Origin of the sequence: Sulfitobacter sp. 1A10359 (assembly GCF_043558145.1) — a bacterium.
Classification (GTDB): Bacteria; Pseudomonadota; Alphaproteobacteria; order Rhodobacterales; family Rhodobacteraceae; genus Sulfitobacter; species Sulfitobacter faviae.
The window spans coordinates 555,246-610,829 of the sequence record NZ_JBIFGB010000002.1; the positions used below are offsets into that span (position 1 = coordinate 555,246).

Annotated in this window: 54 protein-coding genes (2 of these 54 running past the window's edge); 27 read left to right on the top strand and 27 right to left on the bottom strand. The window is 63.7% G+C overall.

Translation table 11 applies throughout. The features are described from left to right. The 4 genes from msrB to ACGYK2_RS07010 form a co-directional block, all read right to left on the bottom strand. Positions 1 to 141, bottom strand: partial view of a peptide-methionine (R)-S-oxide reductase MsrB gene (msrB, locus tag ACGYK2_RS06995; protein ID WP_271688073.1) — the start only. The gene continues 342 nt to the left of window position 1, outside the view; 141 of the gene's 483 nt are visible here — the first part of the coding sequence; the start codon lies at positions 139 to 141; its stop codon lies off the left edge, out of view. Positions 142 to 223: 82 nt separating this feature from the next. Next, positions 224 to 778: a fasciclin domain-containing protein gene (locus ACGYK2_RS07000; protein WP_067268384.1), complete on the bottom strand. Its 555-nt coding sequence runs from the start codon at positions 776 to 778 to the stop codon at positions 224 to 226. A gap of 172 nt (positions 779 to 950) precedes the next feature. Further along, entirely contained in the window at positions 951 to 1,643 is a 693-nt protein-coding gene (locus ACGYK2_RS07005; RefSeq protein ID WP_271688074.1) for an anti-sigma factor domain-containing protein, read from the bottom strand. Further along, positions 1,640 to 2,140, bottom strand: coding sequence for a sigma-70 family RNA polymerase sigma factor (locus ACGYK2_RS07010; RefSeq protein WP_209218390.1), 501 nt, complete (start codon positions 2,138 to 2,140; stop codon positions 1,640 to 1,642). Before ACGYK2_RS07010 ends, ACGYK2_RS07005 begins: the two co-directional genes overlap by 4 nt. Before the next feature lie 256 nt (positions 2,141 to 2,396). Between ACGYK2_RS07010 and ACGYK2_RS07015 the strand changes: the two genes are divergently transcribed. Genes ACGYK2_RS07015 through ACGYK2_RS07030 form a run of 4 tightly spaced genes read left to right on the top strand, consistent with a single transcriptional unit; the run spans position 2,397 to position 6,486 of the window. Beyond that, positions 2,397 to 3,599, top strand: a complete 1,203-nt coding sequence (locus ACGYK2_RS07015; RefSeq protein WP_271688075.1) for an FAD-binding oxidoreductase — start codon at positions 2,397 to 2,399, stop codon at positions 3,597 to 3,599. Then, entirely contained in the window at positions 3,596 to 4,375 is a 780-nt protein-coding gene (locus ACGYK2_RS07020) for an HpcH/HpaI aldolase/citrate lyase family protein (RefSeq protein WP_271688077.1), read from the top strand. The genes ACGYK2_RS07015 and ACGYK2_RS07020 overlap by 4 nt, the downstream gene beginning before the upstream one ends. A gap of 12 nt (positions 4,376 to 4,387) precedes the next feature. Continuing rightward, positions 4,388 to 5,230, top strand: a complete 843-nt coding sequence (locus tag ACGYK2_RS07025) for an NAD(P)-dependent oxidoreductase (RefSeq protein WP_271688078.1) — start codon at positions 4,388 to 4,390, stop codon at positions 5,228 to 5,230. Positions 5,231 to 5,253: 23 nt separating this feature from the next. After that, positions 5,254 to 6,486 (top strand): mandelate racemase/muconate lactonizing enzyme family protein, encoded by a 1,233-nt coding sequence (locus ACGYK2_RS07030; RefSeq protein WP_271688079.1) that lies wholly within the window; start codon positions 5,254 to 5,256, stop codon positions 6,484 to 6,486. 176 nt (positions 6,487 to 6,662) lie between these two features. Here ACGYK2_RS07030 and ACGYK2_RS07035 read toward each other — a convergent pair whose 3' ends face one another. Continuing rightward, complete coding sequence (locus ACGYK2_RS07035) at positions 6,663 to 8,837, bottom strand: thiamine pyrophosphate-dependent enzyme (protein ID WP_271688080.1); 2,175 nt, start codon at positions 8,835 to 8,837, stop codon at positions 6,663 to 6,665. Between the two features lie 125 nt (positions 8,838 to 8,962). After that, complete coding sequence (locus ACGYK2_RS07040) at positions 8,963 to 10,186, bottom strand: acyl-CoA dehydrogenase (protein WP_271688082.1); 1,224 nt, start codon at positions 10,184 to 10,186, stop codon at positions 8,963 to 8,965. A 97-nt stretch (positions 10,187 to 10,283) separates the two neighbouring features. Here ACGYK2_RS07040 and ACGYK2_RS07045 point away from each other — a divergent pair, with 97 nt between their 5' ends. Together ACGYK2_RS07045 and ACGYK2_RS07050 are read left to right on the top strand one after the other, a co-directional pair. Continuing rightward, positions 10,284 to 11,183, top strand: coding sequence for a LysR substrate-binding domain-containing protein (locus ACGYK2_RS07045; protein WP_271688083.1), 900 nt, complete (start codon positions 10,284 to 10,286; stop codon positions 11,181 to 11,183). Positions 11,184 to 11,272: 89 nt separating this feature from the next. Further along, positions 11,273 to 11,602 carry a hypothetical protein gene (locus tag ACGYK2_RS07050; RefSeq protein ID WP_394374267.1) on the top strand — a complete coding sequence of 110 codons (330 nt, stop codon included), beginning with the start codon at positions 11,273 to 11,275 and terminating at the stop codon, positions 11,600 to 11,602. A 70-nt stretch (positions 11,603 to 11,672) separates the two neighbouring features. Here the strand turns inward: ACGYK2_RS07050 and ACGYK2_RS07055 are convergent, their stop codons facing one another. Further along, the gene (locus ACGYK2_RS07055) at positions 11,673 to 12,086 is read right to left on the bottom strand and encodes a VOC family protein (RefSeq protein ID WP_271688085.1); all 414 of its coding nucleotides are present in this window, start codon (positions 12,084 to 12,086) and stop codon (positions 11,673 to 11,675) included. Positions 12,087 to 12,266: 180 nt separating this feature from the next. Next, a complete protein-coding gene (locus ACGYK2_RS07060; RefSeq protein ID WP_271688086.1) occupies positions 12,267 to 13,826 on the bottom strand; it encodes a bifunctional UDP-sugar hydrolase/5'-nucleotidase in 1,560 nt (519 codons plus the stop codon). A gap of 129 nt (positions 13,827 to 13,955) precedes the next feature. On the opposite strand from ACGYK2_RS07060, the gene ACGYK2_RS07065 reads away from it, so the two are divergent. Genes ACGYK2_RS07065 through arsC form a run of 3 tightly spaced genes read left to right on the top strand, consistent with a single transcriptional unit; the run spans position 13,956 to position 15,684 of the window. Next, complete coding sequence (locus ACGYK2_RS07065; RefSeq protein WP_271688087.1) at positions 13,956 to 14,306, top strand: DUF952 domain-containing protein; 351 nt, start codon at positions 13,956 to 13,958, stop codon at positions 14,304 to 14,306. Next, positions 14,303 to 15,346, top strand: a complete 1,044-nt coding sequence (locus ACGYK2_RS07070) for a quinone-dependent dihydroorotate dehydrogenase (RefSeq protein ID WP_271688089.1) — start codon at positions 14,303 to 14,305, stop codon at positions 15,344 to 15,346. The genes ACGYK2_RS07065 and ACGYK2_RS07070 overlap by 4 nt, the downstream gene beginning before the upstream one ends. After that, positions 15,343 to 15,684 (top strand): arsenate reductase (glutaredoxin), encoded by a 342-nt coding sequence (arsC, locus tag ACGYK2_RS07075; RefSeq protein ID WP_271688091.1) that lies wholly within the window; start codon positions 15,343 to 15,345, stop codon positions 15,682 to 15,684. The genes ACGYK2_RS07070 and arsC overlap by 4 nt, the downstream gene beginning before the upstream one ends. Here arsC and ACGYK2_RS07080 read toward each other — a convergent pair. Genes ACGYK2_RS07080 through ACGYK2_RS07090 form a run of 3 tightly spaced genes read right to left on the bottom strand, consistent with a single transcriptional unit; the run spans position 15,681 to position 17,987 of the window. Beyond that, a complete protein-coding gene (locus ACGYK2_RS07080) occupies positions 15,681 to 17,033 on the bottom strand; it encodes an MATE family efflux transporter (protein WP_394374280.1) in 1,353 nt (450 codons plus the stop codon). The two genes, arsC and ACGYK2_RS07080, sit on opposite strands and share 4 nt — an antisense overlap. Before the next feature lie 22 nt (positions 17,034 to 17,055). Further along, the gene (locus ACGYK2_RS07085; RefSeq protein WP_209218213.1) at positions 17,056 to 17,568 is read right to left on the bottom strand and encodes a PaaI family thioesterase; all 513 of its coding nucleotides are present in this window, start codon (positions 17,566 to 17,568) and stop codon (positions 17,056 to 17,058) included. Beyond that, complete coding sequence (locus tag ACGYK2_RS07090; RefSeq protein ID WP_067261213.1) at positions 17,565 to 17,987, bottom strand: PaaI family thioesterase; 423 nt, start codon at positions 17,985 to 17,987, stop codon at positions 17,565 to 17,567. Before ACGYK2_RS07090 ends, ACGYK2_RS07085 begins: the two co-directional genes overlap by 4 nt. A gap of 118 nt (positions 17,988 to 18,105) precedes the next feature. Between ACGYK2_RS07090 and ACGYK2_RS07095 the strand changes: the two genes are divergently transcribed. Next, positions 18,106 to 18,486, top strand: a complete 381-nt coding sequence (locus tag ACGYK2_RS07095) for a MerR family DNA-binding transcriptional regulator (protein WP_209218215.1) — start codon at positions 18,106 to 18,108, stop codon at positions 18,484 to 18,486. A gap of 21 nt (positions 18,487 to 18,507) precedes the next feature. On the opposite strand, the gene ACGYK2_RS07100 is transcribed toward ACGYK2_RS07095, so the two are convergent. Both ACGYK2_RS07100 and ACGYK2_RS07105 read right to left on the bottom strand, forming a co-directional pair. Next, positions 18,508 to 18,732 carry a hypothetical protein gene (locus ACGYK2_RS07100; RefSeq protein ID WP_271688094.1) on the bottom strand — a complete coding sequence of 75 codons (225 nt, stop codon included), beginning with the start codon at positions 18,730 to 18,732 and terminating at the stop codon, positions 18,508 to 18,510. Between the two features lie 99 nt (positions 18,733 to 18,831). Continuing rightward, entirely contained in the window at positions 18,832 to 19,593 is a 762-nt protein-coding gene (locus ACGYK2_RS07105; protein WP_271688095.1) for a LuxR family transcriptional regulator, read from the bottom strand. A 185-nt stretch (positions 19,594 to 19,778) separates the two neighbouring features. Here ACGYK2_RS07105 and ACGYK2_RS07110 point away from each other — a divergent pair, with 185 nt between their 5' ends. The 7 genes from ACGYK2_RS07110 (at position 19,779) to ACGYK2_RS07140 (ending at position 27,679) form a co-directional block, all read left to right on the top strand. After that, the gene (locus ACGYK2_RS07110; protein WP_067261195.1) at positions 19,779 to 20,180 is read left to right on the top strand and encodes a MerR family DNA-binding transcriptional regulator; all 402 of its coding nucleotides are present in this window, start codon (positions 19,779 to 19,781) and stop codon (positions 20,178 to 20,180) included. A gap of 57 nt (positions 20,181 to 20,237) precedes the next feature. Beyond that, entirely contained in the window at positions 20,238 to 22,019 is a 1,782-nt protein-coding gene (locus ACGYK2_RS07115) for an acyl-CoA dehydrogenase C-terminal domain-containing protein (protein ID WP_271688097.1), read from the top strand. A gap of 50 nt (positions 22,020 to 22,069) precedes the next feature. Next, a complete protein-coding gene (locus ACGYK2_RS07120; protein ID WP_271688099.1) occupies positions 22,070 to 22,282 on the top strand; it encodes a hypothetical protein in 213 nt (70 codons plus the stop codon). A 23-nt stretch (positions 22,283 to 22,305) separates the two neighbouring features. Continuing rightward, positions 22,306 to 23,454: an acyl-CoA dehydrogenase family protein gene (locus ACGYK2_RS07125; RefSeq protein WP_271688101.1), complete on the top strand. Its 1,149-nt coding sequence runs from the start codon at positions 22,306 to 22,308 to the stop codon at positions 23,452 to 23,454. Between the two features lie 134 nt (positions 23,455 to 23,588). Then, on the top strand, positions 23,589 to 24,227 hold the full coding sequence (locus tag ACGYK2_RS07130; RefSeq protein WP_271688103.1) for a glutathione S-transferase family protein: 639 nt from the start codon (positions 23,589 to 23,591) through the stop codon (positions 24,225 to 24,227). Positions 24,228 to 24,242: 15 nt separating this feature from the next. Then, positions 24,243 to 25,457, top strand: a complete 1,215-nt coding sequence (locus tag ACGYK2_RS07135; RefSeq protein ID WP_209218222.1) for an acetyl-CoA C-acetyltransferase — start codon at positions 24,243 to 24,245, stop codon at positions 25,455 to 25,457. A 20-nt stretch (positions 25,458 to 25,477) separates the two neighbouring features. Further along, a complete protein-coding gene (locus tag ACGYK2_RS07140; protein WP_271688105.1) occupies positions 25,478 to 27,679 on the top strand; it encodes a 3-hydroxyacyl-CoA dehydrogenase NAD-binding domain-containing protein in 2,202 nt (733 codons plus the stop codon). 224 nt (positions 27,680 to 27,903) lie between these two features. On the opposite strand, the gene ACGYK2_RS07145 is transcribed toward ACGYK2_RS07140, so the two are convergent. Together ACGYK2_RS07145 and ACGYK2_RS07150 are read right to left on the bottom strand one after the other, a co-directional pair. Then, entirely contained in the window at positions 27,904 to 28,545 is a 642-nt protein-coding gene (locus ACGYK2_RS07145; protein WP_271688106.1) for a sulfotransferase family 2 domain-containing protein, read from the bottom strand. Further along, complete coding sequence (locus ACGYK2_RS07150; protein WP_209218225.1) at positions 28,542 to 29,474, bottom strand: DMT family transporter; 933 nt, start codon at positions 29,472 to 29,474, stop codon at positions 28,542 to 28,544. Before ACGYK2_RS07150 ends, ACGYK2_RS07145 begins: the two co-directional genes overlap by 4 nt. 94 nt (positions 29,475 to 29,568) lie before the next feature. Here ACGYK2_RS07150 and ACGYK2_RS07155 point away from each other — a divergent pair, with 94 nt between their 5' ends. Next, a complete protein-coding gene (locus ACGYK2_RS07155; RefSeq protein WP_271688107.1) occupies positions 29,569 to 31,194 on the top strand; it encodes an AMP-binding protein in 1,626 nt (541 codons plus the stop codon). 84 nt (positions 31,195 to 31,278) lie between these two features. Continuing rightward, entirely contained in the window at positions 31,279 to 32,292 is a 1,014-nt protein-coding gene (locus ACGYK2_RS07160) for a hypothetical protein (protein ID WP_271688108.1), read from the top strand. A gap of 69 nt (positions 32,293 to 32,361) precedes the next feature. On the opposite strand, the gene ACGYK2_RS07165 is transcribed toward ACGYK2_RS07160, so the two are convergent. The 5 genes from ACGYK2_RS07165 to ACGYK2_RS07185 form a co-directional block, all read right to left on the bottom strand. Beyond that, complete coding sequence (locus ACGYK2_RS07165; RefSeq protein WP_271688109.1) at positions 32,362 to 33,795, bottom strand: SPOR domain-containing protein; 1,434 nt, start codon at positions 33,793 to 33,795, stop codon at positions 32,362 to 32,364. Between the two features lie 87 nt (positions 33,796 to 33,882). Continuing rightward, positions 33,883 to 34,524: a uracil phosphoribosyltransferase gene (gene upp, locus ACGYK2_RS07170; RefSeq protein ID WP_067263778.1), complete on the bottom strand. Its 642-nt coding sequence runs from the start codon at positions 34,522 to 34,524 to the stop codon at positions 33,883 to 33,885. A 70-nt stretch (positions 34,525 to 34,594) separates the two neighbouring features. Beyond that, the gene (locus ACGYK2_RS07175) at positions 34,595 to 35,785 is read right to left on the bottom strand and encodes a phosphopentomutase (protein ID WP_271688111.1); all 1,191 of its coding nucleotides are present in this window, start codon (positions 35,783 to 35,785) and stop codon (positions 34,595 to 34,597) included. Beyond that, entirely contained in the window at positions 35,785 to 37,089 is a 1,305-nt protein-coding gene (locus tag ACGYK2_RS07180; protein ID WP_271688112.1) for a thymidine phosphorylase, read from the bottom strand. The genes ACGYK2_RS07175 and ACGYK2_RS07180 overlap by 1 nt, the downstream gene beginning before the upstream one ends. Before the next feature lie 4 nt (positions 37,090 to 37,093). Continuing rightward, entirely contained in the window at positions 37,094 to 37,486 is a 393-nt protein-coding gene (locus tag ACGYK2_RS07185) for a cytidine deaminase (protein ID WP_067267269.1), read from the bottom strand. Positions 37,487 to 37,707: 221 nt separating this feature from the next. On the opposite strand from ACGYK2_RS07185, the gene ACGYK2_RS07190 reads away from it, so the two are divergent. After that, positions 37,708 to 39,981, top strand: coding sequence for an NADP-dependent malic enzyme (locus ACGYK2_RS07190; RefSeq protein WP_271688113.1), 2,274 nt, complete (start codon positions 37,708 to 37,710; stop codon positions 39,979 to 39,981). A gap of 42 nt (positions 39,982 to 40,023) precedes the next feature. Here the strand turns inward: ACGYK2_RS07190 and ACGYK2_RS07195 are convergent, their stop codons facing one another. Then, the gene (locus tag ACGYK2_RS07195; protein WP_271688115.1) at positions 40,024 to 40,785 is read right to left on the bottom strand and encodes a MipA/OmpV family protein; all 762 of its coding nucleotides are present in this window, start codon (positions 40,783 to 40,785) and stop codon (positions 40,024 to 40,026) included. 190 nt (positions 40,786 to 40,975) lie between these two features. Between ACGYK2_RS07195 and ACGYK2_RS07200 the strand changes: the two genes are divergently transcribed. The 3 genes from ACGYK2_RS07200 (at position 40,976) to ACGYK2_RS07210 (ending at position 45,450) form a co-directional block, all read left to right on the top strand. Beyond that, complete coding sequence (locus tag ACGYK2_RS07200; RefSeq protein ID WP_271688116.1) at positions 40,976 to 42,868, top strand: propionyl-CoA synthetase; 1,893 nt, start codon at positions 40,976 to 40,978, stop codon at positions 42,866 to 42,868. 225 nt (positions 42,869 to 43,093) lie between these two features. Beyond that, positions 43,094 to 44,188, top strand: coding sequence for a carboxynorspermidine decarboxylase (locus ACGYK2_RS07205; protein WP_394374268.1), 1,095 nt, complete (start codon positions 43,094 to 43,096; stop codon positions 44,186 to 44,188). A 20-nt stretch (positions 44,189 to 44,208) separates the two neighbouring features. Further along, positions 44,209 to 45,450 carry a saccharopine dehydrogenase family protein gene (locus tag ACGYK2_RS07210; RefSeq protein ID WP_271688118.1) on the top strand — a complete coding sequence of 414 codons (1,242 nt, stop codon included), beginning with the start codon at positions 44,209 to 44,211 and terminating at the stop codon, positions 45,448 to 45,450. Positions 45,451 to 45,514: 64 nt separating this feature from the next. On the opposite strand, the gene ACGYK2_RS07215 is transcribed toward ACGYK2_RS07210, so the two are convergent. Further along, positions 45,515 to 45,712, bottom strand: a complete 198-nt coding sequence (locus ACGYK2_RS07215; protein WP_067267282.1) for a CsbD family protein — start codon at positions 45,710 to 45,712, stop codon at positions 45,515 to 45,517. A gap of 123 nt (positions 45,713 to 45,835) precedes the next feature. Beyond that, positions 45,836 to 46,597 (bottom strand): NAD kinase, encoded by a 762-nt coding sequence (locus tag ACGYK2_RS07220; protein ID WP_067267283.1) that lies wholly within the window; start codon positions 46,595 to 46,597, stop codon positions 45,836 to 45,838. Positions 46,598 to 46,778: 181 nt separating this feature from the next. On the opposite strand from ACGYK2_RS07220, the gene glyA reads away from it, so the two are divergent. Both glyA and ACGYK2_RS07230 read left to right on the top strand, forming a co-directional pair. Then, positions 46,779 to 48,056 (top strand): serine hydroxymethyltransferase, encoded by a 1,278-nt coding sequence (gene glyA / locus ACGYK2_RS07225; protein ID WP_259945921.1) that lies wholly within the window; start codon positions 46,779 to 46,781, stop codon positions 48,054 to 48,056. A 276-nt stretch (positions 48,057 to 48,332) separates the two neighbouring features. Further along, positions 48,333 to 48,731: a cupin domain-containing protein gene (locus tag ACGYK2_RS07230; protein ID WP_271688119.1), complete on the top strand. Its 399-nt coding sequence runs from the start codon at positions 48,333 to 48,335 to the stop codon at positions 48,729 to 48,731. Between the two features lie 18 nt (positions 48,732 to 48,749). Here the strand turns inward: ACGYK2_RS07230 and ACGYK2_RS07235 are convergent, their stop codons facing one another. Next, complete coding sequence (locus tag ACGYK2_RS07235; RefSeq protein WP_394374269.1) at positions 48,750 to 49,124, bottom strand: hypothetical protein; 375 nt, start codon at positions 49,122 to 49,124, stop codon at positions 48,750 to 48,752. 53 nt (positions 49,125 to 49,177) lie between these two features. Between ACGYK2_RS07235 and ACGYK2_RS07240 the strand changes: the two genes are divergently transcribed. Then, positions 49,178 to 49,963 (top strand): alpha/beta fold hydrolase, encoded by a 786-nt coding sequence (locus ACGYK2_RS07240; protein ID WP_271688123.1) that lies wholly within the window; start codon positions 49,178 to 49,180, stop codon positions 49,961 to 49,963. Between the two features lie 154 nt (positions 49,964 to 50,117). Beyond that, positions 50,118 to 53,477: a carbamoyl-phosphate synthase large subunit gene (carB, locus tag ACGYK2_RS07245; protein ID WP_271688124.1), complete on the top strand. Its 3,360-nt coding sequence runs from the start codon at positions 50,118 to 50,120 to the stop codon at positions 53,475 to 53,477. Positions 53,478 to 53,532: 55 nt separating this feature from the next. On the opposite strand, the gene ACGYK2_RS07250 is transcribed toward carB, so the two are convergent. The 3 genes in view from ACGYK2_RS07250 to ACGYK2_RS07260 are tightly spaced (each overlapping or abutting the next) and all read right to left on the bottom strand, a layout consistent with a single transcriptional unit that may run on beyond the window. Further along, positions 53,533 to 54,096, bottom strand: coding sequence for a TadE/TadG family type IV pilus assembly protein (locus ACGYK2_RS07250; protein ID WP_271688126.1), 564 nt, complete (start codon positions 54,094 to 54,096; stop codon positions 53,533 to 53,535). Then, positions 54,093 to 54,623, bottom strand: a complete 531-nt coding sequence (locus ACGYK2_RS07255) for a TadE/TadG family type IV pilus assembly protein (RefSeq protein ID WP_271688127.1) — start codon at positions 54,621 to 54,623, stop codon at positions 54,093 to 54,095. The genes ACGYK2_RS07250 and ACGYK2_RS07255 overlap by 4 nt, the downstream gene beginning before the upstream one ends. Then, positions 54,620 to 55,584, bottom strand: the 3' portion of a protein-coding gene (locus tag ACGYK2_RS07260; protein WP_271688128.1) for a TadE/TadG family type IV pilus assembly protein. The gene runs 739 nt beyond the window's last position; only the last 965 of its 1,704 coding nucleotides appear in the window; its start codon lies beyond the right edge, outside the window — the gene reads right to left on this strand; its stop codon occupies positions 54,620 to 54,622. The genes ACGYK2_RS07255 and ACGYK2_RS07260 overlap by 4 nt, the downstream gene beginning before the upstream one ends.

Consider the following 55,584-nt stretch of genomic DNA (forward strand, 5'->3'; position numbering starts at 1 on the left):
GCTCAGCATCGCGCGCCACTCGGCTTCGCTGCGGGTAACCTCAAACTTGCCCTCGACATAAGCGGCCAAAGCGCCGCGCGCGCCGAACCCGATGGCGGTGGCGCCCAGAAAGGTCGATGTCAGAAAATGACGTCTGTTCATGGTGTTACTCCTCGCGTTCGGGTGGGATAGCGCCGGGCCAGCATGGGGGTACTGGCCCGGCAACAGGCCTAAGGGTTGCCTCTTATTTGGGAACCAACACGCTGTTTACAACGTGAATCACCCCGTTGGACTGGTTCACATCTGCGATAGTCACGCGCGAGGCATTGCCGCTTTCGTCGATGATATAGACGTTGCGGCCCTTCACCTGCGCCGAAAGCGCATCGCCGGACACGGCGTTGAAGTGGTAGAACCCATCGCTGGAGGCGCGTGCCTTGGCGGCGATGTCGGCGGCGGACCATTTACCGGCCACCACATGGGCGGTCAGCACTTTGGTCAGCATGTCCTTGTTCTCGGGCTTGAGCAGGGTCTCGACAGTGCCCGCAGGCAGCGCGTCAAAGGCGGAGTTGACCGGGGCGAAAACGGTGAACGGCCCTTCGGAGGCCAGCGTATCGACCAGACCGGCAGCCTTGACGGCGGCGACCAGCGTGGTGTGATCGGCGGAGTTCACGGCGTTTTCGACGATGTTCTTATTCTCGAACATGGGCGCGCCGCCCACTTCGGGATTGGCGGCGATGGCACCGGTGGCCAGCAGAGCGGCAGTGGCGGTGGCGGCGGCGAATGTCTTGAGCGTCTTCATTGGATTTCCTCCCTTGAATGCCCCCCGTTGTGGGCGGCGATACTGGACCCACGGGGCAGACGTGAGAGGAGTTTCAGAATGGTTCAGAAAATTCGCAACAAAATCATAACGCGTTGTAAGGGATGTGAAAAATGAAACGCCCTGCTCGGTCAAAGCAGGGCGTTTCGGGGGTTTAGAGTTCCGCTACAGCACCAGCGGCCATGACCTCCCCAGTGGGGACACCGCCGGGTGCGCCGCCGGGCGGCTCATCGGTGATGGCCAGCGTGATCTGCGCCGCCTCGGGCGCCAGATCGGCGGGCAAGGTCACGCGGTTAACCTCCCCCTCAGGCAGCACGCCCAGAGAGATCGGCGCACGATCCGGCAGGATTGCCCAAAGCTCCAGCACGCGGCCCGCGGGCGCGTCGCCCGAGACGCGGCGCAGCGCGATATCGCCGCGCGACATGTCCATGACGGCCAGCAATTCCAGCGCGCTGTCCTCGGCGGCCATGCGGGTGGCATAGACCTCGGCCGGGGGCTGCATCGGCGGCTCGCGCAGCATCGGCAGGGCAAGGAAGGCCACGGTGGCCAAAGCCGCCACCGAAATCCCCTGCCACAGCCAGAGCCGCTGCAACAGCGGCACCTGCCGCGCGGGGAAGAGCCGCGCCATCAGCGCGCGGCGCAGCTTCGCAGGCGGGGCGACGGGGGCGATATCGTCGGTCATCGCCACGAAACGCTCCTGCCAATCGGCCACGCGGCGGGCGAACTCGTGGTCTTGCATCAGCCGGGTGCGGGCCGCGGCACGGTCTTCGCCTTCCAACAGGCCCAAGGCCATTTCGGCGGCCAGCAGATCGTCGTCTTCGGGCGGGGTGATGGGGGTGTCGCTCATATGCTCATACACTCCCGCAGGGCCATCAAACCACGGCGCAGCCATGTGCGCATGGTGTTGAGCGGCACGTTGAAACGCTGCGCAAGCTCGGCATAGCTGTCGCCATCAAGGTACGCCCCGCGCACCGCTGCACCGCGATCCGCTTCAAGATCATCCAGACAATTGGTCAGCCGCTTGGCCTCTGACGCGGCCACGGCGGATTGCTCGGGGTTCGGCCCCGGCGCGGCCAGTTCCAGCCCCGGCGTGTCGATGTCCTGATGGCCCTTGCGGGTGGCGCGCAGCCGGTCAATCGCCGTGTTACGCGCAATGGTGATCAGCCACGTCATCGGCGACAGGCCATTGGCCTGATAGCGGTCGGAATTATTCCAGATTTTGACGAAACTGTCCTGCATGGCATCCTCTGCTGCGGCGCGTGTATCCAACACACGCAGGCAGACCCCGAATAGTTTCGCCGACACCCGATCATAAAGCGCCTCAAAGGCGGCACGGTCCCCCATTGCGACCTGCGCAATCAGACGCTCAATCTCTTCGCGGTCGCTGTCCAAGGGTCACTCCTTTGGGCGGTCATCTGTGTTGCGGCATTGCGCTCATGGTGCGACAGCCGCAGTAAAAGTCAACCCTGCCTCATCCATAGGCACAGGCGCAACCCATCGCCGCAAAACGAAAATTCGCGCCGCGCTTCACAAAGATTGCAGGCTCTGGATGCTTAGGCTACCCACGATTCAGAGGGGAATGCGCAAAGGGAGACTGTGCATGCAAAACGCGCTTGAGACGTCCTATGACGTGGTGATCGTGGGCGGGGCCATCTATGGCTCGGCTTTGGCTTGGTGGCTGACCAACACGCCGGGGTTCGACGGCGAGGTGCTGGTGGTCGAGCGGGATCCAACCTATGAATTCGCCTCGACCAGCCATACGAATTCCTGCATCCGCCAGCAGTTCAGCGCCCCCGTGAATATCCAGATTTCGCAGTTCGGGGCCGAGTTCATCAAAAACTTCCGCCACTTCATGCATGACGATCCCGAGGTGCCGGAACTGGCGCTGCAAAGCTTTGGCTACCTCTATCTTGCCGACACGCCCGAGTTTGCCCAGACCCTGCGCGAGGCACAGAGCATCCAGACCTCCATGGGCGCGCATACCCAGCATATGACCAAGGATGAGATCGCCGTGCGCTATCCGTTCTACATGCTCGACGATGTGATCGCGGGCAATCACAACACGGTCAACGAAGGCTACTTCGACGGCGGCACGATGTTCGACTGGTTCAAACGCATGGCCAAGCGGCGCGGCGTGACCTTTGTCCATGACGAGGTGACGGGTATGACGCTGAACGCCGCAGGCAGCGCGGTGGATGCGGTGACGTTGAAGTCAGGTGCGACGGTCTCCTGCGGCACGGTCGTCAATGCCTCCGGCCCCCGTGCCGCCGCGACGGCGCAGATGGCAGGCATCGCCCTGCCCGTCATGCCGCGCAAACGCTACACTTTCATCTTTGACGCCGCCGAGCCGCTGGAAATGGACCTGCCGCTGACCATCGACCCCAGCGGCGTGCATATGCGCCAAGAGGGCAAATACTACATGGCAGGCTGCCCGCCGGAGGATGACTACGACGCTGGCTATGACGATTTCACCTTCGATCATTCGATCTGGGAGGAAAAGGTCTGGCCCACCATCGCCACCCGCGTTCCGGCCTTTGAACGGGTCAAGGTGATCAACGAATGGGTCGGCCATTACGCCTATAACACCGTCGACCAGAACGCGATTCTGGGTCGGCACGACAAGGTCGCGAATTTCGTCTTCATGAACGGCTTTTCCGGCCACGGGTTGCAACAGGCCCCCGCCATCGGGCGCGGCACGGCAGAGTTGATCACCCATGGCGGCTACCGCACGCTTGACCTGACCCCGCTGGACTACGCGCGGATCGTGCGTTCCGAGAAATTCGTCGAAAGGGCCGTGATATGAAATTGCGCGAGAACAGCTTCCTCACGGCCATCCGCGCCGGGCAAAAGCAGCTTGGCCTCTGGGTCTCCCTCTCCAACGGCTATGCCGCCGAGGTGGTGGCCCATGCGGGCTATGACTGGGTGATGCTGGATATGGAACATGCGCCCAGCGACATGGCCTCGGTCTTGGGGCAGTTGCAGGCGTTCTCGGGCAGTGAGACCACGGCGATGGTGCGGCCCGACTGGAACGATGCGGTCAAGGTCAAACGGCTGATGGACCTCGGCGCACCGGGGCTGCTGTTTCCCATGGTGCAGACCCCTGATGAGGCCCGCGCCGCCGTGGCCGCCTGCCGCTATCCGCCGCGCGGCATTCGGGGCGTGGCCGGGCTGAACCGCGCCAACCAATTTGGTCGGGTCGCGGATTACAACGCCGAGGTCGAGAACCAGACCGCCATCCTGATCCAGCTTGAAACCCGCGCCGCCGTCGAAAACGCCGCCGCCTTTGCCGAGGTCGAGGGGATCGACGGTATCTTCTTTGGCCCCGCCGATATCGCCGCCGACATGGCCCATCTGGGCCAGACCCTGCACCCCGAGGTCTGGGAGGTCATCCGCCCCGCGGCCAAACTCTTGATGGACAAGGGCATTCCCGTGGGCACGCTGGTCACCGACCCCGATTTCGCCGCCCAACTGCTGAACGAAGGCTTCACCTTTGTCGCCTGCGGCACGGATGTGGGCCTTTTGGCCCAAGGCGCCGATGCCCTGCGTGCGAAGGTGCGCGACAAGATTTCTGAGACGTGAAAGGAAGATGTAATGAAATTTAAGAAACTGGTCCTGACAGGCGCCGCCGGGCGCCTCGGCTCCTACCTGCGCGAGCCGCTGGCCGCGATGTGCGAAGAACTGGTCAGCTCCGACATCGCCGAGGACATTGGCAAGCTTTACGACGGTGAGCGTTATCAGAAGGCCGATCTGGCGAGCTACGACGAGGTCGCGGCCCTGATGGAGGGCGCTGACATGGTGGTGCATTTCGGCGCCATCGTGGATGAAAAACCCTTCATGGAATTGCTTGGCCCGAACTTCGTCGGCTCCTACAACGTATGGGAAGCGGCCTATCAGGCGGGCGCACGGCGCGTCGTCTATGCCTCGTCGATCCATGCGGTGGGGATGCACAAAAAGGCCGATTTCATCGGCATCGACGCGGCCCACAAGCCCGATACTTTCTACGGCCTCGCCAAATGCTTCACCGAAGACCTCGGCTCCATGTATTGGGACAAGCGCCAACTCGAATCCGTGCATCTGCGCATCCTGAGCGCGGCACAGGTCAACAACTCCCGCGCGCTTGGCTCGTGGCTGTCGTATGACGATCTGATCCAATTGGTGACCCGCGCGGTGGATACGCCTTCGGTCGGCTTCTCGGTGATCTACGGCGTGTCGAACAACGACCGCGCCCCGGTGGACAACTCGAAAGCCTCCTTCCTCGGCTACCGGCCGAAGGACAACGCCGAGCAATTTGCCGAAAAAGTGCTGGCCGAAGAAGGCCCCGTCGACATCACCGACCCCGGCCAAATGTGCCACGGCGGCCCCTTCGCCAAGGTCGATCTGGGCGAAAGCGGCATCGCGCAGATGACCATCGTCGACGACAAGAAAGAGACCTAAGCGGCCAAACGAAAGGGACCGTCATGAAACTGCAAGACCTCGATATCATCGTGACGGCCCCGCCCGCCCCCGGCTGGGGCGGGCGCTATTGGATATTGGTCAAACTGACCACCGACGCCGGCATAACCGGCTGGGGCGAATGCTATGCCGCCAGCGTCGGTCCCGACGCGATGCGCACGGTAATCGAAGATGTCTTTGCCCGCCATATGCAGGGCGAAAACCCCGAGAATATCGAGTTAATGTTCCGCCGCGCCTATTCCGCAGGCTTCACCCAGCGGCCAGACCTGACGGTCATGGGCGCGTTTTCGGGGCTTGAGATCGCCTGTTGGGATATTCTGGGCAAGGACCGCGACCGCCCGGTGCATGCGCTGATCGGCGGGCGCACCAATGACCGGGTGCGCGGCTATACCTACCTCTACCCGCTGCCGCATCACAGCATGGCGGATTTCTGGACCTCGCCTGAGATGGCGGCGGAATCGGCGGCGGATTGCGTGGCGCGCGGCTATACGGCGGTAAAATTCGACCCCGCCGGCCCCTATACGCTGCGCGGCGGGCATATGCCTGCGATGTCGGACATCAGCACTTCGGCGGCGTTCTGCAAAGCCATCCGAGAGGCGGTGGGCGACCGCGCCGACCTGCTCTTTGGCACCCACGGGCAGTTCACGACCGCGGGCGCGATCCGGCTGGGCCAAGCGATCGAACCCTATAGCCCGCTGTGGTACGAAGAGCCAATCCCGCCAGACGCGCCTGAGCAGATGGCCAAGGTCGCGCGCGGCGTGCGCGTCCCTGTGGCCACGGGCGAGCGGCTGACCACCAAGGCCGAATTCGCGCCTTTGTTGCGGGCGGGCGCGGCGGAGATCCTGCAACCGGCCCTTGGCCGTGTGGGCGGCATCGCGGAGGCCAAGAAGATCGCCACCATGGCCGAGGTCTATAACGCGCAAGTGGCGCCGCATCTCTATGCCGGACCGGTGGAATGGGCCGCGAATGTGCAGCTTGCCACCGCGATCCCGAACATCCTGATGTGCGAATGTATTGAGACGCCGTTCCATGACCAATTGATCAAAGGGTCGATCCGGGTGGAGGACGGGTTCATCACCGCCCCCAAAGCACCCGGTCTGGGGATCGAAGTCGATGAGGAACTCGCCCGCGCGCATCCTTACACAGGCGATGGCCTGCATCTGGAGATGCGCGAAGAGCCTTGCGATTATGTGAATGGGAATAATTTTCAGGGCGGTGCGCCAGCGGATAGCCACTAGGCGCGCGTACCCGGCCCGGATTCAAGCCGCAGGCGCCGGGCCATCGCCTGCCCGCCCCCCGGGTAGGCGATTTGGCGGGGCTTGGCACAACTTCGCGAATGCGCGCCGAGATTGCACCATAAAGTGGCATAAGGCACCCGCGAATCGCCGACCCGCGGGCAGACGCTGGCCCTCAGCTACCCCAACAGATCCCGTGCCGCCGCCACGATCCCCTCGCGTGAGGGCAACGTCGCCGCATAAGCTGGCCCCGTGGCGATAAAACTGTCCTCCGCCGTCAGCCGAGCAAACTTTGCCACACCGCGCTCCGCCATCAGCGCCATCAGCGCCTCGGCCTGCCCGCCCGTCCGACGACACTCGTCAACGATCAGCACCGGACGATCCCCGATGGCCTCGATCAAAGCATCCTCCGGCAAAGGCGCCAGCCAGCGCAGGTCGATCACCCGCGCATCAACACCTGCCTCGGCCAAATCGCGCGCCGCCTGCTGGCTCAGGTAATGCCCGTTGCCATAGCTCACGATCGCCAGATCACCGCCCGCACCCGTGACCCCGACCTCGTCCAGCCCGATCCGCCGGTCCGGTGCCGGATAGCTGCGCATCCAGCGGCCATCCCCGGCCTCCATCAGGTCGCGCATCGGGTAGAGCGCGATGGGCTCGACAAAGACCACCACCCGCTGCTCCTCACGCGCCAAGCGGTGCGCCTCGCGCAGCATCATCGCCGCGTCGTCCCCTGCCGAGGGGCAGGCAATGACGATGCCCGGAATGTCGCGCAGCACGGCCAGCGAATTGTCGTTGTGGAAATGCCCGCCGAACCCTTTCTGATAGCCCAGCCCCGCGATGCGCAGCACCATCGGATTGCTCCACTGCCCGTCCGAGAAGAAGGGCAAAGTCGCCGCCTCGCCGCGCAGCTGGTCCTCGGCGTTGTGCAGATAGGCGAGGAACTGGATCTCCGGCATCGGCACGAAACCGTTGTGCGCCATGCCGATGGCGAGGCCGAGGATGCTCTGCTCATCCAGCAGCGTGTCGATCACGCGACCGGGGCCAAAACGGCTCTGCAGCTTCTGGGTGACGCCATAGACCCCGCCCTTGCGGCCCACGTCCTCGCCCATCAGCATGGTCTCCGGGTGCGCCAGCATCAGGTCGTGCAGCGCCCAGTTGATCAGCCGCGACATCGGCTGCGGGTTGTGCATCTGCCCCATATCGCTGCCAAAGGTGTCAGCCCGCGCCTCGGCGCTCGGCCCGTTGCTGGGCGCGCAGTCGCGCTTGGGCGGCACGAGGCTCGCCATGACGTCCGACGCCGTCTTCAGCCGGGGGCGTTTCACCACCTCGTCAGCCGCCTTCGCGACCGCCTCTTGCGTATCGCGGTAGATCGCCAGCGCCTCCTCGGCAGACGCCCCGGCCTCCACCAGCAGCCGCGCGGAATGCAGCAGCGGATCGTTGGCCTCATCCGCCTCCACCTCGGCGCGGGGCAGATAGGAGGTCGCCACATCTGCCCCCGCATGGCCATAGAGCCGCACGGTGCGCAGATGCAGGAAGGCAGGCTTGCGATGCACCCGCACCCAATCCGCCGCTTCCTTCGCCGCCGCATAGGCCGCATGCAGGTCAAGCCCGTCGCCCTCGAAATACTTCAACCCCGGCCTGCCCGACATCGACGCCTTAATCCAGCCCGTCGGCGTCTTGGTCGAAATGCCGATGCCGTTGTCCTCGCAAACGAAGAGCAGCGGCAGCGGCACGCCCTGCACGGCGGTCCAGCAGGCGGCATTGATCGCGCCCTGCGCGGTGGAGTGATTGGCCGAGGCGTCGCCGAAACTGCACATGGCGATGCCGTCACGCGGCAGGATCGCGTGCTCAGGCCGGTGCCGCCGTGCCATGCCGATGGAATGCGCGGCCCCTACCGCCTTGGGCAGATGGCTCGCGATGGTAGAGGTCTGCGGCGGGATCATCAGTGGGCGCGAACCCAGCACCTTGTGCCGCCCGCCGCTGGTCGGGTCCTCCGCCGAGCAGGCAAAGCTCAGGAGCATGTCGCGCATCATGTCCTGCCCCCCGGCCTGATCGGCACGGGCGATCTGAAAGGCCGCGTCGCGGTAATGCAGGAAAGCGATGTCATCGACGCGCAGCGCCGCCGCCACCGCTGCCATCCCCTCGTGGCCGGAGGAACCGATGGTGTAGAACCCCTGCCCCTCCTTCTGCATGACGCGGCTTTGCAGATCAAGCGCTCGGCTCAGCACCTGCGCGCGGTAGAGCTGCTCCAACTGGTCGCGATCAAGCGCCTTTTGCGGGGAGGTGGAAACGGGAAAATCCCCCGCCGCAACGCGACGGAGGAAGTTCTCATGAACGATGGCAACGCGGTCCATGGGGCCTCTTGAAATAGAAATTAATCGCTCTCGGCGAAAGCATGTCGGCCAGAAAGAAAGGCGGCGCCCCTCTTTCTGGCCATAAGTTTTTTCGGTGGCCGGGGGGTGCCCCCCGAAGCCAGTATTTAGAAGAACGCCTGCAGACCGGTCTGGGCACGGCCCAGGATCAGCGCGTGCACATCATGGGTGCCCTCGTAGGTGTTCACCGTCTCGAGGTTCATCATGTGACGGATCACCTGGAATTCGCCCGAGATGCCGTTGCCGCCGTGCATGTCGCGCGACATGCGGGCGACGTCGAGCGCCTTGCCGCAGTTGTTGCGCTTCACGATCGAGATCATCTCGGGGGCGGCATTGGCGGCATCCATCAGGCGGCCCACCTGCAGTGACCCCTGCAGGCCAAGCGAGATTTCGGTCATCATGTCCGCGAGTTTCTTCTGGAACAACTGGGTCTGGGCCAGCGGCTTGTTGAACTGCTTGCGGTCGAGACCGTATTGCAGCGCGGCGTGCCAGCAGAATTCGGCGGCGCCCATCGCGCCCCAGGAGATGCCGTAGCGGGCGCGGTTAAGGCAACCGAAGGGACCTTTCAGGCCTTCCACATGCGGCAGCAGCGCATCTTCGCCCACTTCGACGCCGTCCATGACGATCTCGCCGGTGATCGAGGCGCGCAAGGAAAGCTTGTTGCCTACCTTCGGCGCGCTCAGGCCCTTCATGCCCTTCTCCAGCACGAAGCCGCGGATCTTGCCGCCATGCGCCTCGGACTTGGCCCAGACCACGAAGACATCGGCAATGGGCGAGTTCGAGATCCACATTTTGGAGCCGGTGAGCGTGTAGCCGGTGTCGGTCTTCACCGCGCGGGTCTTCATGCCGGCGGGGTCGGAGCCCGCGTCGGGCTCGGTCAGGCCGAAGCAGCCGATCCAGTCGCCCGAGCAGAGCTTGGGCAGGTATTTCTGGCGCTGCTCCTCGGAGCCATAGGCATAGATCGGATACATCACGAGGCTTGCCTGTACCGACATCATGGAGCGGTAGCCGCTGTCCACACGCTCGACCTCACGGGCGACGAGACCGTAGGAGACGTAGCTGCCGCCCAGACCGCCGTATTCCTCGGGGATGGTGACGCCAAGAAGGCCCATCTCGCCCATCTCGCGGAAGATCTCGGGGTCGGTCTTTTCTTCGGCAAAGGCTTCGATTACGCGCGGTTGCAGCTTTTCCTGCGCATAGGCGCGGGCGGAATCGCGGATCATCCGCTCGTCTTCGGTCAATTGGCTGTCGAGGCGGAAGGGATCCTGCCAGTCGAAGGTTCCAAGATCGGGTTTGTCCTTGGCGCGCAACTTGGGGGCGTCAGCGGTCATGATGCATCCTTTCGGGTGATGTGATTTGCGGCAGTATTGCAAATCGGCGGCGCGAACTCTATCGCTGCTTTGTCCTGAGTTCATGAGAAAAAGTCATATGATCGCGCCGCGCCGCTTCTTGCCTTCGATCTCGGCCCTGCTGTCTTTCGAGGCGGTCGTGCGGCTCGGCACCGCCACGGCGGCGGCGCAGGAATTGAACCTCACGCAGAGCGCGGTGAGCCGTCAGATCAAGACGCTGGAGGAACAGCTGGGCGTGACGCTGATGATCCGTCAGGGCCGCCGTCTGACCCCGACGCAGGCGGGATTGGATTATGTAACGCAGGTGCGCGACATCCTGAACCGGCTGGCGCAGGCCTCGGTCTCGGCTCGGACGAACCCCACGGGGGGCACGCTTAATCTGGCGATCCTGCCTGCCTTCGGGATGCATTGGCTGGCCCCGCGCCTGCGCGATTTCGCGCGTGACCACCCGGAGGTGACGGTGAACCTATCGACCCGGCTGCGGCCCTTTACCTTTGCGGGCAGCCGATTCGACGCCGCCATTCATTTTGGTCATGAAGATTGGCCCGGCGTGCGCTACCTGCCGCTTTTGCCGGAAACGGTGGTGGCGGTCTGCGCGCCCGACCTACTGCCCGCACCGTTGGAGGATGCACGCGACGTGCGCCATCTGCCGCTGCTTCACCTAGAAACCCGCCCGCGCGGATGGGCGCGGTGGCTGTCCTCGCTCGGGGTGACGGATGAGCCGCCCGGCGGCATGATGTTCGACCAATTCTCGACCATGGCGCAGGCGGCGATTCACGGGCTGGGGGTGGCGCTGCTGCCGACCTTCTTCGCCCGCCCCTACCTGCGCGACGGGCAATTGGTGCTGGCCGCCTCGCCCACCACGCAGAGCATCGGCAACTACTACCTCGTCTGGCCCGACGACCGCGATGAGACGGCGGCGCTTGCGTCATTCCGCGGCTGGCTGGCCCAGCAGGCGGAGCCTGCGACGGCAGGATGAGCCGCGCAAAGCTGGCCCAAGTTATGCCGCATTTACCTTGTATGAAACCGGCTAACCCGCCCGCATCGGGCGTTCCAAAGGAGCAGATGATGCTAAGTTCATATCGCAAAAGCACCGGCGCTCTGGCCCTTGCCCTGAGCCTCTGCGCCGCTGGCGCCATAGCCGAAAGCCGCAACGTGCTGATCGTCGACGGCGCCTATTTCCCATCGCTGTCCCATGTGCAGCCAGGCGATCAGGTGGTCTTTACCAATAACGCCACCGGCAGCCATACGATCACCGGCGAGGACGAGGCTTGGACCAGCGGCCCGATCCCCGTGAACGGCAACTACACGCTCGACATCACCGCACAGACCCCGACCCGTTTCAGCGGGCAAACCTTGGAAGAGCCTGCTTTCGAAGGGGCGATCAGCTTCGACTGAGCCCGCAGCAGCATGAGCCACTCAAAGCCCCGCTTATGACAGCGGGGCTTTGTCGTTTCAGCGCTTGGCCTTATTGGGCAAAAACGCGGTCCATATCGGCGAAACCTTTGACCTCAATCGGATTGCCCGACGGGTCGCGGAAGAACATGGTTGCTTGCTCGCCCGGCTCCCCTTCGAAACGCAGCGAAGGTTCGATCACGAAGTCGACCTCTGCACCCTTCAGCCGCTCCGCCAGCGCCTTCCAATCCTCCATCCGCAGGACGACGCCCAGATGCGGCATCGGCACCATATGCTCACCGACCTTGCCGGTGGCCTCTGTCTTGAAAGGCTCGCCCAGATGCATGGAGATCTGGTGGCCGAAGAAGGAATAATCGACCCAAGTCTCGGTCGAACGGCCTTCGGTGCAGCCCAGCACATCGCCGTAGAAGGCGCGGGTCTCATCAAGGTCGCGGACGTTATAGGCAAGGTGGAAGGGGGTGAGCATAGCGGTCTCCTGTTTGGTTACCGCATGTGTATCCCTTGGCGGGAGAGGTGCAAGGGGCTGGCTTGCGGGGGGGGGCGCGCAGCTTGGGCAACAGCCCGGAATCAAGGGCCCTGTCCGGCTATTCACAAACAAAAAGGGCGCGCCCCGCTGGACGCGCCCTCTCGCTAAGGCCCGAGACCCTTACTTCATCTTGATGCGGCCATCGGTGTAGGGCTTGTAGCTGCCGTTCTTCGCCAGATACTCCGCCGTCACATCCGCCAGATCGGGGCCGAAGTCATAGGCATTCTCGGCGTCCTTGAACATCGCGTAGCCGTCGCCGCCATTGCGGACATAGTTGTTGGACACGGCGCCATAGGTCTTTTCGGGATCAATCGGTTCGCCGCCCACCATCACATCGCTGATGCGGCTGCCGGGCTCGGCCTTGGGATCAAAGGTATAGGACATGCCCGCCACCTGCGGGAAACGGCCCGCGCCGTCTTCCAACTGGCTCACCCCGTTTTCCAAGGCTTCGATCAGGGTCGCACCGCTGATCTGGAAGGTCGAGAGCGTGTTCTGGAACGGCAGCACGGTCAGCACTTCGCCCATGGTCACCTCGCCTGCGTCGATGGAGGCACGCAAGCCGCCCGCGTTGGAGATCGCCACGTCGATGCCCTGATCCTTGACCCGGTCCAGCATCGCGTCAGAGACAAGGTTGCCCATCGCACATTCCTGCGCACGGCAGATGTCACGGCTGCCTTCGATGGTTTCCGACGTCTCGGCCACGACCTTCTGGCGCAACTCCTCCAGCGGGGCGGCGCGTTCGGCCACCAGATCGACCGTCGCCTGATCCTCTTCGACCGAGGCGTCGAGCAGGATCGGATCGCCGGAGATTGCGGTCACCTCCCCCGCGTCGTCGAAGGTGACATTCAGCTCGCCCAGATACTTGCTGTAGGCATAGGCCTGAACGATCGGCACATCGTTGACCATGGTCGGGTAAGCGCCCTCGGCCCGCTCCTCGCTGTTACTAAGCAGCGTATGGGAATGGCCGCCAACGATCAGGTCGACGCCAGTCAGCTCTTCGGCCAGCCGTTTGTCGCCCGCCAGCCCGATATGGGTGAGCAGGATGATCTTGTTGACCCCATCCTCGGTCAGCGCGTCGATCTCGGCCTGTGCCGCATCCGCCGCCGGAGAGAAGATCACCTCGGCCCCGGGTGACGAGGTCTCGGGCGTGTCCTCGGCAAGGACGGAAACGATGCCGATCTTCTCGCCGCCGACCTCAAGCACGGTGGATTTGCCGATCTCGCCCTCCAGCCCCTCGACACCGCTCACGTCGATATTGGCCGAGAGCACGGGGAAATCGACCTTGGCCACGAAATCGGCCAGCCCTTCGGGGCCGTCGTCAAACTCGTGGTTGCCCACGGCCATCACGTCATAGTCGAGGTTCGACATGAACTCGGCCGCCATGTCGCCCTTGTAGCGCGTGTAGAAAAGTGAGCCTTGGAACCAGTCGCCCGCATCCAGCAGCAGATGGTTCTCACCCGCACGTTCGCGGGCGGCTTCGATGGCGGTGACCATCCGCGCGACACCGCCAAAGCATTTGCCCTCGGCATTGTCCTCGGCGCTGCAGGGGCCGTCATATTTGCTGATCGGCTCGAACCGGTCATGGAAATCATTGGTATGCAGAATGGTCAGATTATACTCGGCCGCCGCCATGCCGCTGGTCAAAGCCAGCGCGGCGGTCGCGGTCAGGAATCGTTTCATGATAGTTCCCCTGTTGCTTGTTATGCCGGTATCGTGGCGCGGGGTTTGGCCCGTGTCAAAGGTCATATGACCTGCCCTATGGTCACCCGCGGGTCTTGACCCCGCCCCGCCCGGCGGGCATCAGAAGCCATGCTGATTTTCAAGATATTCCGCGCAGACGAATGGGCTGCGCTGCGCAAGAATGGGGTCTCGGACGGGGCGCCTATCGATGTTACCGATGGCTATGTGCACATCTCCACCGCCGAACAGGCGGCGGAAACCGCTGCCAAACATTTCAAAGGGGAGGACGGCCTCTTCCTGCTCGCGCTTGAGGCCGACGCTCTGGGCGATGCGCTGAAATGGGAGCCCTCGCGCGGCGGCGCGCTTTTTCCCCATCTCTACCGTCCGCTCAAGATCGAAGACGTGGTCTGGGCGCAGCCCCTGCCGCTGGTGGGTGGCGTGCATGAATTCCCCGCAGGACTGGGCGAGGCCAGCAAATGACGCCGCTGTTGGAAAGGCTGGGCCTGCGGGCGCTGCACCGGGTCGATCCCGAAGCGGCGCACGGTCTGGCGATCCGCGCGCTGCGGGCGGGGCTTGCGCCCGCGCCGGGGCCGCAGACTTCGGCGCGGCTGCACACCACGCTTGCCGGGCTGGACCTGCCGAACCCTGTCGGGTTGGCGGCGGGGTTTGACAAGAACGCCACTGCAATCGCCCCCCTCTCCCGCGCCGGGTTTGGCTTTGTCGAAGTGGGGGCCGCCACGCCCCTGCCCCAGCCCGGCAATCCGCGCCCGCGCCTGTTTCGCCTGACCGAAGACCGCGCCGCGATCAACCGCTTCGGCTTTAATAACGAGGGGATGGAGGCGATCTGCGCCCGGCTTTCGCGCCGTGGCACGGGTGTGCCGGTGGGGCTGAACCTTGGTGCGAACAAGACCAGCGCGGACCGCGCCGCCGACTTTGCCCGCGTGATGACCGCCGCGCGCAATCACGTCGATTTCGCGACGGTCAATGTCTCGTCCCCCAATACCGAGAAGCTGCGCGACCTTCAGGGCAAGGCGGCGCTCTCGGCCCTGCTCGAAGGGGTGATGGACGTGCGCGGCGCCACGCCGGTTTTCCTGAAAATCGCCCCCGATCTCAGCGAAGCCGAGATTGAGGATGTGGCCGAGGTTGCCCAAAATTCGGGCGTTGCTGCCATCATCGCGACCAATACCACGCTTGACCGGACTGGCCTTGCCAGCGCCCATGCAGGCGAAGCGGGTGGTCTGTCCGGTGCGCCGTTGTTCGACCGCTCGACCCGCGTCTTGGCGCGGCTGGCAGGGCTGACGGATATTCCGCTGATCGGCGTCGGCGGGGTGTCGGACGCGCAGACCGCCTATGCCAAGATCTGCGCCGGGGCCTCTGCCCTGCAACTTTACACCGCGCTGGTCTTCGGCGGTCTCGGACTGGTGCGAGAGATCACCACCGGGCTGGATGCACTCTTGGCCCGCGATGGTTTTGCCAGCGTGGCCGAGGCCGTGAGCAGCAAACGCGAGGATTGGCTATGATCACCCTATGGCATAACCCGCGCTGTTCGAAATCGCGGCAGACGCTGGCGCTGATCGAAGCGGCGGGGGTGGAAGCAACCTTCCGCCGCTACCTCGAAGACGCGCCGACACGGGATGAGGTCATCGCCGCCCGCGACACCCTTGGCCTGCCTGCGATCAAGATGATACGGACGGGCGAGACGCTGTTCAAAGAGTTGGGCCTGACCAAGGACAGCCCCGAAGAGGCTCTGATCGACGCCATGGCCGCCCATCCGATCCTGATCGAACGCCCCATCGCTTTTGCCAATGGCCGCGCCGTGATCGGCCGCCCGCCCGAAGCGGTGCAGGCGCTGCTCTAGCCCGCCGCGCGCTCCAACGCCGGATAGCGCAGCGCCAAGGTGATGCCGCGCACCACGAAGGACACCAGAAGCGATATCCAAAGCCCGTGATTGCCCAGGCTCGGCACCAGAGCCAGTGCGGTCACGGCATAGATCAGAAACGACACAAGCATCATATTGCGCATGTCGCGCGACCGCGTGGCGCCGATGAAGATACCGTCGAACATATAGGCAGCACAGCCCAGCAGCGGCGCCGCGACCATATAGGGCAGATAGACCCGGGCGAGCTCTTGCACCTGCGGGGCCTTGGCCATCAGGTCGATGATCGCGCCGCCGCTGACGGCAAAGACCACCGCCAACAGCAGACTAACCAACAGCGCCCAAGCGGAGGTCAGCACCGCCCCGCGCCGCAGGACATCGCGCTGCCCCGCGCCGTAGGCCCGGCCAATGATCGCCTCGGCGGCGAAGGCGAAACCGTCCAGCCCGTAGGAGGTGATCATCAGGAATTGCAGCAGCACCTGATTGGCCGCCAAGGTCACATCGCCCAAGCCCGACCCCATGAAGAGGAAGGAGACAAAGATCGCCTGCAACAAAAGCGAGCGGATCAGGATATCGGTGTTCACCTGCATCATGCGCGTCCAGCGCGGCCCGTCAAAGACCTGCGCCCAATCGCGCCAGGCCACCCCTGCGAAAGCCGCGCGGCAGAACCACAGGCCCAAGGCCGCCCCGCTCCACTCTGCAAGGAAGGTGGCGATGGCGACGCCTTCGACACCCCAACCGAGGCCCAGCACGAACCACAGGTCCAGCAGAATGTTCAGCCCGTTCATCCAGACCTGCAACACCAGCACGGCGCGGCTGCGCTCCTGCGCGATGAGCCAGCCGGTGATTGCATAGATCGAGATCGCGGCGGGGGCAGACCAGATGCGGATCGCCATATATTGCCGCGCCAGCCCCTCGACCTCGGGCGATCCGGGGGCGATCTGGAACGAGGCCCAGAAAAGCGGCCATTGCAGCGCCATCAAGGCCAGCCCCGCCCCCGCGCCGATCAAAAGCCCGCGCGTCAGCAGCGCGGCGACCTCGCCCTCTTCGCCATTGCCCGCCGCCTGCGCGGTGAGGCCCACGGTACCCATCCGCAGAAAGCCGAAAATCCAGTAAAGCGCCGAGAGGATGATCGCCCCCAGCCCCACCGCGCCGATGGGGGCGGCGGCGCCCATCTGCCCCACCACGCCGGTGTCGACCGCGCCGAGGATCGGCACGGTGGCGTTGGAAATGACAATGGGAACCGCGATCTTGAGCACACGGCGGTGGGTCACCACATCACGCGCCGCCAGCGTACCACGCTCAACCGCGCGCACCTCTGCCTCGGTCAGCGGCTCTGTCTCTGATTGCGGCTCAGCCACGCCGTTGCGGCATCAGGAAATGGCCCGTGGCCTGCGCGAAAATACGGCTGCGGTTGTCCTGCCATGCCTCGACATGGACGCTGGCATAGCGCCGCCCCGAGCGGTTGATACGCGCCCGCGCATAGGCATCGCGCGGCAGGCCCGACCGCAGGTAATCCACGGTGAAATCGATCGTCTTGGGCAGCCGCGGCAAGTGGTCGGCATCCAGATTGTCCAGATCGAGCGCGCCGCTTTCCATATCTTCCCAGATCAGCCCCCAGCTGAGGGTGATGATCGCGGTCGCCTCAAGAAAGGCCGCCGTGGCCCCGCCGTGCAGGGCGGGCAGGATCGGGTTGCCGATCAGTTGCTCGGAAAACGGCATGATGCCGGTTAGCTCATCGCCACGGCGCTCGAACTCGATGCCCAGAAAACGGATATAGGGCACGCCTTCGACCATGGCGCGCAGCACCCCGTCGCGGCGTTGCTTGATGACCTGAACCGGCTCCGGCTTGCGACGTGTGGTCATGTGTGCCCCTCCACGGTGAAAGTGCCGGTCGCTGTGGCGACAAGGTTGTCGGCGTCCTCATCCGTCGTCGTGGCCCGCACGAAGGCCACCGAACGGGTGACGTGATAGCAGGTCGCGCGGGTGATGATCGTCTGCCCCGGTGTGGCGGCACGCAGATATTCGATCCTAAGATCCATCGTGGCGGTGGCCGCGGGATTGCTGGGGTGGCTCATCACCGCAGCCCCGCAGCAGGTGTCCATCAGCGCCGAGACCGCCCCGCCGCTGATCACCCCGGTCTGCGGGTCGCCGATCAGCTTGTCGTCATAGGGCATGGTGATCACGGCAGAGCCATCGCCCAACTCCTGCAACTCCATCCCCAGTGCCATGGAATGGGGCAGCGCCTGAATGAACTGTCGCGCCAGCTTTAATTTGTCGGACATGCAACCCAACCCTCTGCCTCTGGTTTTGTCCTTTATCAGGGCGAGATAGCCAAAGGGCAAGACCGCCTGTTGCGCATCCCCGCGCGTGACCATAGTTTGCCGGAAGGGAGAAGATGCTTTGGACGATGAACGCCTGACATTCAAAGAGATGTGCGCGGCATTTGACGTGACGCCACGCACGTTGCGCTATTACGAGTATATCGAATTGCTGCAACCGCACCGTGAGGGGCGCTCGCGTTTCTATGGCCCGCGCGAACGGGCGCGGATGAAGCTGATCCTGCGCGGCCGCAAGTTCGGCTTCGCGCTGGAGGACATCCGCCAGTGGCTGTTGATCTACGAAAAAGAGGGGACCGAGGCGCAGATGCGCACTTGGGTCACCATGGCCGATGGTCAATTGGAAGAACTGGCCGAGCAGCGCCGCCAGTTGGACGAAGCCATGGCGGAATTGCAAAAGCTGCGCGACGACACCGCCGCGGCCATCGCCTCGGACAAGAGCTGAGCGGCTGGCTGAGCGGCGGGCTCAGCGGCTGTTGCGCTGCGCCAACTGCCCGATGAGCATCTGCAAATCCGCCGTGATGCGGATGAGATCGGACACCACATCCGCGCTCGCGTCTCCGGCCAGATCGAATGCGCCGTTTTCGATGGTCTCGGACGCGCCTTTCAGCTCTGCAACCACGCGCGCGCGCGTTTCTGCCACGGAACCGTTTTCAGCCCCGCTACCTGTCTGCTCTTGTTTTTCTGACATGCCTCGTGCCTCTTTAGGTCGAGCGCCCGCACCTACAGCCCCCACGACGTGGGGTCATGTCACGCAGTCACGCGACAGCGACGCGAGGTCAACCTTGCCCTAGGGCGCGCCCTCTTTCGGGCGGCGCAGCAGCCCCGCCCCCAGCCCGCGAATGGCCGCGGTCGTGCGGTCATTCACCTCAAGCTTGGAGAAAATCCGCCGCACGATCGTATCGACCGTATGGGGCGAAATCCCAAGTATTTCGGCGATGACGCCATTGCTCTTGCCGGTAGCGATCCACTCCAGCACCTCGACCTCGCGCGGGGACAGGCCGAAATCCCGCGGCGATTGGCTTTCGGCCAAGACGCAATAGCGCAGATGCGCGATCTGGGCGGCGCTGAGAAGTTTGTACAACGCTTCCGGCGGCAGACGCGCCTGTTTGGCGGCAAACCCCAGTCCTACCACGGCGGAATCCCTGCCCGGACCATGCACCCTAAGCGAAATGCCGTCATTCGGGTAGCGCCGCATCAATCCTTTCATATAGAGGCCTTCCGCAGAGGTAAGCCGCGCCGTGCGGGCCACATCCGACCAGTAAATCGGCATCACCTGTTGCCGGGCCAGCGCCTCCACCGGGCTTTCGCGCAGCTTCTCTATGTCGAGAAACTGCGAATGCCACTGCGGTCCATCTGTCCCACTGCTGTCGAACTGATAGAGGATCGCAGGCGCGCCGGGGCTGTCACCGTGATAGCTGACCAGATCAATTCCACGACCTTGATAATAGGCAAGGCCGCAAGCCAGAAGACGCGCCGCGGAGGTGGCGTTCTGCGCACAGTGAACCAATCCGTCCAACGTCTTCGGCCCGATTTGATCGAGGTTTGCCATCTCCCACCCGTTCTAATGCCCAGCGCCATGGCGGCGGCGCACGCCCATCATCCTTTCAAACCTAAAGGAAATTACCCTGCGCATAAAGTGACGCAACGTATCACTTACGTCAACGTCAACTCCCATTGTATCAGAAATGCCAGCCCCCAACTGAAGTCATGAAACGACGATTGGAGAGTGATGAGATGACCGCCGACACGCTGACCATTCGCCAGATGTGCGACGCTTTCGAAGTGACCCCCCGCACCCTGCGGTTCTACGAAGCGAAAGAGCTGCTCTTCCCATTGCGCGAGGGCCAGAAACGCCTGTTCACCAAAAGCGACCGCGCCCGGCTCAAGCTGATCCTGCGCGGCAAGCGCTTTGGTTTCAGCCTCGAAGAAATCCGCCAGCTGCTCGACCTGTATCATATGGGCGACCAGCAACAGACGCAGATCGCCGCGGCCTATGAGATCGCCCGCGCCCGTTTGGCCGACCTCGAGTCGCGCCGCGAAGAGCTGAACGAGGCCATCGAAGACCTCAAGGACCAGTTGAAATGGGGGGAAAAGATGATCGCCTCCATGAACCAACCCCGCCGCGCCGCCGAATAACCCCGGCGGCGATGCCGCCCCCCAGACATCCATAAAAAGACGACCCGGAGAGCAAAGATGCCCAGTTACACAGCCCCCACCAAAGACCTGCAATTCGTGCTGCACGACGTGCTGAAGGTCACCGAAAGCAAGACCCCCGGCTATGAAGAGTTGGAGCCTGATTTCACCTCCGCCATCCTCGAAGAGGCGGGCAAGCTCACCTCCGAAGTGCTCGCCCCGCTGAACGTCGTGGGCGACAAGGAAGGTTGCCGCTTGGAAAACGGTGCCGTCTACACGCCGAAAGGGTTCAAAGAAGCCTTTGAAAAGGTGAAAGAAGGCGGCTGGCCCGGCCTTGACATGCCCGAGCAATACGGCGGGCAGAACATGCCCTATGTCCTCGGCACCGCCGTGGGCGAGATGTTCTCCGCCGCGAACCAAGCTTTCACCATGTATCAAGGTCTGACCCACGGCGCGGCCTCCGCGATCCTCGCCCATGGCACCGACGCGCAGAAAGACACCTACCTGCCCAAGATGGTCTCGTGCGAATGGACCGGCACCATGAACCTGACCGAGCCGCATTGCGGCACCGATCTGGGCCTGATGCGCACCAAAGCCGCCCCGCAGGACGACGGCAGCTATAAAATCTCCGGCCAGAAGATCTTCATCTCCTCAGGCGAGCATGACATGGCCGACAACATCATCCATCTGGTGCTGGCCAAGATCGAAGGCGGCCCCGAGGGCATCAAGGGCGTATCGCTCTTCATCGTGCCGAAGTTCATGGTGAACGAAGACGGCTCCTTGGGGGAGCGTAACGGCGTCTCCGTCGGCTCCATCGAAGAGAAGATGGGCATCCACGGCAACTCCACCTGCGTGATGAACTACGACGGCGCCACCGGCTATCTGCTGGGGACCGAACACAAGGGCATGCGCGCCATGTTCACCATGATGAACGAAGCCCGCGTCGGCGTCGGCATGCAGGGTCTGGCACAGGCCGAAGTGGCCTATCAAAACGCGCTGGAATACGCCAAGGACCGCCTGCAAGGTCGTGCCGTCACCGGTGCCGTCGCCCCCGAAAAACCCGCGGATCCGCTGATCGTGCATCCCGACATCCGCCGTTCGCTGATGGATCAGAAAAGCTTTGTCGAAGCGGCCCGTGCCTTCGTCCTTTGGGGGGCCACGATGATCGACGCGGCGCACCGCGCTGAGGATAAGGACGCAGATGGCCTCGTGTCGCTGCTCACCCCGGTCATCAAGGGCTTCCTGACCGACCAAGGCTACGACATGACCGTGAAGGCCCAGCAGGTCTACGGTGGCCACGGCTATATCGAGGAATGGGGCATGTCCCAATTCACCCGTGACGCCCGCATCGCACAGATCTACGAAGGCGCCAACGGCGTGCAGGCGCTTGACCTCGTGGGCCGCAAACTGGCGCAGGACGGCGGCAAACACGTCATGGCCTTCTTCGACCTCGTGAAGGGCTTCATCAAGGACAACGCGGGCCAAGACGCCGAATTCGACGCGGCCTTCCTTGAACCCCTGAAGGCGGCCAGCAAGGACCTGCAATCGGCGGGCATGTACTTCATGCAGAACGGCATGAAGAACCCCAACAACGCGCTCGCCGGGTCCAATGACTTCATGCATATGTTCGGTCATGTCTGCCTCGGCCTGATGTGGGCCAAGATGGGTTTGGCGGCGAAAGAAGCATTGAAGAGCGGCAGCGGCGACGCCACCTTCTACGAGACCAAGCTGGCCACCGGGCGCTACTATATGGCGCGCCAACTGCCCGCCACGGCCTTGCACCTGACCCGCATCCAATCGGGCGCGGATACGGTCATGGCGCTGGAGGCCGCAAACTTCTAAAACGGGGGGTGGGGGCAAGCCCCCCACCCTGCCCAACACCCGGAGAGACCATGCCCAAACGCTTCCGCCTGACCCGCCGCTTCCCCGTCGCCATGACCGAAGAAGGCTACCGCAGGCTGAAGAAGTTCAGCACCGAAGCAGGTCTTGATGAGGGGGAAGCGCTGTCGTTCCTGTTCGAGAATTTCAACTCAGTCATGAACGAGGAAAACCTGATCGCGCGGCTGCGCCTGTTCAACGCCGAACTGGACGCCCGCAAACGCTGAACCCTTGGGGAGGGGGCCAGAAGATGCAGACCAAAACATCCAGCTGGATGACCGAAGAACACCAGATGATCGCCGACATGACGGCGCAGTTCATCAACACCGAATGGGCGCCGCATTTCGAGAAATGGCGCAAGCAGGGCCAGATGGACCGCGACACATGGGCCCAGGCCGGAGAGCTCGGCCTGCTCTGCCCCTCGGTGCCCGAAGAATACGGCGGCGCTGGTGGCGACTTCGGCCATGAGGCCGCGATCCTGATCGAAGGCTCCCGCGCCAACCTCGCCTCCTGGGGCCACGGCATCCACTCCGGCATCGTGGCGCATTACATCCTCGCCTATGGCACCGAGGACCAGAAAAAACGCTGGCTGCCCAAGATGGTCTCGGGCGAGCTGGTCGGCGCACTGGCGATGACTGAACCCTCGACCGGCTCGGACGTGCAGCGCATCAAAACTAAGGCGATCCGCGAGGGCAACGCCTACAAACTCTCGGGCCAAAAGACCTTCATCACCAACGGCCAGCACGCCAACCTGATCATCGTGGCGGCCAAGACCGACCCCAAGGAAGGCTCCAAGGGCGTCAGCCTCGTCGTCGTGGAAACCGACAAGGCCGAAGGTTTCCAGCGCGGCCGCAACCTCGACAAGATCGGCCTGCATGCCGCCGACACTTCCGAGCTCTTCTTCGACAATGTCGAGATCCCGCCCGAGAACATCCTCGGCCAAGACGAGGGCCAGGGCTTCTACCAGATGATGCAGCAACTGCCGCAGGAACGCTTGATCATCGGCTGCGGCGCGGTGGGCGCCATGGAAGGCGCAGTGGCGCGCACGGTACAATACTGCAAGGAACGCGAGGCCTTCGGCGGCCCGCTGACCCAGTTCCAGAACACCCGCTTCCAACTCGCCGAGGTCAAAACCAAGACCGCGGTGGCCCGCGCCTTCCTCGACGAATGTATCGCGGAACACCTGCGCGGCGAACTCAGCGTCGACAAGGCGGCGATGCAGAAATACTGGCTCACCGACACTCAAGGCGAGGTGCTGGATGTCTGCTTGCAGATGCACGGCGGCTACGGCTTCATGCAGGAATATGCCGTGGGCGAAATGTGGGCCGACGCGCGGGTGCAGCGCATTTACGGCGGTACCAACGAGATCATGAAGGAACTGATCGCGCGCAACCTCTGACCGCGCGCGGGTTGAAACACCGGCGCAGAGGTATTTGAAAAAGGATGAAGATAAGGCGCCCCCTGCCCCCTTCATCCTTTCACAAATACCTTCCGACATTTCAGCGGGCGCCGACAGAAGAGGAGGAATGACAGGTGACCATACAGCTTTATTGCTTTGGCGAATCGGGCAACGCCTACAAGGCGGCGCTTGCGCTCGAATTGTCCGGGCTCGACTGGGAGCCGGTGAAGGTGGACTTCTTCGGTGGCCAGACGCGCCAGCCCGACTACCGCGCGCAGATCAACAACATGGGCGAGGCGCCGGTGATGATCGACGGCGATCTTCGGCTCACCCAATCGGGCGTAATTCAGGATTACGTCGCGGAAAAGACGGGCAAATTCGGCGGGCGCGACGCGACGGAACGGCGCGAAATCCTGCGTTGGGTGCTATGGGATAACCACAAGCTTAGCTCCGTTGCCGGGATGACCCGTTTTCTGATGAACTTCCTGCCCGAAGACAAACGTCCCGCCGAGGTCATCGCCTTTAATCAAGGCCGGCTCAAGGCCGCGTATAACGTGCTGAACGACCATCTCGACGGCCGCGACTGGATCGTGGGCGACGACATCACCAACGCAGACCTCAGCTGCTGCGGGTATCTTTATTACCCCGAGCCCTTTGGCTTCGACCGCAGCGACTGGCCCCATATCGACGCGTGGCTCACGCGTCTGAGCGAAACACCGGGCTGGAAAGCCCCGTATGATTTGATGCCCGGCAGCCCTGCTGACCGCGCCTGACCCGGAGGACATGACATGACCCAAGACGTATACATCTACGACGCCCTGCGCACTCCGCGCGGCAAGGGCCGCAAGGACGGCGCTTTGCACGAGGTGACCTCGCTGCGACTTTCCGCGCAGACCCTGAACGCCGTGAAGGAGCGCAACAACCTCGAAGGCCATGCCGTCGAGGACGTGATCTGGGGCAACGTCACCCAGGTGATGGAACAGGGCGGCTGCCTGGCACGCTCGGCGGTGTTGGCCTCGGACCTTGATGAGCGCATCCCCGGCCTTGCAATCAACCGTTTCTGCGCGTCGGGCATGGAAGCGGTGAACCTCGCCGCGAACCAAGTCAAAGGCGGCGCCGGCAACGGCTATATCGCCGGCGGTGTCGAGATGATGGGCCGCGTGGCCATGGGCAGCGACGGGGCGGCCATCGCCGTGGACCCGACGCTGGCGATGGAGAAATACTTCGTGCCGCAGGGTATTTCCGCCGACATCATCGCCACCGAGTTCGGCTTTTCGCGCGACGAGGCCGACCAACTGGCCATGCAGTCCCAGCAGCGCGCCGCGCGGGCCTGGGAAGAGGGCCGCTTCGACAAGTCCGTCATCACCGTGCGTGACCAGAACGGCCTCGCGATCCTTGACCGCGACGAATACATGCGCCCGCAGACCGATATGCAGAGCCTTGGCGGCCTGAACCCCGCCTTCCAGCAGATGGGCGAGGTCATGCCCGGCTTCGACAAGGTCGCGCTGATGAAATACCCGCATCTTGAGCGGATCAACCACATCCACCACGCGGGCAACTCGTCGGGCATCGTCGACGGCGCCGCCGCGGTGTTGATCGGTAACAAGGAGTTCGGCGAGCAGCACGGCCTGAAGCCCCGCGCCCGCATCCGCGCCACCGCCAAGATCGGCACCGATCCCACCATCATGCTGACCGGCCCGGTGCCGGTGACCGAGAAGATCCTCAAGGACAACGGCATGACCATCGGCGATATCGATCTGTTCGAGGTCAACGAGGCTTTCGCCGCCGTGGTGCTGCGCTTCATGCAGGCCTTCGACGTGGATGACAGCAAGGTCAACGTGAACGGCGGCGGCATCGCCATGGGGCACCCCCTGGGCGCCACCGGCGCCATGATCATCGGCATCCTGCTCGATGAGATGGAGCGCGCCGACAAGGAAGTGGGGCTGGCCACGCTCTGCATCGCGTCGGGCATGGGTGCCGCCACCATCATCGAGCGCGTGTGAGCCGCGAAGGGAGCAAGAGAATGACCGATTTCACAATGAACAAGGATGCCGAAGGCATCGCCACCATCACTTGGGACGTGCCGGGCAAGAGCATGAACGTCATGTCCTTCGACGGCCTGCGCGATCTGGAAAAGCACATCGACGACGCGCTGGCCGATGACGCCGTCAAGGGCATCGTCATCACCTCCGGCAAGGAAGGCTCCTTCGCCGGGGGCATGGACCTGAACCTGTTGGCGAAGATGAAGGAAGACGCAGGCGACGATCCGGCCAAGGGTCTGTTTGAGGGCACGATGCAGATGCACGCCCTGCTGCGCAAGATCGAGCGCGCGGGCATGGACCCCAAGACCAACAAGGGCGGCAAGCCCGTGGCCTGCGTGATCCCCGGCACCGCCGCGGGCATCGGGCTGGAACTGCCGCTGGCCACGCATCGCACCTTTGCCGCGGACAACCCCAAGGCACGCATCGGCCTGCCGGAGATCCTCGTGGGCATCTTCCCGGGTGCTGGCGGCACCACGCGGATGGTGCGCAAGCTCGGCGCCATGGCGGCTTCGCCCTTCCTTCTGGAAGGCAAGATGGTCGCCCCTGCCGCAGCGCAGAAGGCCGGGATCATCGACGAGGTCAGCGAAGACCCGATGGCCGCGGCCCGCGACTGGGTGCTGAACGCCAAGGATGCCGATCTGGTCAAGCCGTGGGATGCCAAGGGCTACAAGATGCCCGGCGGCGCGCCCTACCACCCGGCGGGCTTCATGACCTTTGTCGGCGCCAATGCCATGGTCAACGGCAAGACCCAGGGCGTCTATCCGGCGGCCAAGGCGCTGCTCTCGGCGGTCTACGAAGGCGCACTGGTGCCCTTCGACACGGCGCTAAAAATCGAGGCACGCTGGTTCACCAATGTGCTGATGAACCCTTCATCGGGCAATATGATCCGCTCGCTTTTCCTCAACAAGGAAGCGCTAGAGAAAGGCGCCGTTCGGCCTGAAGGCGTGCCGGACCAGCGCGTGAAGAAGCTGGGCGTTCTGGGTGCCGGCATGATGGGGGCTGGCATCACTTTGGTCTCGGTTCAGGCCGGGATCGAGGTCGTGCTGATCGACCAGACGCAGGAAGCCGCCGACAAGGGCAAGGCCTATTCCGCGAGCTATTTCGACAAGGGCATCGCCCGCAAGAAATCGACCGAGGAGAAGAAGGCCAAGGCGCTCGATCTGATCACCGCCACCACCGATCTCGATGCGCTCAAGGACTGCGATCTGATCATCGAAGCGGTCTTCGAAGACCCCAAGGTGAAGGCCGAGATGACCCAAAAGGTCGAAGCCGTGATCCCCGAGGATTGCATCTTTGCCTCCAACACCTCGACCCTGCCGATCACCGATCTGGCCAAGGCGTCGAGCCGCGCGGAGCAGTTCATCGGCATTCACTTCTTCTCGCCGGTCGAAAAGATGCTGCTGGTGGAGATCATCAAGGGGCAAGAGACCGGTGACCGGGCCGTGGCCAAGGCGCTCGACTACGTGCGCCAGATCCGCAAGACGCCGATCGTGGTCAATGACGCGCGCTTCTTCTATGCCAACCGCTGCATCATTCCCTATATCAACGAGGGTGTGCGCATGGTCCAGGAGGGTGTCGAGCCCGCGTTGATCGAGAACGCCGCGAAGCTGGTCGGCATGCCCTTGGGCCCGCTGCAGCTGATGGACGAGACCTCGATCGATCTGGGGGCGAAGATCGCCCGGGCGACCAAGGCGGCGATGGGCGATGCCTATCCGAACGACGACATCGATCCGCTGGTGTTCTGGATGGAGGAAGAGGGCCGTCTGGGCCGCAAGGCCAACGCCGGTTTCTACAGCTACGACGCCAAGGGCAAGCGCGAGGGGCTGTGGCAGGGCATGGGGGACAAGTACCCCGTGGCAGACGAGCAGCCTGAGCTGATCGAGGTGCAGCACCGCTTGCTATTCTCGCAGACGCTGGAAGCCGTGCGCGCGCTGGAGGAAGGTGTCTTGATGGACATCCGCGAGGGCGACGTGGGCGCGATCCTCGGCTGGGGCTTCGCGCCTTGGTCGGGTGGCCCGCTGAGCTGGCTCGACATGATCGGCGCGCCCTATGCGGCGGAGCGTTGTGACGAATTGACCGAGAAATACGGTGAGCGTTTTGCCTGCCCGGACCTGCTGCGCGATATGGCGCAGAAGAACCAGAGTTTCTACGGACGGTTCAACCCGGACGCCAAAGCGGCGTAAGGGGGAGAGGGGCGCTTCGGCGCCCCTTTTTATTGGTAGGAGGGTCATCGTCTGTGATGCCACCCGGCCCGGAATCAAGCCGCAGGCGCCGGGCCATCGCCTGCCCGTCCCCCGGGTAGGCGATTTGGCGAGGTTGGGCCTGCCCTCGCGATGGCACGCCACGGTTGAACGATAAAGTGGCAGCGACGCCGCGCGGGTCGCCAACCCACGGGCAGGCGCTGGCCCTAGTGCTCTTTGTAACCGTAGCCAAACCGCGCGATATCCTCGGCACAGACCTCCGACACCAAATCGCGCAACTCGGGCGTATAGGCCGCCTGCCCCTCCGAGGCATTCACCCGCGGCAACTCCAACTCAAACCCAAGATGCTCAAACAACGGCGCCGCATCCTGCGGAAAATGCTCCAGCCGAATATAGAGATCGCAACGCTCCCGCCCCGCCGCATCCCGCATATACCGCCGCGCGGGCCATGCCCGCAGGCTGGCTTGCGTCTGCGGATGCCGCAGGAACCCAGCAAAATCCGTCGCCTTCGCCAGCGCCACCGCCGGATGCTCGAACCCCTGCCCGCGCAGCCAGCGATAGTAGCTCGCCACCCGGTCCCACGGGTTGCGCACCAGCGTGAAGCAGAACAGCCCCGAGAGTTCCTCCGCTGTCACCAACCCGTCGATGTCCGCCAGCGTCGAATGCTTCCACAGCCGCCCCGCGGTCTCGACCCCCTGCACCCGCCGCCGCCGCTTCCGCGCTTTCGGCGTATCGCCCAGCATCACGTCGTCTTTCATCGCGCGCGCCTCCAGCGCCAGCGCCAGTGAGGTGCCCCCGGTCTTGGGGATATGAACGAAGACGTAACGCCGACCGCGACTAATGATCACTCCACCGCCTCCGGCGCGCGTAGGGTCGAAGGCTCATCGCTGCGCAGGGCGATCACCGCCCCGGCCAGTGCGATCAACGCCATGCCCGCGAATGCCAAGGGCGGCACCTCTTGATCCCAGAGGATATAGGCCCAGAAACTGGCGAAGATCAGCAGCGAGTACTCGAAAATCGCCACATGCCCGGCCTCTCCCAGTTGGTAGCCGCGCACCAGGAAGCCGATGCCGATGAGCGAGCCCACCGCCTGCACCGCGATCCAGAACCACATCGCGCCGTCGAGCGGCCCCCATGTCCGGCTGACGAAACCTTCGGCCCCCGCCACCTCCGCCCCCGGCAGGACCAAGACACCGATGCCGCCCATGACTGCCAACATGCCGAAGAAGCCCGCGGTCATCACCATCGTGCTCTCCCCCTCGCACCACGCCCGCGTCGCCACGGCGCCGATGGCATAGAGCGCCCCGGCCAACAGCGGGAGGAAGGCCACGGGGTCAAGATCGCTCGGGTCAGGGCGGATCACCATCAAGGCCCCGGCAAAGCCCACGGCCACGGCCCCCCACCGCCACGGGCCGACGCGCTTGCCTTGAAACAGGGCCGAGATCATCAGCACGAAAAGCGGCGAGGTGAACAGCCCGGCCACCACCACCCCGATGGGCAGAAAAGCCAGACAGCCGAAATAGATCAACATCGCGCCCGCCTGAAACAAGCTGCGCCCGGCCACGGCCCAGAACCGCCGCGGGCGCAGAATGCCGAAACCCAGGGCCGCCAGCACCATCAGAATGGCCACCGCCATAAGCCCGCGCAGGAAGTGGAACTGCCAGAGCGACCCGCGCTCGGTGATGAAGGGCACGAAATTATCCGTCAGCCCCAAGGCCGCCATACCGCTCACCGCGCAAAGCGCCGCCAGCCCCGATTTTACCGCTGTGTCCTGCATCTGCCCTCCTTTTCCCTCCTGCCCTCTTTTCAAAGTCACGTCCGGGCAGCAATACTCAACCCCAAATCGCAACCAATGCCTTGGGAGGGGTCGCATGGGGTGGATGACGGATGAAAGCGGGCTTGAGAAATGCGCGGCGAATTTCGTGCCGCTCACGCCCTTGTCGCATTTGGCCCGCGCCGCAGAGGTTTTCCCGAACCAGACGGCGGTCATCCACGGCGCGCATCGCGTCACCTATGCCCAGTACCACGACCGCTGCACCCGCCTCGCCGCGCTACTGGCCGAGATCGGCGTGCGCCCCGGCGATGTGGTCGCCACCCTCATCCCCAACCTGCCCGCACAGGCCGAGGCGCATTTCGGCGTGCCCGCCTGCGGGGCCGTGCTTAACACCATCAACATTCGCCTCGATCCCGACACGGTGGCCTATATCCTCGACCACGGCGGCGCCAAGGTGCTCTTGGTCGATACCGAGTTCCTGCCGCTGGCCGAAGACGCCTGCGCGCGGATGGAGGGCACCTGCCCCGCCATCATCGAAGTGCCCGACGCCCCCGCCGGTTTCCCCGCCAGCGGACGACACCCGCAATACGAAGAGTTGCTTGCGGAGGCGAATCCGAACTTTCGCTGGATCATGCCGCAGGACGAATGGGAGAGCCTCGCGCTCAACTACACCTCCGGCACCACCGGGCGGCCCAAGGGCGTGGTCTACCACCACCGCGGCGCCTACCTGATGACCATGGGCACGGTAATCTCTTGGCAGATGGTGTTGCGCCCGGTCTTCATGCAGATCGTGCCGCTGTTTCATTGCAACGGCTGGAACCACACATGGATGATGCCGCTTTTGGGCGGCACGCTGGTCTGTTGCCGCGACATCACCGCCGCGGCGATCTATGACGCCATCGCCGATCACGGCGTCACCCATTTCGGCGGCGCGCCCATCGTGTTGAACATGCTGGTCAACGCGGACGCAGAAGACCGCCGCGCCTTCGATCACCGGGTCGAGGTTTTCACCGCGGGCGCGCCCCCGGCCCCCGCGACCCTGTCGAAGATCGAAAAGCTGGGGTTCAACGTCACGCAGGTCTATGGGCTGACCGAGACCTTTGGCCATGTCACCGAATGTCTCTGGCAAGGCGCATGGGACGGGCTGCCCGAACCCGAACGCGCCGGGATCAAGGCGCGCCAAGGTGTCGCCATGCCGATGATGGAAGAGATCACCGTAATGGACGCCGAGATGGCCCAAACCCCGCGCGACGGCACCGCGCAGGGCGAGATCATGATCCGCGGCAATGCGGTGATGAAAGGCTACCTCAAGAACCCCGAGGCCACGGTCGAAGCCTTTGCGGGCGGCTACTTCCACTCCGGCGACATCGCAGTGCAGCACCCCGATGGCTACATCCAGATCGCAGACCGTGCCAAAGACATCATCATCTCGGGCGGAGAGAATATTTCGAGCGTCGAGGTCGAGGGCGTGTTGATGGGCCACGGCGCGGTCAACCTCGCCGCCGTGGTGGCCCAACCGGATGAGAAATGGGGCGAAGTGCCCTGCGCCTTTGTCGAGTTGAAACCGGGGGCGGAGGCCAGCGAAGAGGCGCTGATCGCCTTCGCCCGCGCGCGCCTTGCCGGATTCAAGATGCCCAAGCGCGTGGTCTTTGGCGAACTGCCCAAAACCTCCACCGGGAAAATCCAGAAATTCGAATTGCGCAAACAGGCGGCGGCCCTCTAAGGCGGGGCATTATGTCACCTGCCATTGCTGATCCCGCAGCGCGTGGTAGAGTGGCGAAAACTGACAGGCCCGCAGCAGAACCCCATGACCGCCTTGACAAAATACGCCCGGCTCGAAGCGACGGGCCTTTGGCGCGCCACGCCCGATGCGCAGCGGCGCGAGGTGATCGTCTCTATCGGTGACGCGACGCTGGTGATCAGCGATCTCAAGGATCAGGCGCTGACCCATTGGTCGCTGGCCGCCGTCGACAGGGCCAACCCCGGCCAGACCCCCGCGCTCTATCATCCAGACGGCGATCCGGGCGAGACGCTGGAACTGCCCGACAATGAAACCGAGATGATCGAGGCCATCGAAAAGCTGCGCCGCGCGATCAATCGCAGCCGTCCCAAGCCGGGGCGGTTGCGGTCGGTCGGCATGTTGGCCTCCGTCGCGGTGGTGGCGGCGCTGGCGGTCTTTTGGATGCCCGGCGCGCTGCGCGATCATGCGATCAAAGTGGTGCCAGAGGTCAAGCGTGTCTCTTTGGGCACGGCGCTGCTCAAGCGGCTTGAACGCGTCTCTGGCCCCGCCTGCGAAAGCCCCGGCGGCAGTGCCGCGCTGTCGCGGCTCACCAAACGGTTGGAGGTCGGGCGCGTGGCGATCCTACCCGATATGACCCGCGCCAGCCTGCATCTGCCAGGGCGTCTCATCGTGCTCGACCGCGCGGTGCTGGAGGATTACGAAGAGCCCGACGTCGCTGCGGGCTATGTGCTGACCGAGGATGTGGCCCGCCGGGAACATGACCCGCTGCGCGCGCTTTTGGAGGCCGTGGGCCTGCGCGAGAACTTCCGCCTGCTGACCACCGGCGATATCTCTTCCGAGGCGCTGGATGCCTATGCCGAGCAACTGCTGATGCGCCCCGCCGCGACACCGCAGGTCGAGGCTCAACTGGCGCGATTTGCCCAAGCCGAGCTGCGCAGCAAGCCCTATGCCTTTGCGCGTGACATCACCGGCGAAAGCACCCTGCCCCTGATCGAAGGTGACCCGATGAACGGCAAGCTGACCGCACCGCTGATGTCGGATGCCGATTGGCTGAGATTGCAAAGCATCTGCGGCGGCTGACGGATTGGCCCAAGAAAAAGGCCAGCCGGGGAACACCGCGGCTGGCCTTTCTCCTTCATTGCAAAACGCTTAGCGCCGCAGATAGGCGTCCCGGTATCCCGCCCGGCGCAATTGGCCAAGCGCCGCTTGGGCAGAGCCGCCCGCAATGGGGCCTGCCTGAACGCTGTGATAGGTTTTGCCGCCACGGGTCTGTTTGCCGATGCGGGCGGGCAGGCCCAAGGCCGCGATCTGCCGCGCCGCGCGCTGCGCATTGGCGGGGCTGCCGAAGACACCGACCTGCACATAGCCCGCTTTGGTGCTGGGCTGGGCTGTCGGGGCCGAGCGGCTGGAATAGACGGGGGCCGTCTTGATCGGGCGGGCATCCCGATGGATCGGCGCGGCGTTGCGGTAGCGCAGCACCCGTTTCACCACTTGGCCATCCCGCTCGACGATCTTGACCCGCCCAAGCTTGCGGCGCTGCGTTTCGATATCGAGATAGGGATAGATCAGCGGCACTTTGGCGGTCACGTCTTCGCCGGTGGCCTTGTTGACCAAACGGCGCGGCAGGGTCTGGGTCCAGACCAACAGCATGTCGGCGCGGCCTTCCAAGGTCTGCTCGGCCCGGTGCGGGTTCAGACGGTCGTCTTCCCAAACCTTCCGGTATCCTTTCGGGACTTTCACATTGGTCGTGTTTACCCGATTGATCGCCACATGTTTCGGCACGATCCGCGTCTGCGTGCCCACGGCGCGGGCGGGTTTGGCGCTGACCACCGGTGCGGTGACGGCGGCAGGGGCCACGATCCGCGCGGGTGCAGCGGCAACGCCGGGCATCATACCCGCGCTGCGGTAGGGCTGCGGTGCGGTGCCGCGCTGCGGGCTCGAAGGGGCAAGACGCCCCGTCACGATCGGCTCCGCCTGCGGACCGCAGCGCACGCTATAACCATTCCCGCGCCGCATATAGCGCTGCGACAGGGGCGACGCGCCGGGGCAAGCGGTGACGAAGCCAGCCGGTGCCGGGGCGGCCAACGCGACGGGTTTGCTGGGCACCACGGGCACGGGGCGCGGCGCGGTTTCGCGCACGACTTTGGGGGCAGTGCTCCGCGCCGGGGCTGGCGCGACACGGCGCACCACTTTTTGCGGCGCGGGCCGGGCCACGGGGGCTTTCGGCTTCGCCTTGGGCGCAGGCGCTTCGGCGACGCGGGCCGGGGGCCTCTTGGCCGGGGCGGGGTCGACCTTGGTCTGCGCCGCCTCAACCTTTGCCTCTGCCACTTTCACGCCATTTGTGGGCTGGAACCCGCAGATTTGCTCGCGCGCGCGGCTCATGCGGGGCACCCAAGACACATTGCCGTCAATGCCCGCGCGGATGAACACACATCCCGCGCTGTCGACATATTGCTTGCCCTTGTAAGAGGACGGCGGAAACTCTGCCGGTTGGCTGCGGCTGTCCTGCGCTTGGGTCTGCGATCCGCCGACGCCCAAGGCTGCGACGATCATCGCCATGGCAATACTTCTGGTAAGTGTCATCTAATGCCCCCACACTATCTGGTAGAACGATGCATCAGCGCGCGGCCTGAGTAAAGCACCGCGCGCCGATTAGCGAAACTTACCCGATCACTTGGTGCCGAACATCCGGTCACCCGCGTCGCCCAAACCGGGGATGATATAGCCCTTCTCGTTGAGGGACTCGTCCAGCGAGGCCGTGACGATGCGCACGTCCGGATGCGCCGCTTTCATCGTGGCGACCCCCTCGGGCGAGGCCAACAGGCAGAGGAAGATGATATTGGTGGCGCCTGCCTCTTTCAGCAGATTGATCGCCGCGACCGAGGAGTTGCCGGTGGCCAGCATCGGATCTACGGCGATGACCAAACGGTCTTCCATCGCCTCGGGCACTTTGAAGTAATACTGCACCGGCTGAAGGGTCTCTTCGTCACGGTAGAGACCGACAAAGCCGACCCGCGCCGAGGGGATCAATTCGAGCACCCCATCCATCAGCCCGTTGCCCGCCCGCAGGATCGAAATCAGCGCCAGTTTCTTGCCGTCGAGCGTTGGCGCGTCCATCTCTTGCATCGGGGTCTCGACCCGCTTGGTCGTCATCGGCAGGCCGCGCGTCACCTCATAGGCCAAAAGCTGGCTGATCTCGCGCAGCAACTGCCGGAAGACGGCGGTCGAGGTGGCTTTGTCGCGCATGATGGTCAGCTTGTGCTGCACCAGCGGATGGTCGACGATCGTCAGGTGATTGGGGGTATCGGTCATGCGGCAGGCTCCTTTATTTGCCCTGCTTCTAGCCGCACAAGCGCCCCGCTCGCAAGCAAAGGCTGCGCGGCTACTGCGGCACCTCTACCCCCAGATGCCTGGCGACGAGGGCTGCGACATCGGTAAAGCCGATTTGCCCCAACGCCCCTGCCCCGGTCCCGGCGACCAGTACCGGCACCCTTTCGCGGGTGTGATCGCTGCCCGCCCATGTCGGATCATTGCCATGGTCCGCCGTGACCACCAGCATGTCGCCGTCGCGCAGTGCGGCGATCACCTTGCCGATCTCGGCATCGAACCACTCCAACGCGCGGGCATAGCCCGACACATCGCGGCGGTGCCCGTAAAGACTGTCGAACTCCACGAAATTGGCGAAGGTCAGGCTGCCCTCTTCGGCTTCACCCACCAGATCATGCAGATGATCCATCAGCTTGGCATCCGGCCCTTTGCGCAGCTCGTCGATGCCCTGCATGGTAAAGATGTCGCCAATCTTGCCCACCGCATAGACCCGCCCTCCGGCGTTCTGCACCCAATTGGTCAGCACGGGTTTGGGCGGGGTGATGGCATAGTCGCGCCGGTTCGCGGTGCGCTGGAATGCACCCACTTCCCCGGTGAAGGGCCGTGCGATGACACGGCCCACCTTCATCTCATGCAGCCGCGGCGCGATGTCTTGGCACAGCTTCAAAAGGCGATCGAGGCCAAAGGTCTCTTCATGCGCGGCGATCTGGAACACGCTGTCGGCAGAGGTATAGCAGATCGGCCAGCCGCTTTCGCAATGCTCCGCCCCCAGCTGTTCGATGATCGCCGTGCCAGAGGCGTGGCAATTGCCCAAGATGCCATCGGTGCCCGCGAGCCGCGCGACCTCTGCGGTCAGGTCTGCGGGAAAGGCAGGCGTTTCATCCGGGAAGTAATGCCATGCCCAAGGCACCGGCAGCCCGGCCAATTCCCAATGGCCCGAGGGGGTGTCTTTGCCCTGCGAAACCTCCGTCGCAGCGCCCCAGCGGCCTTCGGGCGCAGCCCCCAGACCCGGCGCCTCCATCCCGCTGGCCAGCTTCAGCGCGGCCCCCAGACCCAACCGGTCGAGATTGGGCAGGGCCAGCGGCCCGCTGCGCCCCTCTTCGGCCTCTCCCGCGGCACAGGCCTGCGCGATATGGCCCAGCGTATTGGCCCCGGTATCGGGCAGATCACCGTTAAAGAAATCCCCCGCGTCCGGCGCCCCGCCGATGCCCACGGAATCGATCACGACCAAGAATGCACGTTCCATCAGCCGATCCTTTCCAAGATCAAATCCGGCACTTCAACCGCCCTATCGCCTAGCGTGATTGCCGCCAGAACCGCCGCCTCTGCCGCATCCGCAGCCGCCTCTCCCGCTGCGTGGACCGTGGCCAAAGGCGCGCCCGCGCGGACCTCTTCGCCCAAGCGCCGCACCTGCGACAGGCCCACCGCCGGATCGATCTGGTCCGCCTCGACCAGTCGGCCCCCGCCGAGATTGACCACCGCCATGCCGAGTGCCGCGCCGTCGATCGCGCTCACGTAGCCGCCGCGCGGCGCGGGAACCGTTCGGATCACCGGGGCTTTGGGCAGAATGCGCTCCCAGTTTTCGGCGAAATCGGCAGGTGCGCCCATGGCGCTGAGCATCCGGGTGAAACGCTCCAACGCGCGGCCATCGCGGACCGCCGTGCGCAGGGCTTCGGCCCCCGCCTCAGCCGTCGCGGCCAGACCGCCATTGGCAAGAAGCCCACCGCCCAATTCAGCCGCCACATCAAGGATCGGCCCCGTCACCGCCCCGGTCAGCACCCGCATCACCTCGGCCACCTCCAGCGCGTTGCCAAGGCTCGGCACCAGCGGCTGGTTCATGTCGCTGATCACCGCCGTCGTCGGGCAGCCCGCCGCCGTGGCGGTGCCGCTCAGCGCTTCGGCCAAGGCACGCGCCTGCGCGAGCTCCTTCATGAAAGCGCCCGAGCCGACCTTTACATCCAACACCAGCCCATCCAGCCCAGCGGCGAGCTTTTTCGACAGGATCGACGCGGTGATCAGATCGAGCGAATCCACGGTCGAGGTCACATCCCGCACCGCATAAAGCCGCCGATCCGCCGGGGCGATGTCGCCACTGGCGCTGACGATGGCGCAGCCCACGTCCCGCACCACGTCGCGAAAGCGGGCCTCTTCCAACTGCGTGCTGACGCCGGGGATCGCCTCAAGCTTGTCGAGCGTGCCGCCCGTATGCCCCAGCCCCCGACCCGAGATCATCGGCACATAGGCCCCGCAGGCGGCCAGCGCGGGGGCGAGGATCAATGAGACGCAATCGCCCACCCCGCCGGTCGAATGTTTGTCGAGCACGGGGCCATCCAAATCCCAGTCCAACACCTGCCCCGAATCGCGCATCGCGAGGGTCAGCGCCACGCGGCCCTGCTGGTCCAAACCATTAAGGCAGATGCCCATGGCGAAGGCCCCGGCCTGCGCGTCACTGACACGTCCATCGGCCAGCGCCCCGGCCATCCAGGTCAGCGCCTCTGCATCCAATGCCTCACCATGGCGCAGCCGCGCTAGAATGTCCCGCGCGCTCATGCGGTTAACCCTGCATATGGGCGGCGCCAAAGGCCCCCGGCAGCAAGTCGCCCATGGTGGTCTGCTGTTCCTTGCCCGCCACGGTCGCCATGGTCACGGATACATCCCCGCCTGAGAATTCCGCCAGTTTCTGGCGGCAGCCGCCGCAAGGCGTCACCGGCATATCGCTGCCCGCCACGACATAGACCTCGGCGATCTCACGCTCGCCCGCCGCCACCATGGCGGCAATCGCACCCGCCTCGGCGCAGGTGCCCTGCGGGTAGGCGACGTTTTCGACATTGCAGCCACTGAACACCGCGCCCGAGGCAGTGCGGATCGCCGCGCCGACCTTGAAATTCGAATAGGGCGCATGGGCGTTTTCCCGCACCAACACAGCCGCGTCGCGCAAATCAGTCATTAGGCTCTCCCTTTTCTCGGACTATAGAAAATTGCCCCGCCCTGTGCGATGCAAAACCACATGTCCCCTCAATCGCCTCTTAAAAGCCCGCGCAAAATGACCTGCAAGGGCGACGCTGGGGCAAAGCCATCCGGCGCCCAGACCGCCCCCGCCAAAAGCCGCTTTGCCTGCGCGCGAAAATTAGTTTAACGCTAAACCATTATTCGGGAGAAGCATAAACGATGTCCGACACCCCCAACCTGCGCCAAGCTGCATTGGATTACCACGAACACCCCCGGCCCGGGAAACTGGAGATCCGCGCGACCAAACCGCTGGCCAATGGCCGCGATCTGGCGCGGGCCTATTCACCGGGCGTGGCCGAGGCCTGCATCGAGATCAAGAACGACCCCGACACCGCCGCGCGCTATACCTCGCGCGGCAATCTGGTGGCCGTGGTCAGCAATGGCACCGCGGTGCTGGGGCTGGGCAATATCGGCGCGCTGGCCTCGAAACCGGTGATGGAGGGCAAGGCCGTGCTCTTCAAGAAGTTCGCCAATATCGACTGTTTCGACATCGAGCTTGATCAATCCGACCCCGAGAAACTGGCCGAGATCGTCTGCGCGATGGAGCCAAGCTTTGGCGCGATCAACCTCGAAGACATCAAGGCGCCCGACTGTTTCGTAGTCGAGAAGATCTGCCGCGAGCGCATGAACATCCCCGTTTTCCATGATGACCAGCACGGCACCGCCATCGTCGTCGGCGCCGCCGCCAAGAACGCGCTGCATGTGGCGGGCAAACGTTTCGAGGACATCAAGATCGTCTCCACCGGGGGCGGGGCTGCGGGCATCGCCTGCCTCAACATGCTGCTGAAACTCGGCGTGAAGCGCGAGAACGTCTGGCTCTGCGACATCAACGGGCTGGTTTATGACGGCCGGACCGAGGATATGAACCCCAGCAAAGCCGAATATGCACAGAAATCCGACCTGCGCACGTTGGATGATGTGATCGACGGGGCCGACCTCTTCCTCGGCCTCTCCGGTCCCGGTGTGCTCTCGCCCGAGATGGTGGCGAAGATGGCCAAACGCCCGATCATCTTCGCGCTGGCGAACCCCACGCCGGAAATCCTGCCCGATGTCGCCCGCGCCGTGGCACCGGATGCGATCATTGCCACAGGGCGCAGCGATTTTCCCAATCAGGTCAACAACGTGCTCTGCTTCCCCTTCATCTTCCGGGGCGCGCTGGACGTGGGTGCGACCACGATCAACGACGAGATGAAGATCGCCTGTATCGACGGTATCGCCGCCCTCGCCCGCGCCACCACGAGCGCGGAGGCGGCAGCGGCCTATCAGGGCGAGCAGCTGACTTTTGGCGCGGAATATCTGATCCCAAAACCCTTCGATCCGCGCCTCATCGGCGTCGTCTCCTCCGCCGTGGCCAAGGCCGCGATGGAGACGGGCGTGGCGGCGCGGCCCATCGAAGACCTCGACGCCTACAAGCGCAAACTCGACGGATCGGTGTTCAAATCGGCGCTGATCATGCGCCCGGTCTTTGAATCCGCCCGCTCCTCCCCCCGCCGTCTGGTCTTTGCCGAGGGGGAGGACGAACGCGTGCTGCGCGCCGCGCAAGCGATCATCGAAGAAACGGTGGAACGGCCCATTCTGATTGGCCGCCCCGAGGTGATCGAACGGCGCATCGAAAAGGCGGGTCTGAACCTGCAACTGGGCCAAAACGTCGATCTGGTGAACCCCGAGAACGACCCCCGCTACCGCGACTATTGGGAGACCTACCACAGCCTGATGTGCCGCCGCGGCGTCAGCCCCGACATCGCGCGGGCAATCATGCGCACCAATACCACCGCCATTGGCGCCGTCATGGTGCATCGTGGTGAGGCCGACAGCCTGATCTGCGGCACCTTTGGCGAATTTGGCTGGCACCTCAATTACGTCAACCAAGTGCTGGGCCGCGACGGTTTCCGCCCGCATGGCGCGCTTTCGATGATGATCCTCGAAGACGGGCCGCTTTTCATCGCGGATACCCAAGTGAACCTGCACCCCACCCCCGAACAGATCGCCGAGATCGCCATCGGGGCCGCCCGTCACGTCCGCCGTTTTGGCATCGAGCCGAAAGTCGCGCTCTGCTCACAAAGCCAGTTCGGCAATCAGGGCGAAGGGTCGGGCAAACGTCTGCGCGCGGCGCTGGAGATCCTCGACGCGGGCAATCATGATTTCGTCTACGAAGGTGAGATGAACATCGACACCGCGCTTGATGCCGAGTTGCGCGCGCGGCTGCTGCCCTGCAACCGGATGGAAGGGGCCGCCAATGTGCTGGTCTTTGCCCATGCCGATGCTGCCTCGGGCGTGCGCAACATCCTGAAAATGAAGGGCGACGGGCTTGAGGTCGGGCCGATCCTGATGGGCATGGGCAACCGGGCGCATATCGTGTCGCCCTCGATCACCGCGCGCGGGCTGCTGAACGTGGGCGCCATCGCGGGCACGCCGGTCGCGCATTACGGCTAAGACAAGACAAGGCGCCGCCCTCAAGGGGCGGCGCAAAGCCGTTTAGAACCGCCAAGTAAAGGCGCGGCTGACGCCAATGCGCATGGTCCATTGATCCTCTGACCCGGCCTGCGTGATCGGGCTGTCGGCAGCGTCATTCAGCAGGCGTTGATAGGCCACGGCCCCTTCCAGCGCCCATGCCTCGTCCAAACGATAGGTCGCCTCAACCTCGACACCCGCGCCGAGCAGACCGCCACCGGCCTCATAAGCGGCGAAGTTCGTGGTGGCGGTGTCGACGCCGTAATAGGTGTCAGCATAGGTGTCGTTGCCAAGGCTGAAACGCGGGCCTGCGGTGATAGTCCAGCGTTCATCGGGGCGGAAGATCACATCGCCGCCGATGTCGCCGGTCACGCCTTCATGGCCGCCAAAGCCACGGCGCACCTTGCCGAAGACCTGCCAGTTCACCTCGCGGTAGACCACGCCAAAGCCCAGTTCGACCGCTGCGTCGATATCCTCAAGCCCCGCAAGCTCCGCGTGATCGGAACTGTCACGTTCGCCCAGATAGCGGAACGCGCCAGTGAAGCCGAAACCGGTCTTGGGCGCTTCGCCAATGTTGGTGCCGATCTTGCGCCCGCCCCATTCCAGCGTGCCGAAGGTAAAGGCCAAATCCGGCGTCGCGCGATAGCTGCTGGCGCCCGGATAATCCGGCGCCGCGCCGACACCGCCGCGCAGGGCGAAGTTGATGCTACGGTCCTGCGCCGCGGCAGGCAGCGCGGCAACGATGGCAAGGCAGGATGCAAGAGGCAAAGAAAGGGCGAGACGCATAATGGCAGGCTCCGGAAAAACAGTGAATTTCCGCCCAATTTAGCATGACGCGGCGCGACTGACAGGAACAATAGCGTTCCGCTTGCCGAAATCTTTCTAAGCGGCCAGAGTGACTGGAAATAATTGCGCATCAGCACAGCTATACCCGGGCCACGGGTTTGCCGGACAGCGCAACAGGAGGAGGAACACCATGGGATATCGCGACACCTACGACCGCTGGAAGGCCGACCCGGAAGCCTATTGGCTAGAGCAAGCCGAGGCGATCGACTGGGACATCGCGCCGACGCGCGCGCTGTTTGATCGGGGCGACCATATCTACGAATGGTTCGCGGATGCCAGTGTGAACACCTGCTACAACGCCGTGGACCGCCATGTCGACCAAGGCAACGGCAAACGCGTGGCGATCATCCATGACAGCCCGATCACCGGCAGCAAATCCACCCTGACCTATGGGGAGTTGCAGGCCCATGTCGCCTCGCTCGCCGGGGCGTTGGTGGCGCAGGGCGTCGAGAAGGGCGACCGCGTGGTGATCTATATGCCCATGGTCCCCGAAGCGGTGGAGGCGATGCTGGCCTGCGCGCGCATCGGCGCGATCCATTCCGTGGTCTTCGGCGGTTTCGCCTCTAGCGAATTGGCGGTGCGGATCGACGATTGCAAACCCAAGGCGATCATCGCCGCCTCCTGCGGGGTGGAGCCGTCGCGGGTGGTGGATTACAAACCGCTGCTTGACGGAGCCATCGAACAGGCCAGCCACAAGCCTGACACCTGCATCATCCTGCAACGCGGCCAGAAACCCTGCGAGTTGAACCCCGAGCGGGACATCGATTGGTACGCCGCCCAAGACGGCGTGCGCCCGGCGCCCTGCGTGCCTGTGGAGGGGAACCACCCGGCCTATATTCTCTACACATCCGGCACCACCGGCGCACCCAAGGGCGTGGTGCGGCCCACGGCGGGGCATCTGGTGGCGCTGAACTGGACCATGAAAAACGTCTATAACGTCGAACCGGGAGAGGTCTTTTGGGCCGCCTCGGACGTGGGCTGGGTCGTGGGGCACAGCTATATCTGCTACGCCCCGCTGATCGCCGGGAACACCACCGTCGTGTTCGAAGGCAAGCCCGTGGGCACGCCCGATGCCGGCACCTTCTGGCGGGTGATTGAGGAACATGGCGTGGCGAGCTTCTTTACCGCCCCCACCGCCATTCGCGCCGTTAAACGCGAAGACCCCGAGGGCGAGGAGATCAAGAAATACGACCTGTCGAGCCTGCGTGCGCTCTATCTGGCGGGGGAGCGGGCCGATCCCGATACCGTCGAATGGGCGCAGGAGAAACTGGGCAAGCCGGTCTACGATCACTGGTGGCAGACCGAGACCGGCTATACCATCGTCGGGAATCCGGCGGGGCTTGAGGCGCTGCCGGTCAAGGTCGGCTCCCCAACCGTGCCGATGCCGGGCTATGACGTGCAGATTTTGGATGAGCGCGGCGACCCCCTGCCCGCCGGAGAGTTGGGCGCCATCGCCATCAAGCTGCCCCTGCCCCCCGGCACCCTGCCGGGGCTCTGGAACGCCGAAGACCGTTTTCGCAAATCCTACCTCAGCACCTTCCCCGGCTATTACGAGACGGGCGATGCGGGCCGGATCGACGAGGACGGCTATGTCTGGATCATGGCGCGCACCGATGACGTGATCAACGTCGCGGGCCACCGCCTCTCGACCGGCGCGATGGAAGAGGTCTTGGCCGGTCACCCCGACGTGGCGGAATGCGCGGTTGTGGGGGTCAGCGATGAGCTTAAAGGACAGATGCCGGTCGGGTTTCTCTGCCTGACCAAGGGTGTCGACCGCCCGCATGAGGAAATCGTTTCCGAATGCGTCACCCGGATGCGCGAGCAGATCGGCCCCGTCGCCGCCTTCAAACAGGCCGTGGTGGTCGACCGCCTGCCCAAGACCCGCTCGGGCAAGATCCTGCGCGCGACGATGGTGAAGATCGCCGATGGGGAGGATTTCAAGACCCCCGCCACCATCGACGACCCGGCGATCTTGGACGAAATCCGCACGGCGCTGAGTGGCATCGGCTACCCGCAGAGCTAGCCAAAAATCACATGGCGGTGGACCTTTGCCGGTCCGGCGCTACAGTTACCCCCACAGAAACGCGCGCGCAGCCCAGCCCGCGCGTTTTTTACAATTGCGTTGCTTGCGCAAAATATGCGAAGCGCCCCCGGAAATGCCCCCCGGCGGGGCCAACCACGACAGCACATTCAGTGGGTCTTTTCCCTCCCGGAGCTTGCCCTCCGGCCGCGCAGAAAGGTTTTCGACGTGCAGACACCCTATTACCTGATCGACAAGGCCAATCTCCGCGACAATATGGAAAAGATCGCCCGCCTCCACGCGCTTTCCGGTGCGCGTTGCCTGCTGGCGCTGAAGTGCTTTGCTACATGGTCGGTCTTTGACTTCATGTCCGAGTATATGGACGGCTCGACTTCCTCGTCGCTTTACGAAGTGCGGCTCGGGGCCGAGAAATTCCCCGGCGAGACCCATGCATATTCGGTGGCCTACGCCGAGCATGAGATCGACGAGGTGCTGGGCCATGCCGACAAGATCATCTTCAACTCCATCGGCCAGCTCGACAAGTTCGATGCGCAATCGCAGGGCCATATCCGGGGGCTGCGGGTGAACCCCGGCGTGTCCACCTCGGACTTTGATCTCGCCGACCCCGCCCGCCCCTTCAGCCGCCTGGGCGAGCATGAGCCTGCGGCGATCGACGCGGTTGCGGACCGGATCAGCGGGTTGATGTTTCACAACAACTGCGAGAATGACGACTTCGCCCGTTTCGATGAGATGCTGACCCTGATCGAAGACCGCTTCGGCGCGGTGCTGCATAAGATGGAGTGGATCAGCCTCGGCGGCGGCATCCATTTCACCGGCGAAGGCTATCCGCTCGACGACCTGGCGCTGCGGCTCAAGGCCTTTGCCGACCGCTTTGGCGTGCAGGTCTACCTTGAGCCCGGGGAGGCCGCGATCACCGGGGCGGCGACGCTGGAGGTCACCGTGCTCGACACGATGTACAACGGCAAGAACCTCGCCATCGTGGACAGTTCCATCGAGGCGCATATGCTCGATCTGCTGATCTACCGTGAGCCTGCGAAGGTGAGCCCCGACAGCGGTGACCACGAATGGATGATCTGCGGCAAGTCCTGCCTTGCGGGCGATATCTTTGGCGAGTTTCGCTTCGATGCGCCGCTGAAAGCGGGCGACCGGCTCTCGTTTCAGGACGCTGCCGGTTACACGATGGTCAAGAAAAACTGGTTCAACGGCGTGAAGATGCCCGGCATCGCGGTGCGCGAGTTGGACGGAACCACCCGAATGGTGCGCGATTTCGATTATGACGATTTCGCCGCCGCCCTGTCGTGACAAGGAAAGAGGTCAACACTATGAAACGCAATGTTCTTATCATCGGCGCGGGCGGCGTCGCACAGGTCGTGGCGCATAAATGCGCGCAGAATAATGACCGTTTGGGTGACTTGCATATCGCCAGCCGCACGGTCTCCAAATGCGAGGCGATCATCGCCAGCGTGCATGAGAAAAACGCGATGAAGCAAGACGGCGTCTTCAAGGCGCATGCCGTTGACGGAATGGACACCGATGCCGTGGCCGCCCTGATCAAGGAGACCGGCTGCCAGATCGTCATCAACGTGGGCTCGCCTTTCGTGAACATGACCGTGCTTCAAGCCTGCATCGACACCGGTGCCGCCTATATCGACACGGCGATCCACGAAGACCCGACCAAGATCTGCGAGACCCCGCCGTGGTATGGCAACTACGAGTGGAAGCGCCGCGAGGCCTGCGCCGAAGCGGGCGTGACCGCGATCCTCGGCGCCGGTTTCGATCCGGGCATGGTCAACGCCTTCGCGCGTTTCGCGGTGGATGAATTCATGGATGAGGTCAAATCCATCGACATCGTCGATATCAACGCGGGCAACCACGGCAAGTATTTCTCGACCAACTTCGACCCTGAGATCAACTTCCGCGAGTTCACCGGCACGGTCTACAGCTGGCAGGAAGGCGCGTGGCAAGAGAACAAGATGTTCGAAGTGGGTCGCGAATGGGACCTGCCCGTGGTCGGCAAGCAGAAGGCCTATCTGTCGGGCCATGACGAGGTGCATTCGCTGTCGGCGAACTACCCGCAGGCCGACGTGCGCTTCTGGATGGGTTTTGGCGACCACTACATCAACGTCTTCACCGTCTTGCAAAACCTCGGCCTGCTGTCCGAGCAGCCCGTGACCACCGCCGAGGGGCTGGAGGTCGTCCCGCTGAAAGTGGTGAAAGCCGTGCTGCCCGACCCGTCGAGCCTTGCGCCCAACTACACCGGCAAGACCTGCATTGGCGATCTGGTGAAAGGCGTGAAGGACGGCGAAGAGGTTGAGGTCTTTGTCTATAACGTCGCCGATCACAAGGACGCCTATAACGAAGTGGGCAGCCAAGGCATTTCCTACACCGCGGGCGTGCCGCCGGTGGCCTTTGCGATGCTGATCGCCGATGGCACCTATGACACCGCCACCATGGTCAATGTCGAAGAGTTGGACCCCAAGCCCCTCTTCGGTCTGCTCGACGACATCGGCCTGCCCACCCGTGTCAAAGACGACAAGGGTGACCGCGCGTGGCACGAGGCTTGAGCCTCTCTTGAAACGCAAAAGGCGACCCTCAGGGGGTCGCCTTTTTTAATTCTGCCGACGAAACTTAGTATTTCGCGGCGAAGTCATCGACTTGACGCTCGGCCTCGTCTTTGGCGATGCCATAGCGTTCTTGGATCTTGCCAACGAGTTGCTCGCGGTTGCCGCGGGCTTCGGCGATTTCGTCATCGGTCAGATCGCCCCATTGCGATTTCACCGCGCCGGTCATCTGGTTCCAATTGCCTTCGATACGGTCCCAATTCATCTTAGGTCTCCTTTCTTCGGCTGTTAAGACGCGGGGGGATCCCGCTCTTGCAGGCTCAACGCTGGCGCGAAGTTAGGGTTCCGGCGAGCGCGAGGTGCGGCGGAAAGGCGCCGCCCTTCCCGGTCAGTTGAACTGTTCCGAGATCAACCGCTCTTCCAGCCCATGACCGGGATCGAAGAGGATCCGGTGGCTGACGCTGGGGTCCGAGGAAACTTCAACCGTCGTGACATCGCGGTGCGACTGGCCGTCGGCATCGGCCATCACGGGGCGTTTCTGCGGTTCTTGCACATCGAAACGCACCGTGGCCCGTTTCGGCAGCAAGGCCCCACGCCAGCGGCGCGGGCGGAAAGCGGCGATCGGGGTCAGGGCCAAAACGTCAGAACCGATGGGCAGGATCGGCCCATGGGCCGAGTAGTTATAGGCGGTGGAGCCCGCAGGGGTCGCCACCAGCGCCCCGTCGCAGACCAGCTCCTCCATCCGCTGACGCCCATCTATCGTGATGCGCAGCTTGGCCGCCTGCGGCCCCGCGCGCAGCAAAGACACCTCGTTAATCGCCAGCGCGGTCGAAATCGTCCCGTCGATATGGGTGGCGCGCATGACCAGAGGGTTGATCACCGCCTCTTCCGCCGCCGCCAACCGCGCTTGCAGGTCGCCCTCTCGGTAGGCGTTCATCAAAAAGCCGATGGTGCCCCGGTTCATCCCATAGACCGGCGCGTCCATGTCTTGGGTGCTGTGCAGCGTGTGCAGCATGAACCCGTCGCCCCCAAGCGCCACGATCACCTCGGCTTGACGCAGTGGCACATCGCCATAACGCCCGATCAAAGCGGCCCGCGCCGTCTGTGCCACGCTGGCCCGGCTGGCCACAAAAGCGATCTTTAAGGACATGTCAGCAGGCTCATTCCGGCGAAGTTTCCGATCATCGGCGTTTGGGGCCAAAACAATCACATTATTCCGTGCGCCACCAGTGTTGACGCACATATCTTGCAACCTGTCGGTTTACAGCCTTCACCTCAGGCCGCGTTTCCGATAGGCAACACGCGAAACCAGCTCCAATGAGGATCCCCTGATGTCCGATTTCTTCACCAAATCTCTCGCTGATTCCGACCCCGCCCTCGCCGCTGCGATCGACGCCGAACTGGGCCGCCAGCGCGACGAGATCGAGTTGATCGCCAGCGAGAACATCGTTTCGGCTGCGGTGCTTGAGGCGCAGGGCAGCATCATGACCAACAAATACGCCGAAGGCTATCCGGGCCGCCGCTACTATGGCGGCTGTGAGCATGTCGACGTGGCCGAGAACCTTGCCATCGAACGCGCCTGCGCGCTTTTCGATTGCCAGTTCGCCAATGTGCAGCCGAACTCCGGCAGCCAAGCGAACCAAGGTGTCTTCACAGCGCTTTTGCAACCGGGCGACACCATTCTGGGCATGAGCCTTGATGCCGGCGGCCACCTGACCCACGGGGCCAAGCCGAACCAGTCGGGCAAATGGTTCAACGCCGTGCAATACGGTGTGCGCAAACAGGACAACCTGCTGGACTACGACCAAGTCGCCGAATTGGCGAAAGAGCATCAGCCCAAGATGATCATCGCCGGTGGCTCTGCCATCCCGCGTCAGATCGACTTTGCCAAGATGCGCGAGATTGCCGACAGCGTGGGCGCCTATCTGCTGGTCGATATGGCGCATTTCGCGGGGCTCGTGGCAGCGGGCGAGCATCCCTCCCCCTTCCCCCATGCGCATGTGGCGACGACCACGACCCACAAGACCCTACGCGGCCCGCGTGGCGGCATGATCCTGACCAATGACGAGGCGATCTCGAAAAAGATCAACTCCGCCATCTTCCCCGGCATTCAGGGCGGCCCCCTGATGCATGTGATCGCAGCCAAGGCCGTGGCCTTTGGCGAAGCGCAGCAGCCTGAGTTCAAAGCCTATGCCAAACAGGTCATCGCCAATGCGCAGGCGCTGTCGGATCAGTTGATCAAAGGTGGCCTCGACACCGTGACCCATGGCACCGACACCCATGTTGTGCTGGTCGACCTGCGCCCCAAAGGCGTGAAGGGCAACGACACCGAGAAGGCTCTGGGCCGCGCGCATATCACCTGCAACAAGAACGGCGTGCCGTTTGACCCGGAAAAGCCGATGGTGACGAGCGGCATCCGTCTCGGCTCCCCTGCGGGCACGACACGCGGCTTTGGTGAGGCCGAGTTCCGCCAGATCGCCGATTGGATCATTGAAGTGGTCGACGGGCTGGCGGCCAATGGTGCCGATGGCAATGCCGAGGTCGAGGCCAAGGTGAAAGCCGAAGTCGAAGCGCTGTGCCAGCGTTTCCCGATGTATCCGAACCTGTAAGCTCTCTGGCCCTCGCAGCGATGCGGGGGCCACTTTACCCTCCGGCCGGGCGGCGCCCGACCGCGGGTGGGCATCGCAACCTGCGTTCCTACTGCTTTATTTCTCAACCATGATGTGCGGCCAAGGTGATGTGCCCGGCAGCAAAAGCGCCCGCCCATGGGGCGGTCGGGCGCTGCCCGGCGGCGCAAAGGGCCTTAATTCCGGGCGATCATCGCCAGACAGCCCCCTTGCCGATCCCCCCTCCCCGCGCCACATTCTCTCGCAAAGGAGAACCGCATGATCATTCACCCCAAGGGCAGCCGCCCCTCTGAACCCGGCCCCGACGATTATTTCACCGGAGAGGTCGAAATGACCCCGCTGATCTCGGCCCCCGCCCCCGCCCGCCTGCGCGGGGTGACGGTGACCTTTCAGCCCGGCGCGCGCACCGCGTGGCATGTCCACCCTCTGGGCCAGACCCTGATCGTCACCGAAGGCAAAGGCCGCGCCCAGACCGAAGGCAGCCCGGTGCAAACGCTGAACAAAGGCGATGTCGTCTGGTTCGGCCCCGGTGAGAAACACTGGCACGGGGCCGCGCCCGACAGCGCCATGACCCACATCGCGCTGCAAGAGGCACAGGTCGGTGAGGCGGTCGAATGGATGGAAAAGGTATCGGACGCGGATTACGACCCGGCCTGAGCCCATCGGCGCGGCGGCTTACACGTAGCCGCGCCACCAAAGCCAGATTACGAAACCCACGATAACCACCAGAATGTTGAAGGCCACCCCGGCCAGCCGGTCAAGGATGATGCCGCGCCGCCGGGCCTTCGGGTCGATCTCTTTCAAATGCGCCGCAACCCGGTTGAAGGCAGCCCAAACCGGGGCATCTTCCAACTGACGGGCGATATGGGGATTGGCGCCCAGATGCTCGGTCTTGCTGAGCAACACCCCGTCACCACGAATGCCGCGTGGCAGTTCTGGTCCGGCGCGGTGAAACGCCTCGCGTAGGTCACGGGCCTTGATGCGCAGACGGTCCTCGAACAGGGGGCGCAGCGCCTCGGCGCGGGTGTTGAAATTTTGCCGGTCAATCATGCGCGCATCTAATCGCTCTGGTCCCCGGGCTGCAATGCCCGTAATTTGCCCACATGTTGAATTACATCGAATATGGCGAAGCCGCCGCCGACCGCCCGACCCTGCTTATTGTCCATGGCCTCTATGGCTCTGGCCGCAACTGGGGCGTGATCGCCAAGCGTCTTGCGGACGCGCGTCATGTCGTCACCGTCGACATGCGCAACCACGGCAGCAGCCCGCATCACGACACCCACAGCTATCCCGAAATGGCGCAGGATCTGGCCGAGGTGATCACCCATCTGGGCGGCCCGGTGGACATCTGCGGCCACTCGATGGGCGGCAAAGCGGTGATGATGCTGGCGCTGACACGGCCCGACCTGCTGCGCCGCGTAATCGTCGCCGACATTGCGCCCGTCACCTATGGCCATACGCAGCAGATGTTCATCGACGCCATGCGCGGCGTGGACCTAAGCGAAGTCGAGCGCCGCTCGGACGCAGAGGCGCAACTGGCCTCAGCCGGGGTCGAGCGCGCGTTGCAAAGCTTTTTCACCCAATCGCTCGACCTGCCCGGCAAGCGCTGGCGGCTGAACCTCGACGCGCTTGAGGCGGAGATGCCCAAGATCATCGGCTGGCCCGAGGATGTGACCGGCCAGTTCGCGGGGCCGACCCTGTTTCTGTCGGGCGGTGCCTCGGACTATGTGCAGCCCGAACATCGCAATCCGATTAAGGCGCTGTTCCCACAAGCGCGCTTTGCCAAAATCCCCGGCGCGGGGCATTGGCTGCACGCAGAGAAACCGCGCGAGTTCGAAGCCACGCTGCGCATCTTTCTAAACGCCGAAGGGGCTGCCTCCACGGGCTAAGCCCTTTCGCCCCGACAGAGACTCAAAACACCGCCCGTAAGGGTTGAACCGGCGGCCCCGCCCTTATTTCTGGGGCCGTCAAAGCCATTCCCCCCTTGCAGCCCGTGCCGCCATCCCTATAAGGCAGGACAATTTGCAAAATTAGGGGGCCGCCATGCCGAAACGTACCGACATCCAGTCGATCATGATCATTGGTGCGGGGCCGATTGTCATCGGACAAGCCTGCGAGTTCGACTATTCCGGCGCCCAAGCCTGTAAGGCGCTGAAGGAGGAAGGCTACCGCGTCATCCTCGTCAACTCGAACCCGGCCACGATCATGACCGATCCCGGCCTCGCCGATGCCACCTATATCGAGCCCATCACACCCGAAATCGTCGCCAAGATCATCGAGAAAGAGCGCCCCGATGCGCTGCTGCCCACCATGGGCGGCCAGACGGGCCTCAACACCTCGCTCGCGCTCGAAGAAATGGGCGTGCTGGAGAAATTCGGCGTCGAGATGATCGGTGCCAAGCGCGAAGCCATCGAAATGGCCGAAGACCGCAAGCTCTTCCGCGAGGCGATGGACCGTTTGGGCATCGAAAACCCCAAAGCCACCATCGTCACCGCGCCCAAGCGCGAGGACGGCAAGAAAGACCTCGCCGCTGGCGTGAACCTCGCGCTCGAAGCGCTTGAATACGTCGGCCTGCCCGCGATCATCCGCCCCGCCTTCACCATGGGCGGCACCGGTGGCGGCGTGGCCTACAACCGCGAGGATTATGAGTTCTACTGCCGCTCGGGCATGGATGCCTCGCCGATGGGCCAGATCCTCGTCGACGAGAGCCTGCTGGGCTGGAAGGAATACGAGATGGAGGTGGTGCGCGACACCGCCGACAACGCCATCATCGTCTGCTCGATCGAGAACATCGACCCGATGGGCGTGCACACCGGCGACAGCATCACCGTGGCCCCTGCGTTGACGCTGACGGACAAAGAATACCAGATCATGCGCAACCACTCCATCGCGGTGCTGCGCGAGATCGGGGTGGAGACCGGTGGTTCCAACGTGCAATGGGCGGTGAACCCTGCCGATGGCCGCATGGTGGTGATCGAGATGAACCCGCGCGTCAGCCGCTCCTCGGCGCTGGCGTCCAAGGCCACGGGTTTCCCCATCGCCAAGATCGCCGCGAAGCTCGCCGTGGGCTTCACGCTAGATGAGCTCGACAACGACATCACCGGCGTCACCCCCGCCTCCTTCGAGCCGACCATCGACTATGTGGTCACCAAGATCCCGAAATTCGCCTTTGAGAAATTCCCCGGGGCCGAGCCCAACCTGACCACCGCGATGAAATCGGTGGGTGAGACCATGGCCATTGGCCGCACCATCCACGAGAGCCTGCAAAAGGCGCTGGCCTCCATGGAATCGGGCCTTACAGGCTTTGACGAGGTGGAAATCGCCGGGCTCAACAACGACCTGCCCGGCGACGCGCCTGAGAATATGGCGGCGCTTATCAAAGCCGTGTCGGCGCCCACGCCCGACCGGATGCGCACCATCGCCCAAGCGATGCGCCACGGCATGTCGGATGACGATCTGCACGCGCATACGATGTTCGACCCGTGGTTCCTTGCCCGCATCCGTGAAATCATCGAGGCTGAGGAAGGCGTTCGCGCAAACGGCTTGCCAAGCGATGCCGATACCTTCCGCGAGTTGAAAATGATGGGCTTCACCGACGCCCGCCTCGCCATGCTGACCGACAGCCGCGAAGCACAGGTCCGCGACGCGCGGCTGGCGCTCGGCGTCAAGGCCGTGTTCAAACGCATCGACACCTGCGCCGCCGAGTTCGAGGCGCAGACGCCCTACATGTACTCCACCTATGAAACCCCGCTGATGGGTGAGGCGGAATGCGAAGCGCGGCCCTCGGACCGCAAGAAGGTCGTCATCCTCGGCGGTGGCCCGAACCGGATCGGTCAGGGCATCGAGTTCGACTATTGCTGCTGCCACGCCTGCTACGCGCTGACGGATGCGGGCTATGAAACCATCATGGTCAACTGCAACCCCGAGACGGTTTCGACCGACTATGACACCTCCGACCGCCTGTATTTCGAGCCGCTTACCTTTGAGCATGTCATGGAAATCCTGCGCGTCGAGCAGGAGAACGGCACGCTACACGGCGTCATCGTCCAGTTCGGCGGCCAGACCCCGCTGAAGCTTGCCAATGGTTTGCAAGAAGCGGGCATTCCGATCCTCGGCACCACGCCCGACATGATCGATCTGGCCGAAGACCGTGAGCGTTTCCAGCAGCTTGTGCTGAACCTCGGCCTGAAACAGCCGCGCAATGGCATCGCCCATTCTGATGCGGAGGCGATGGAAATCGCCAAGGAAATCGGTTTCCCGCTGGTGATCCGCCCCTCCTATGTTCTGGGCGGTCGCGCGATGGAGATCGTGCGCGATCAGGCCAGCCTTGAGCGCTACATCACCAATGCCGTGGTGGTCTCGGGCGACAGCCCGGTGCTGCTCGACAGCTACCTGTCGGGCGCGGTGGAGCTTGACGTCGACGCGCTCTGCGACGGCGAGAATGTCCATGTGGCGGGCATCATGCAGCACATCGAAGAGGCGGGCGTCCACTCCGGCGACAGCGCCTGTTCGCTGCCGCCCTACTCTCTTCCGCGCGAGGTGATCGAAGAGGTCGAAGAGCAGACCCGCGCGCTGGCCAAGGCGCTTAACGTCGTAGGCTTGATGAACATCCAGTTCGCGGTGAAGGACGGCGAGATTTACCTCATCGAGGTGAACCCCCGTGCCTCGCGCACCGTGCCCTTCGTGGCCAAGGCGACCGACAGCGCCATCGCCTCCATCGCCGCGCGGATCATGGCCGGCGAGCCGCTGAGCAATTTCCCGCAGCGCCCCGCCTACCCCGATCAGGCCGCCTATGAAGACACGCTGCCCTTGGGCGACCCGATGACGCTGGCCGACCCCAATATGCCTTGGTTCTCGGTCAAAGAGGCGGTGCTGCCCTTTGCCCGTTTCCCCGGCGTCGACACGCTGCTGGGGCCAGAAATGCGCTCCACCGGTGAGGTCATGGGCTGGGACCGCGACTTCCCCCGCGCCTTCCTCAAGGCGCAGATGGGCGCGGGCAACCCGCTGCCGCGCAAGGGCTGCGCCTTCCTGTCGGTCAAGGATGCGGATAAGGGGCAGAACATGCTGGATGCGGCGAAGATCCTGCTAGACCAAGGCTTTACCCTCATCGGCACCCGTGGCACGGCGGAATGGCTTACCGCCAATGGTCATGCCTGCGATGTGGTGAACAAGGTCTACGAGGGGCGCCCGGACATCACCGATATGATGAAGAACGGCGAGGTGCATCTGGTGATGAACACCACCGAAGGCGCACAGGCGGTCGAAGACAGCAAGTCGATCCGCTCCATCGCGCTCTATGACAAGATCCCCTATTTCACCACCGCCGCAGGCGCCCATGCCGCCGCATTGGCGATCAAGGCGCAGGCCGAGGATGCGATCGGCGTGAAAGCGCTTCAGGGATAAGGAAAAGGGGCTGCCCATCGGGCGGCCCCTTTCGCATTTGGGCATCGGTGCCCGCTTAGCTGATGATGCACCGGATCCAGCAAAGCTGAGGCGCGAAACGCATTCGCGTGGCATGCGAGACGTTGACCTCCGTGCCCTCCAAGCCGATCTGCGCAATCGGCTCGTGCATGAAAGAAGTCTCCACCAACACCAGACGGTCACCATTGGCCATCAGCGGCACCCGTTCGCGCGAAAGCCCCGCGATAAAGTCGAGGTCGAGCAGGCTGTCCAGCCCGATGCCTTGCGAGAAATCCACCGCCAAAATCCGGCGGTCCAGACTGTCGCAATTCAGAATGCACCGCACCTGGGTGACGCGCAGAGAGACTTCGTAACCGGTGAGCTGCTCCGCCACCGATTGCAGGCCCAAGAGATCAGCGGCGTTAATTGGCGTCGTCTGCCGCGACAGGCTGTCGGCGATGACGGCGGTGGCATCGGTCGCCATCCCGCGCACCCGAAAGGCATCGGTAAAGGTCAGCATCGCCATAATCGACCAGACCAACAACGGCAGCAGAACCAGAAAGGCAATCGTCTGGCTGCCCTCTTCCGACTGGACGAAACGTTTGAATACGATCCCCCTCATCCGCGCGGCTCCGTCACGAAAGCGGTGGTGACCCGCACGCCATATGTGCCATCCGACCCTTCGGGCAATTTCCGGCCCAAGCCTGTCCCCGGCAAAAGCGGATCGAACAAACGACAGACCCGCATCATCATCAGGTTGTTCTGCTGACCGGGCAGAAAACCATTGGCCGGGTCGAAATCCTCATCCCGGTCGACACAGGGGGCAGCCCCGTTCAGATCAGCCCAATCGGCAATCGGCATGGCGCGCATCTCGATCCGGATATTCTCGATGCAGCCCGCATCGAAAACCGACCGCTCACAAATCAGCGCCTTCATCGCGTCATAGCCTGGCACAGAACCGGTGGCCAAACGCACGTCCCGCACGGCCAAATTCGTGGCCCGGCGCAGCATGATCTCACGCGCGCTCCACAGGCCCGTCTCAAGCGCGAGGAAGAAGAAGTAAAAGACGAGCGGCAAGAGAATGACGAACTCAATGGTGACCCCGCCCGCCTCGGACCGGCGAAAGCGGTCTTTGACGAAGCGGATCATTTTGTCAGCCTCAACATAGAGATGGACGCCGCGATCATGTCGAAGGCGGTTTGGATCTCCAGACCCTGAACGTCGAAGTAATGGGCCTCGGAAGAGGCGCAGTCTTTCAACAGGCTGAGGGAGTTGGTGCTGTCGACATCCATGCCGATGGAATAGACCACGACGCCAGCGGTGTTCGCGACGCCGCAGATTTGGCGCAGACGGCGGTCCTTCTCGCTCGCGCTGATGGTGTCGTGCATGTTGTTCCAAAAACTATTCGCGCGGGAACTCCAAGTCTGCGATCCGCCCCACCAGCTTGTCGTCCGCCGCCGGCCATAGAGGTTATAGCCGTAGTAATATGGGGACATCTCGGCCCAAACCTCGGGCCAGTCGAGCCGTTCTTCCTGCCCCTGATCCCTATATTGCCTTAGACTGGGGTGATTGAGCAGTGTGTAATCATCCCACCTACGATCAGAGCCCCAAGGGTGGGTCGCATAAAAGTAGTCTTCAGGATAGGAATTATCCCCGTCGTATTCGTTGGAGCGTTCGGCAGAATCCACTGTATAGAACACCACCGACCCGTAATCGGTGCGGATCACATCCGACTCGCCGGAAGCATACTCAGGCTCAAGACGGTATTCCGGAAAGTTCTCACCATCCGTCATCAGCACCAGAACCTTCATACTGTTATCAGCCCCGTGCGGGTGCGGGCGGCCTTGAAACTCCTGCGGGACCAGACCGGCGTCGATCAAGCCGCTCACCGGCCCCTGTGCGGATGGGTCGAGCAAGGCCAGCCCCCACTTCGCACCAACGTCGATCGACGTCGACCCTTCGGCGGTCAAAGCGAGGATTTGCGATCTCAGCGCCGCGACCGAGTCTGACAAAGGAGTAATTTCAAAGCCTGCGTCTTTACGGCAAACCCATTGGCCCCTTTCCTGGTTGGAACTCGACATGCTCTGGAACTGGAAGTGCCCTGTCCGTT

Excerpts from the sequence above, each read along its gene's own strand:
- glyA (WP_259945921.1), top strand. The coding sequence starts at position 46,779 with ATGTCCGATTTCTTCACCAAATCTCTCGCTGATTCCGACCCCGCCCTC.
- ACGYK2_RS07200 (WP_271688116.1), top strand. The coding sequence starts at position 40,976 with ATGGGATATCGCGACACCTACGACCGCTGGAAGGCCGACCCGGAAGCC.
- ACGYK2_RS07150 (WP_209218225.1), bottom strand. The coding sequence starts at position 29,474 with ATGCAGGACACAGCGGTAAAATCGGGGCTGGCGGCGCTTTGCGCGGTG.
- carB (WP_271688124.1), top strand. The coding sequence starts at position 50,118 with ATGCCGAAACGTACCGACATCCAGTCGATCATGATCATTGGTGCGGGG.
- ACGYK2_RS07125 (WP_271688101.1), top strand. The coding sequence starts at position 22,306 with ATGCAGACCAAAACATCCAGCTGGATGACCGAAGAACACCAGATGATC.
- ACGYK2_RS07240 (WP_271688123.1), top strand. The coding sequence starts at position 49,178 with ATGTTGAATTACATCGAATATGGCGAAGCCGCCGCCGACCGCCCGACC.
- ACGYK2_RS07090 (WP_067261213.1), bottom strand. The coding sequence starts at position 17,987 with ATGTCCGACAAATTAAAGCTGGCGCGACAGTTCATTCAGGCGCTGCCC.
- ACGYK2_RS07135 (WP_209218222.1), top strand. The coding sequence starts at position 24,243 with ATGACCCAAGACGTATACATCTACGACGCCCTGCGCACTCCGCGCGGC.
- ACGYK2_RS07160 (WP_271688108.1), top strand. The coding sequence starts at position 31,279 with ATGACCGCCTTGACAAAATACGCCCGGCTCGAAGCGACGGGCCTTTGG.
- ACGYK2_RS07180 (WP_271688112.1), bottom strand. The coding sequence starts at position 37,089 with ATGAGCGCGCGGGACATTCTAGCGCGGCTGCGCCATGGTGAGGCATTG.
- ACGYK2_RS07155 (WP_271688107.1), top strand. The coding sequence starts at position 29,569 with ATGGGGTGGATGACGGATGAAAGCGGGCTTGAGAAATGCGCGGCGAAT.
- ACGYK2_RS07190 (WP_271688113.1), top strand. The coding sequence starts at position 37,708 with ATGTCCGACACCCCCAACCTGCGCCAAGCTGCATTGGATTACCACGAA.
- ACGYK2_RS07045 (WP_271688083.1), top strand. The coding sequence starts at position 10,284 with ATGATCGCGCCGCGCCGCTTCTTGCCTTCGATCTCGGCCCTGCTGTCT.
- ACGYK2_RS07210 (WP_271688118.1), top strand. The coding sequence starts at position 44,209 with ATGAAACGCAATGTTCTTATCATCGGCGCGGGCGGCGTCGCACAGGTC.
- ACGYK2_RS07060 (WP_271688086.1), bottom strand. The coding sequence starts at position 13,826 with ATGAAACGATTCCTGACCGCGACCGCCGCGCTGGCTTTGACCAGCGGC.
- ACGYK2_RS07015 (WP_271688075.1), top strand. The coding sequence starts at position 2,397 with ATGCAAAACGCGCTTGAGACGTCCTATGACGTGGTGATCGTGGGCGGG.
- ACGYK2_RS07000 (WP_067268384.1), bottom strand. The coding sequence starts at position 778 with ATGAAGACGCTCAAGACATTCGCCGCCGCCACCGCCACTGCCGCTCTG.
- ACGYK2_RS07165 (WP_271688109.1), bottom strand. The coding sequence starts at position 33,795 with ATGACACTTACCAGAAGTATTGCCATGGCGATGATCGTCGCAGCCTTG.
- ACGYK2_RS07065 (WP_271688087.1), top strand. The coding sequence starts at position 13,956 with ATGCTGATTTTCAAGATATTCCGCGCAGACGAATGGGCTGCGCTGCGC.
- ACGYK2_RS07010 (WP_209218390.1), bottom strand. The coding sequence starts at position 2,140 with ATGGGGGACCGTGCCGCCTTTGAGGCGCTTTATGATCGGGTGTCGGCG.
- ACGYK2_RS07020 (WP_271688077.1), top strand. The coding sequence starts at position 3,596 with ATGAAATTGCGCGAGAACAGCTTCCTCACGGCCATCCGCGCCGGGCAA.
- ACGYK2_RS07140 (WP_271688105.1), top strand. The coding sequence starts at position 25,478 with ATGACCGATTTCACAATGAACAAGGATGCCGAAGGCATCGCCACCATC.
- ACGYK2_RS07100 (WP_271688094.1), bottom strand. The coding sequence starts at position 18,732 with ATGTCAGAAAAACAAGAGCAGACAGGTAGCGGGGCTGAAAACGGTTCC.
- ACGYK2_RS07220 (WP_067267283.1), bottom strand. The coding sequence starts at position 46,597 with ATGTCCTTAAAGATCGCTTTTGTGGCCAGCCGGGCCAGCGTGGCACAG.
- ACGYK2_RS07230 (WP_271688119.1), top strand. The coding sequence starts at position 48,333 with ATGATCATTCACCCCAAGGGCAGCCGCCCCTCTGAACCCGGCCCCGAC.
- ACGYK2_RS07255 (WP_271688127.1), bottom strand. The coding sequence starts at position 54,623 with ATGATCCGCTTCGTCAAAGACCGCTTTCGCCGGTCCGAGGCGGGCGGG.
- ACGYK2_RS07070 (WP_271688089.1), top strand. The coding sequence starts at position 14,303 with ATGACGCCGCTGTTGGAAAGGCTGGGCCTGCGGGCGCTGCACCGGGTC.
- ACGYK2_RS07005 (WP_271688074.1), bottom strand. The coding sequence starts at position 1,643 with ATGAGCGACACCCCCATCACCCCGCCCGAAGACGACGATCTGCTGGCC.
- upp (WP_067263778.1), bottom strand. The coding sequence starts at position 34,524 with ATGACCGATACCCCCAATCACCTGACGATCGTCGACCATCCGCTGGTG.
- ACGYK2_RS07055 (WP_271688085.1), bottom strand. The coding sequence starts at position 12,086 with ATGCTCACCCCCTTCCACCTTGCCTATAACGTCCGCGACCTTGATGAG.
- ACGYK2_RS07235 (WP_394374269.1), bottom strand. The coding sequence starts at position 49,124 with ATGATTGACCGGCAAAATTTCAACACCCGCGCCGAGGCGCTGCGCCCC.
- ACGYK2_RS07035 (WP_271688080.1), bottom strand. The coding sequence starts at position 8,837 with ATGGACCGCGTTGCCATCGTTCATGAGAACTTCCTCCGTCGCGTTGCG.
- ACGYK2_RS07185 (WP_067267269.1), bottom strand. The coding sequence starts at position 37,486 with ATGACTGATTTGCGCGACGCGGCTGTGTTGGTGCGGGAAAACGCCCAT.
- arsC (WP_271688091.1), top strand. The coding sequence starts at position 15,343 with ATGATCACCCTATGGCATAACCCGCGCTGTTCGAAATCGCGGCAGACG.
- ACGYK2_RS07110 (WP_067261195.1), top strand. The coding sequence starts at position 19,779 with ATGACCGCCGACACGCTGACCATTCGCCAGATGTGCGACGCTTTCGAA.
- ACGYK2_RS07085 (WP_209218213.1), bottom strand. The coding sequence starts at position 17,568 with ATGACCACACGTCGCAAGCCGGAGCCGGTTCAGGTCATCAAGCAACGC.
- ACGYK2_RS07195 (WP_271688115.1), bottom strand. The coding sequence starts at position 40,785 with ATGCGTCTCGCCCTTTCTTTGCCTCTTGCATCCTGCCTTGCCATCGTT.
- ACGYK2_RS07175 (WP_271688111.1), bottom strand. The coding sequence starts at position 35,785 with ATGGAACGTGCATTCTTGGTCGTGATCGATTCCGTGGGCATCGGCGGG.
- ACGYK2_RS07120 (WP_271688099.1), top strand. The coding sequence starts at position 22,070 with ATGCCCAAACGCTTCCGCCTGACCCGCCGCTTCCCCGTCGCCATGACC.
- ACGYK2_RS07105 (WP_271688095.1), bottom strand. The coding sequence starts at position 19,593 with ATGGCAAACCTCGATCAAATCGGGCCGAAGACGTTGGACGGATTGGTT.
- ACGYK2_RS07040 (WP_271688082.1), bottom strand. The coding sequence starts at position 10,186 with ATGACCGCTGACGCCCCCAAGTTGCGCGCCAAGGACAAACCCGATCTT.
- ACGYK2_RS07250 (WP_271688126.1), bottom strand. The coding sequence starts at position 54,096 with ATGAGGGGGATCGTATTCAAACGTTTCGTCCAGTCGGAAGAGGGCAGC.
- ACGYK2_RS07215 (WP_067267282.1), bottom strand. The coding sequence starts at position 45,712 with ATGAATTGGGACCGTATCGAAGGCAATTGGAACCAGATGACCGGCGCG.
- ACGYK2_RS07030 (WP_271688079.1), top strand. The coding sequence starts at position 5,254 with ATGAAACTGCAAGACCTCGATATCATCGTGACGGCCCCGCCCGCCCCC.
- ACGYK2_RS07050 (WP_394374267.1), top strand. The coding sequence starts at position 11,273 with ATGCTAAGTTCATATCGCAAAAGCACCGGCGCTCTGGCCCTTGCCCTG.
- ACGYK2_RS07115 (WP_271688097.1), top strand. The coding sequence starts at position 20,238 with ATGCCCAGTTACACAGCCCCCACCAAAGACCTGCAATTCGTGCTGCAC.
- ACGYK2_RS07025 (WP_271688078.1), top strand. The coding sequence starts at position 4,388 with ATGAAATTTAAGAAACTGGTCCTGACAGGCGCCGCCGGGCGCCTCGGC.